The 57,671-nt window shown below is 56.7% G+C and carries 53 protein-coding genes (2 of these 53 cut by a window edge); 40 read left to right on the top strand and 13 right to left on the bottom strand.

The annotated features are described in order from the left end of the window. Positions 1–509 carry the 5' end (the start) of an excinuclease ABC subunit UvrA gene (uvrA, locus tag ACP2AU_RS10705; protein ID WP_426376158.1) on the bottom strand. It extends 2,314 nt beyond the left edge of the window, so 509 of the gene's 2,823 nt are visible here — the first part of the coding sequence; the start codon lies at positions 507–509; the stop codon falls past the left edge of the window. 165 nt (positions 510–674) lie between these two features. Between uvrA and ACP2AU_RS10700 the strand changes: the two genes are divergently transcribed. The 19 genes from ACP2AU_RS10700 to ACP2AU_RS10610 all read left to right on the top strand — a co-directional run bounded on the left by ACP2AU_RS10700 (position 675) and on the right by ACP2AU_RS10610 (position 19,874). Beyond that, a complete protein-coding gene (locus tag ACP2AU_RS10700; RefSeq protein ID WP_426376156.1) occupies positions 675–2,045 on the top strand; it encodes an MFS transporter in 1,371 nt (456 codons plus the stop codon). A gap of 57 nt (positions 2,046–2,102) precedes the next feature. Beyond that, positions 2,103–2,645: a single-stranded DNA-binding protein gene (gene ssb / locus ACP2AU_RS10695; protein ID WP_426376154.1), complete on the top strand. Its 543-nt coding sequence runs from the start codon at positions 2,103–2,105 to the stop codon at positions 2,643–2,645. 203 nt (positions 2,646–2,848) lie between these two features. Further along, entirely contained in the window at positions 2,849–3,775 is a 927-nt protein-coding gene (locus ACP2AU_RS10690; protein WP_426376152.1) for a biogenesis protein MshI, read from the top strand. Then, on the top strand, positions 3,775–4,392 hold the full coding sequence (locus ACP2AU_RS10685) for a PilN domain-containing protein (protein WP_426376150.1): 618 nt from the start codon (positions 3,775–3,777) through the stop codon (positions 4,390–4,392). The genes ACP2AU_RS10690 and ACP2AU_RS10685 overlap by 1 nt, the downstream gene beginning before the upstream one ends. After that, the gene (locus ACP2AU_RS10680) at positions 4,389–5,078 is read left to right on the top strand and encodes a type II secretion system protein GspM (RefSeq protein ID WP_426376149.1); all 690 of its coding nucleotides are present in this window, start codon (positions 4,389–4,391) and stop codon (positions 5,076–5,078) included. Before ACP2AU_RS10685 ends, ACP2AU_RS10680 begins: the two co-directional genes overlap by 4 nt. Before the next feature lies 1 nt (position 5,079). Beyond that, complete coding sequence (locus ACP2AU_RS10675; protein ID WP_426376147.1) at positions 5,080–5,409, top strand: hypothetical protein; 330 nt, start codon at positions 5,080–5,082, stop codon at positions 5,407–5,409. 17 nt (positions 5,410–5,426) lie between these two features. Next, positions 5,427–7,136 (top strand): pilus (MSHA type) biogenesis protein MshL, encoded by a 1,710-nt coding sequence (mshL, locus tag ACP2AU_RS10670; RefSeq protein WP_426376146.1) that lies wholly within the window; start codon positions 5,427–5,429, stop codon positions 7,134–7,136. Next, positions 7,136–7,975, top strand: a complete 840-nt coding sequence (locus tag ACP2AU_RS10665; protein ID WP_426376144.1) for an ExeA family protein — start codon at positions 7,136–7,138, stop codon at positions 7,973–7,975. Before mshL ends, ACP2AU_RS10665 begins: the two co-directional genes overlap by 1 nt. Then, positions 7,972–9,123: a tetratricopeptide repeat protein gene (locus ACP2AU_RS10660; RefSeq protein WP_426376142.1), complete on the top strand. Its 1,152-nt coding sequence runs from the start codon at positions 7,972–7,974 to the stop codon at positions 9,121–9,123. Before ACP2AU_RS10665 ends, ACP2AU_RS10660 begins: the two co-directional genes overlap by 4 nt. After that, a complete protein-coding gene (locus ACP2AU_RS10655; RefSeq protein WP_426376140.1) occupies positions 9,120–10,889 on the top strand; it encodes a GspE/PulE family protein in 1,770 nt (589 codons plus the stop codon). Before ACP2AU_RS10660 ends, ACP2AU_RS10655 begins: the two co-directional genes overlap by 4 nt. Next, the gene (locus tag ACP2AU_RS10650) at positions 10,889–12,118 is read left to right on the top strand and encodes a type II secretion system F family protein (RefSeq protein ID WP_369612364.1); all 1,230 of its coding nucleotides are present in this window, start codon (positions 10,889–10,891) and stop codon (positions 12,116–12,118) included. Before ACP2AU_RS10655 ends, ACP2AU_RS10650 begins: the two co-directional genes overlap by 1 nt. Continuing rightward, the gene (locus tag ACP2AU_RS10645) at positions 12,119–12,700 is read left to right on the top strand and encodes a hypothetical protein (RefSeq protein ID WP_426376138.1); all 582 of its coding nucleotides are present in this window, start codon (positions 12,119–12,121) and stop codon (positions 12,698–12,700) included. A gap of 36 nt (positions 12,701–12,736) precedes the next feature. After that, on the top strand, positions 12,737–13,273 hold the full coding sequence (locus tag ACP2AU_RS10640) for a prepilin-type N-terminal cleavage/methylation domain-containing protein (protein WP_426376136.1): 537 nt from the start codon (positions 12,737–12,739) through the stop codon (positions 13,271–13,273). 39 nt (positions 13,274–13,312) lie between these two features. Continuing rightward, the gene (locus ACP2AU_RS10635) at positions 13,313–13,789 is read left to right on the top strand and encodes a type II secretion system protein (RefSeq protein ID WP_426376134.1); all 477 of its coding nucleotides are present in this window, start codon (positions 13,313–13,315) and stop codon (positions 13,787–13,789) included. Positions 13,790–13,912: 123 nt separating this feature from the next. Then, the gene (locus tag ACP2AU_RS10630; RefSeq protein WP_426376132.1) at positions 13,913–14,359 is read left to right on the top strand and encodes a pilus assembly FimT family protein; all 447 of its coding nucleotides are present in this window, start codon (positions 13,913–13,915) and stop codon (positions 14,357–14,359) included. Further along, positions 14,359–14,859 carry a type IV pilus modification PilV family protein gene (locus ACP2AU_RS10625; protein WP_426376130.1) on the top strand — a complete coding sequence of 167 codons (501 nt, stop codon included), beginning with the start codon at positions 14,359–14,361 and terminating at the stop codon, positions 14,857–14,859. The genes ACP2AU_RS10630 and ACP2AU_RS10625 overlap by 1 nt, the downstream gene beginning before the upstream one ends. Next, positions 14,859–15,653, top strand: a complete 795-nt coding sequence (locus tag ACP2AU_RS10620; RefSeq protein ID WP_426376128.1) for a PulJ/GspJ family protein — start codon at positions 14,859–14,861, stop codon at positions 15,651–15,653. The genes ACP2AU_RS10625 and ACP2AU_RS10620 overlap by 1 nt, the downstream gene beginning before the upstream one ends. After that, entirely contained in the window at positions 15,643–16,035 is a 393-nt protein-coding gene (locus ACP2AU_RS10615; RefSeq protein ID WP_426376126.1) for a pilus assembly PilX family protein, read from the top strand. Before ACP2AU_RS10620 ends, ACP2AU_RS10615 begins: the two co-directional genes overlap by 11 nt. Further along, positions 16,032–19,874, top strand: a complete 3,843-nt coding sequence (locus ACP2AU_RS10610; protein ID WP_426376124.1) for a DUF6701 domain-containing protein — start codon at positions 16,032–16,034, stop codon at positions 19,872–19,874. Before ACP2AU_RS10615 ends, ACP2AU_RS10610 begins: the two co-directional genes overlap by 4 nt. 15 nt (positions 19,875–19,889) lie before the next feature. Here the strand turns inward: ACP2AU_RS10610 and ntrC are convergent, their stop codons facing one another. The 4 genes from ntrC to glnA form a co-directional block, all read right to left on the bottom strand. Further along, positions 19,890–21,323: a nitrogen regulation protein NR(I) gene (gene ntrC / locus ACP2AU_RS10605; RefSeq protein ID WP_426376122.1), complete on the bottom strand. Its 1,434-nt coding sequence runs from the start codon at positions 21,321–21,323 to the stop codon at positions 19,890–19,892. After that, a complete protein-coding gene (gene glnL, locus ACP2AU_RS10600; protein ID WP_426376121.1) occupies positions 21,320–22,420 on the bottom strand; it encodes a nitrogen regulation protein NR(II) in 1,101 nt (366 codons plus the stop codon). Before glnL ends, ntrC begins: the two co-directional genes overlap by 4 nt. A gap of 238 nt (positions 22,421–22,658) precedes the next feature. Next, positions 22,659–23,183 (bottom strand): DUF4124 domain-containing protein, encoded by a 525-nt coding sequence (locus ACP2AU_RS10595; RefSeq protein WP_426376120.1) that lies wholly within the window; start codon positions 23,181–23,183, stop codon positions 22,659–22,661. Positions 23,184–23,378: 195 nt separating this feature from the next. Beyond that, the gene (gene glnA, locus ACP2AU_RS10590; RefSeq protein ID WP_426376118.1) at positions 23,379–24,782 is read right to left on the bottom strand and encodes a glutamate--ammonia ligase; all 1,404 of its coding nucleotides are present in this window, start codon (positions 24,780–24,782) and stop codon (positions 23,379–23,381) included. Between the two features lie 391 nt (positions 24,783–25,173). Between glnA and typA the strand changes: the two genes are divergently transcribed. From typA to ACP2AU_RS10565, 5 genes are all read left to right on the top strand, one after another. After that, the gene (typA, locus tag ACP2AU_RS10585; protein WP_426376116.1) at positions 25,174–26,985 is read left to right on the top strand and encodes a translational GTPase TypA; all 1,812 of its coding nucleotides are present in this window, start codon (positions 25,174–25,176) and stop codon (positions 26,983–26,985) included. A 119-nt stretch (positions 26,986–27,104) separates the two neighbouring features. Then, positions 27,105–28,067 (top strand): prolyl aminopeptidase, encoded by a 963-nt coding sequence (gene pip / locus ACP2AU_RS10580; protein WP_426376114.1) that lies wholly within the window; start codon positions 27,105–27,107, stop codon positions 28,065–28,067. A gap of 107 nt (positions 28,068–28,174) precedes the next feature. Continuing rightward, positions 28,175–28,630, top strand: coding sequence for a D-aminoacyl-tRNA deacylase (gene dtd / locus ACP2AU_RS10575; protein ID WP_426376112.1), 456 nt, complete (start codon positions 28,175–28,177; stop codon positions 28,628–28,630). 479 nt (positions 28,631–29,109) lie between these two features. Next, on the top strand, positions 29,110–30,117 hold the full coding sequence (locus ACP2AU_RS10570; protein WP_426376110.1) for a porin: 1,008 nt from the start codon (positions 29,110–29,112) through the stop codon (positions 30,115–30,117). Between the two features lie 92 nt (positions 30,118–30,209). Further along, positions 30,210–31,070, top strand: coding sequence for a CYTH domain-containing protein (locus ACP2AU_RS10565; protein WP_426376109.1), 861 nt, complete (start codon positions 30,210–30,212; stop codon positions 31,068–31,070). Here ACP2AU_RS10565 and ACP2AU_RS10560 read toward each other — a convergent pair. After that, positions 31,050–32,240, bottom strand: coding sequence for an ion channel (locus tag ACP2AU_RS10560; protein ID WP_426376108.1), 1,191 nt, complete (start codon positions 32,238–32,240; stop codon positions 31,050–31,052). The genes ACP2AU_RS10565 and ACP2AU_RS10560 overlap by 21 nt on opposite strands. A gap of 80 nt (positions 32,241–32,320) precedes the next feature. On the opposite strand from ACP2AU_RS10560, the gene glnE reads away from it, so the two are divergent. The 3 genes from glnE to ACP2AU_RS10545 all read left to right on the top strand — a co-directional run bounded on the left by glnE (position 32,321) and on the right by ACP2AU_RS10545 (position 36,726). After that, entirely contained in the window at positions 32,321–35,221 is a 2,901-nt protein-coding gene (gene glnE / locus ACP2AU_RS10555; RefSeq protein ID WP_426376106.1) for a bifunctional [glutamate--ammonia ligase]-adenylyl-L-tyrosine phosphorylase/[glutamate--ammonia-ligase] adenylyltransferase, read from the top strand. Positions 35,222–35,300: 79 nt separating this feature from the next. Beyond that, positions 35,301–36,227: a branched-chain amino acid transaminase gene (locus ACP2AU_RS10550; RefSeq protein ID WP_426376105.1), complete on the top strand. Its 927-nt coding sequence runs from the start codon at positions 35,301–35,303 to the stop codon at positions 36,225–36,227. Between the two features lie 91 nt (positions 36,228–36,318). After that, positions 36,319–36,726: a DUF6165 family protein gene (locus tag ACP2AU_RS10545; RefSeq protein ID WP_426376104.1), complete on the top strand. Its 408-nt coding sequence runs from the start codon at positions 36,319–36,321 to the stop codon at positions 36,724–36,726. 74 nt (positions 36,727–36,800) lie between these two features. Here ACP2AU_RS10545 and ACP2AU_RS10540 read toward each other — a convergent pair whose 3' ends face one another. Continuing rightward, positions 36,801–37,862 carry a glycosyltransferase family 9 protein gene (locus ACP2AU_RS10540; RefSeq protein WP_426376102.1) on the bottom strand — a complete coding sequence of 354 codons (1,062 nt, stop codon included), beginning with the start codon at positions 37,860–37,862 and terminating at the stop codon, positions 36,801–36,803. A 140-nt stretch (positions 37,863–38,002) separates the two neighbouring features. Between ACP2AU_RS10540 and ACP2AU_RS10535 the strand changes: the two genes are divergently transcribed. The 13 genes from ACP2AU_RS10535 to ACP2AU_RS10475 are packed head-to-tail and all read left to right on the top strand — an operon-like array spanning position 38,003 to position 52,195. After that, positions 38,003–38,725, top strand: a complete 723-nt coding sequence (locus tag ACP2AU_RS10535; protein WP_426376101.1) for a 3-deoxy-D-manno-octulosonic acid kinase — start codon at positions 38,003–38,005, stop codon at positions 38,723–38,725. Between the two features lie 56 nt (positions 38,726–38,781). After that, positions 38,782–40,068, top strand: coding sequence for an O-antigen ligase family protein (locus ACP2AU_RS10530; protein WP_426376100.1), 1,287 nt, complete (start codon positions 38,782–38,784; stop codon positions 40,066–40,068). Next, positions 40,065–41,678: an aldolase catalytic domain-containing protein gene (locus tag ACP2AU_RS10525; RefSeq protein ID WP_426376099.1), complete on the top strand. Its 1,614-nt coding sequence runs from the start codon at positions 40,065–40,067 to the stop codon at positions 41,676–41,678. The genes ACP2AU_RS10530 and ACP2AU_RS10525 overlap by 4 nt, the downstream gene beginning before the upstream one ends. A 17-nt stretch (positions 41,679–41,695) precedes the next feature. After that, on the top strand, positions 41,696–42,451 hold the full coding sequence (locus ACP2AU_RS10520; RefSeq protein WP_426376098.1) for an HpcH/HpaI aldolase family protein: 756 nt from the start codon (positions 41,696–41,698) through the stop codon (positions 42,449–42,451). After that, positions 42,444–43,133: a cytidylyltransferase domain-containing protein gene (locus ACP2AU_RS10515; RefSeq protein ID WP_426376097.1), complete on the top strand. Its 690-nt coding sequence runs from the start codon at positions 42,444–42,446 to the stop codon at positions 43,131–43,133. The genes ACP2AU_RS10520 and ACP2AU_RS10515 overlap by 8 nt, the downstream gene beginning before the upstream one ends. Before the next feature lie 55 nt (positions 43,134–43,188). Beyond that, positions 43,189–44,451 carry a hypothetical protein gene (locus ACP2AU_RS10510; RefSeq protein ID WP_426376096.1) on the top strand — a complete coding sequence of 421 codons (1,263 nt, stop codon included), beginning with the start codon at positions 43,189–43,191 and terminating at the stop codon, positions 44,449–44,451. Beyond that, complete coding sequence (locus tag ACP2AU_RS10505; protein WP_426376095.1) at positions 44,451–45,218, top strand: lipopolysaccharide core heptose(II) kinase RfaY; 768 nt, start codon at positions 44,451–44,453, stop codon at positions 45,216–45,218. Before ACP2AU_RS10510 ends, ACP2AU_RS10505 begins: the two co-directional genes overlap by 1 nt. 48 nt (positions 45,219–45,266) lie before the next feature. Then, positions 45,267–46,340: a glycosyltransferase gene (locus ACP2AU_RS10500; RefSeq protein WP_426376094.1), complete on the top strand. Its 1,074-nt coding sequence runs from the start codon at positions 45,267–45,269 to the stop codon at positions 46,338–46,340. Then, on the top strand, positions 46,330–46,986 hold the full coding sequence (locus ACP2AU_RS10495) for a hypothetical protein (protein ID WP_426376093.1): 657 nt from the start codon (positions 46,330–46,332) through the stop codon (positions 46,984–46,986). Before ACP2AU_RS10500 ends, ACP2AU_RS10495 begins: the two co-directional genes overlap by 11 nt. A gap of 17 nt (positions 46,987–47,003) precedes the next feature. Continuing rightward, positions 47,004–47,654: an HAD family hydrolase gene (locus ACP2AU_RS10490; RefSeq protein WP_426376092.1), complete on the top strand. Its 651-nt coding sequence runs from the start codon at positions 47,004–47,006 to the stop codon at positions 47,652–47,654. A 41-nt stretch (positions 47,655–47,695) separates the two neighbouring features. Beyond that, complete coding sequence (locus tag ACP2AU_RS10485) at positions 47,696–50,776, top strand: PEP/pyruvate-binding domain-containing protein (RefSeq protein WP_426376091.1); 3,081 nt, start codon at positions 47,696–47,698, stop codon at positions 50,774–50,776. Between the two features lies 1 nt (position 50,777). Continuing rightward, positions 50,778–51,425, top strand: coding sequence for a gamma-glutamyl-gamma-aminobutyrate hydrolase family protein (locus tag ACP2AU_RS10480; protein ID WP_426376090.1), 648 nt, complete (start codon positions 50,778–50,780; stop codon positions 51,423–51,425). Beyond that, positions 51,413–52,195 (top strand): NTP transferase domain-containing protein, encoded by a 783-nt coding sequence (locus ACP2AU_RS10475; RefSeq protein ID WP_426376089.1) that lies wholly within the window; start codon positions 51,413–51,415, stop codon positions 52,193–52,195. The genes ACP2AU_RS10480 and ACP2AU_RS10475 overlap by 13 nt, the downstream gene beginning before the upstream one ends. Here ACP2AU_RS10475 and ACP2AU_RS10470 read toward each other — a convergent pair. From ACP2AU_RS10470 to ACP2AU_RS10445, 6 genes are all read right to left on the bottom strand, one after another. Continuing rightward, a complete protein-coding gene (locus ACP2AU_RS10470; protein WP_426376088.1) occupies positions 52,174–53,106 on the bottom strand; it encodes a sulfotransferase family protein in 933 nt (310 codons plus the stop codon). The two genes, ACP2AU_RS10475 and ACP2AU_RS10470, sit on opposite strands and share 22 nt — an antisense overlap. A 9-nt stretch (positions 53,107–53,115) precedes the next feature. Continuing rightward, the gene (locus tag ACP2AU_RS10465) at positions 53,116–54,270 is read right to left on the bottom strand and encodes a glycosyltransferase (protein ID WP_426376087.1); all 1,155 of its coding nucleotides are present in this window, start codon (positions 54,268–54,270) and stop codon (positions 53,116–53,118) included. Then, entirely contained in the window at positions 54,267–55,097 is an 831-nt protein-coding gene (locus ACP2AU_RS10460; protein WP_426376086.1) for a glycosyltransferase family 2 protein, read from the bottom strand. The genes ACP2AU_RS10465 and ACP2AU_RS10460 overlap by 4 nt, the downstream gene beginning before the upstream one ends. A gap of 133 nt (positions 55,098–55,230) precedes the next feature. After that, positions 55,231–56,139, bottom strand: a complete 909-nt coding sequence (locus ACP2AU_RS10455; RefSeq protein ID WP_426376085.1) for a lysophospholipid acyltransferase family protein — start codon at positions 56,137–56,139, stop codon at positions 55,231–55,233. Then, on the bottom strand, positions 56,136–57,554 hold the full coding sequence (locus ACP2AU_RS10450; protein ID WP_426376084.1) for a mannose-1-phosphate guanylyltransferase/mannose-6-phosphate isomerase: 1,419 nt from the start codon (positions 57,552–57,554) through the stop codon (positions 56,136–56,138). Before ACP2AU_RS10450 ends, ACP2AU_RS10455 begins: the two co-directional genes overlap by 4 nt. A 78-nt stretch (positions 57,555–57,632) precedes the next feature. Then, on the bottom strand, positions 57,633–57,671 hold the end of the coding sequence (locus tag ACP2AU_RS10445; RefSeq protein WP_426376083.1) for a YrbL family protein. It continues 666 nt past the right edge of the window; the window shows 39 of its 705 coding nt (coding positions 667–705); its start codon lies off the right edge, out of view; its stop codon occupies positions 57,633–57,635.

Here is a 57,671-nt window from a genome sequence, read left to right as displayed (position 1 = left end):
CGCATGGTTTCGATCACTTGAAGATGCTCGCCTTTTCGGTCCCGGATGACCGGAGCAAGAATCATCAGTTTGTCACCCTCGGGCATTTCCAGCACCTGGTCCACCATCTGGCTCACGGTCTGGGCCTCAAGGGGTTGGCCGTGATCAGGGCAGCGGGGTTCGCCCGCCCTGGCAAAGAGCAGGCGCAGGTAGTCGTAAATCTCGGTAATGGTACCGACCGTTGAGCGGGGGTTGTGCGATGTGGATTTTTGCTCGATAGAGATCGCCGGCGACAAGCCCTCAATATGATCCACGTCGGGCTTTTCCATCATCGACAGAAACTGGCGGGCGTAGGTGGATAGCGATTCTACGTACCTGCGCTGCCCCTCGGCGTAGAGTGTGTCGAACGCCAGAGAGGATTTCCCGGAGCCGGACAGACCGGTAATAACGATCAGTTTGTCCCGTGGCATATCCAGGTCGATGTTTTTCAGGTTATGGGTGCGAGCACCCTTGATCTGGATATGGTCCATAACACCTCGCTTGGGTAAAAGTTGCCATTATATCGTTTTCGTGTCGCCCCGGCTAAGTTGACGGCCGGCCCGCTCGCGGGTGTGCCGTCGCTGAAAGGGTTCTGGTACAATGCGCAGCCTGCGGCTACGGCCCGCTCACCATTCATTTAACCCACACGGCTCAGCATGAACGCTCTTGAAAAACGCTCAGTTGTGGCTTTGGCCTCGGTATACGCCATGCGTATGCTGGGCCTGTTTATGGTCTTGCCCGTCTTTGTGCTCTTGGGTTCCGATCTGGAAGGTGCAACGCCGGCATTGCTGGGCCTGGCCATCGGCGCCTATGGGCTCAGTCAGGCGCTTTTACAGATACCTTTTGGTTTGCTTTCAGATCGCGTTGGCCGAAAGAAGATGATCTATCTCGGGCTGATTCTGTTTGCCTGCGGCAGCCTGTTGGCGGCATCGACCGACTCCATATACGTTGTGATTGCCGGTCGGATTCTTCAGGGGGCCGGCGCTATCGCCAGCGTTTTGATGGCATTGCTTTCCGACCTTACCCGGGAGGAAGAGCGCACCAAAGCCATGGCGACGGTGGGTATTTCCATTGGCCTGTCTTTCTCGGTCTCTCTGGTACTGGGGCCGCTGTTGGGTGCTGCCTGGGGATTGTCGGGCATTTTTTACGTAACGGCTGTGATGGCGCTGCTGGCTCTTTTTGTGGTCGCCAAAGTTGTACCCACACCTCGCACCCATAAGGTGAGTGCAGACACTCATCCTGCGCGGGAGATGATCGGGCGGGTGCTCGGCGATGGTCGGCTGCTGCGGCTCGATTTCGGTATTTTCGTGCTTCACTTTGTGCTCACCGCCCTGTTCCTGGTCTTTCCGACCATGCTTCAGGATCAGTTGGGGCTGGCCAGCGGTTCGCACTGGTGGTTTTATCTCAGCGTGATGGTTCTGTCGTTTTTTGCCATGGTGCCGTTCATCATCATCGGTGAGAAAAAGCGTAAAATGAAGCCGGTGTTGTGCCTGGCGATCGCGCTGCTGACCGCTGCGACTGCCACGCTGACGCTGGTGGGCTCAAGCCTCTGGGCGGCCTGGGGGGTGCTGTTTTTCTTCTTTATGGCGTTCAATCTTCTGGAAGCCAGTTTGCCGTCGCTGATCAGTAAAGAAGCGCCGGCCGCCAGCAAAGGAACCGCCATGGGCGTTTACTCCACATCGCAGTTCTTCGGTGCGTTTCTGGGGGGCGCGCTGGGAGGTTACCTGTTGCAGGGGGCCGGTGTGGCAGGGGTGTTGTGGCTGATGGCGGGGGTGCTATTGCTCTGGTTGCTGACGGCCCTGACGATGCCGGCCCCCAGTTATACCACCAGTCTGGTGGTCGAGCTGAGAGGCGTGCTGGAGAGTACGTTCGACGAGGCTGACCGTCAGTTGCGGAAGTTGCCTGGCGTTCAGGATGTCGTGATTGTCGAGGATGCATCGACGGCCTACCTGAAAGTCGACCGGCTGCATTTTCGGGAAGATCAGCTTGCGGACTTCGAGTTTGTCCGGCAGGGTAAGAGTACTTAAACACAGGATGCTGGCACGGACAGCCGGCGTTCCGCGAGAAACAATCAGGAGCATACGATGGCACGAGGCGTTAACAAGGTAATTCTCATAGGTAATCTCGGGCAGGACCCGGACACCCGTTATACTCCCAACGGTAACGCGGTTGTTAATCTGAGAATTGCGACCGATGAAAGCTACAAGGATCGTCAGACCGGGCAACTGGTGCCAAAAACGGAATGGCACAATGTGGTTATTTTCGGCAAGGTTGCCGAAGTGGCCGGCCAGTACCTGCGCAAGGGATCCAAGGTTTATATCGAAGGGCGGCTACAGACTCGAAAATGGCAGGGGCAGGATGGCCAGGATCGCTATACCACCGAGGTGGTTGTCGATATTAACGGCCAGATGCAGATGCTCGATAGCCGCGGCGGCGCTGAAGGTGGTATGAATCAGGGCGCACCTCAGGGACGGCCCCAGCAGCAATCCCAATACAATGCGCCTCCCCAGTCTTCGCCGCAAGGAAATCCGCAGGCGGGAGGTTACAACAATCCACCAGCCCAGCAACAGGGCGGCGGAAGTATGCCCGAGCCGATTGACGATTTTGACGACGATATTCCGTTTTGATCATCGTCAAGATCCGATTTTTGAAAAGCCCGCGTATATCGCGGGCTTTTTGTTACCGAGTTGCAAAATCGGCGTGAAATAAATCACAAATCCATGGAGTTACGTTCGGTTTCTAAACTACTATGTTACTTGATGTAAAAGTCGATGTTTTATTGAGCGCTTGCTAGACTTCCGACAAAAAACAGATCTCCGAATAGGACATCATGACCCTAAGCTCCGTTGTTCATCGCTTCTCACGCTGGTTCACCCGCAGGGATAACACAAGCCCCGTGTGTCTTGAAGTTCGTCCGGATGGCATTGCCTGGACAAGGGCCTCTGCGGCGGCGGGTGTGCAGGCCGGCTTTGTCGAGTGTTTGCCGGCCAAGCGCCAGGAGGCATTGAGAACCCTGGTCAGCGATCGTAGCTGGGAGGGCGCACCCGCGGTGATTGTCCTTCCCATTGACCAGTACCAGGTGTTCCAGGTGGAGCGCCCGGAGGGCATCGAAGACAACGAGCTGGCAGACGCGCTGAAATGGAAGCTGAAGGACTTTCTGGATTTCAGTCCCGCGGAGGCTGTTTCCGATGTCTTTCCTTTTCCGGAAGATGCATCACGCGGGCGTGGCCCGCTGGTAAACGTCGTCGCTGCCCGCAAGTCACTGGTTCAGGAGCTGATTACGCTGGTTGAGGAAGCCGATCTTGAGCTTGAGTGCATCGATATCGCCGAACTGGCCCTGAGGAACCTGGCGTCCCGAATGGCGAACAGCGAACGGGGTGTCGCTCTGGTGCACCTGCGAGAGCGGTATGGTCAGATGGTCGTGTGTCGCGGTGATACGCTGTATCTGTCGCGGCGACTGGATGTCTCCCATGAGGAGCTGCGGGATGCCGGCCGGCAGGAAAATGCGGTCCAGTCGCTCGCGCTGGAAATCCAGCGATCGATGGATTATTTCGAAAGCCAGCTGGGCCAGGTGCCCCCCGCGACCATTCGCCTGGTGGCGAGAGATTCGGTGTTGCCGCTTACCTCCATGCTGTCTTCTTATGTCGCCGCCAATATCGAAACCGTGGCCTGGTCCGAGTTTGGGCTTGAGCAGGAGCTGGATAGCCGGTGCGTGCCGGCCTGGGGCGCTGGACTGGTGGCAGAGGAGCACGCCTGATGCGGCAACAGGTAAACCTTTATACCCCGGAGCTTCGGCCCAGCCAGCAAAAACTGAATGCGGTGTCGGCCAGCGTTGCGGTGGCGTTGGTGGTTCTGGTGGTCGCTGGGCTGGCGGCACTGGCCAATTATCAGAATCAGCAACTGGAGCGCCGGGTTCAGGGTGCAGAGCGCCAAACCAACCAAATGGAGCAAGTGGTTGCGCAGCTTCAGGAGCAAGTCCAGGCTCTCCAGCCCGACCCGGAGCTTGAGGCGGCTCTGGCTCGCGTAACCGATACCATTGCCCGCCGGCAGCGGCTGCTTGGCCGTATCGAAACCCTGGCGAACAGCGGGACATCGGGGTTTTCCGGTAAGCTGACGGCTCTGGCGCGCCGGGTACCTTCAGAGTTGTGGTTGACCGGAGTTCGGCTTGAGTCGTCGCCGGTGATGCTGACCCTTGAAGGGCAAACCCGCTCGGCGGAACTGGTGCCGCACTACCTGGAACGTCTGGGCGAAGAGCCCGCCTTCACCGGCGAGACCTTCGCGGATTTCCGGATATCCCGACCTGAAGACGCCAAAGGCGGCCGCTACGTGAACTTTCAGGTCGCAACCAGGCAGCGCGAGGGCGATGGCTCATGAACAGAGTGAAAGCAGGGTTGTCTGCGGGCCGCCAATGGTATGACGACCGGCCCGACCGCGAACGGATACTGATACTTCTGACCGTGTGCGTGTTGGTGTTCGTTGCCGGTTGGGAGCTGGCGGTGGCGCCGGTTGAAGCCCGCAACAGTCAGCTGAATACGCGTTTTGAGGCAGTCACCGATACCCGGGATTCGCTGCTAAGCCAGCAGGAGAGTCTGGACCGTCAACTGGCCAATGATCCTTCAGAGGTATTACGCCAGCGGCTGGCCTCCCGGAAAAACCGGCTGGATCGCCTGGACCAGGAAATTACCGAGACTACCGGGCAGTTGATTGCGCCAAGGGATATGGTGGTGCTACTGCGCGGTATGTTGTCTGCCCAGCAGGGGTTAACGCTGGACTCCATGCAGTTGTTGGCTCCGCAGCCGGTATACGCGGAGCCTGAGGGCGCCGCGGAGGCAGCGGCCGGAAACCCGGCGCAGCCCGAACCTTTGTTGTATGCGCACGATGTGGAAATGACGGTGCGTGGCGGTTACCTGAAGGTACTGGATTACCTTGAACGGCTGGAAGCGATGGATGAACGGTTAGGGTGGCTACGTTTTGACTATGAAGCCGGTGCCTGGCCAGATGGGCAGGCGATCATTCGCGTTCGCACGCTGAGTCTCGAACCGGCATGGCTGGGGGTGTGAGGTGACAAAGAATGTATTCGGTCTGGCTCTGATGTTAACGTTTTTCGCTGCTGCCTCCCCCATCCAGGCGCTGCAAGATCCGACGAAGCCGCCGGGCGATCAGAGGCAGGCTACAACTCCCAAGCCCTCCCGTGCACTGGCGCTGGGCTCTATTGTGCATGGCCCGGACCGGCGAGTGGCAGTTATCGAAGGCGTGACCCTGACAGAAGGCCAAAGCTACAACGGTATTCGTGTGCGCCGTATCCACCGGGACCGGGTTGAAATCCTGGACCGGGGCCAGCGGCGGGTGCTCTATCCGGCAAGCCTGCCGCAGGTGCGGAGAACCCAATGACAGACAAGCGGACAATAATGAACGCATTCAGACCCATCGCCTCAACCAGCCTGGTGACAGCACTGGCCTTATTGGTTTCGGCCTGCAGCAACAATCCATTGATGCGGACCTCGGCGGCAACCTCCACCGATGTGGCCGACGAGATTGCCAGCACCCTTGAGCAGGCGGAGCAGCGCCAGCCGACTGAGGGTGACAGCGGTCGCCCCCCTGCGCCTTCCGCTGCCGAGATCAGCAGCCAGTTATTGCCCTCATTGAGCCGGGGGGCGCAGCAGGATGAGCGTTTTGATGTGAACGCCTCTGATGTGCCGGCCAGCAGCTTTTTCGAGGCGCTGGTGGAAGGCACCCGTTACAACGTTGTGGTGCGCCCGGAGGTGTCCACGCCGGTCAGCCTGCGCCTGAATGATGTGTCGGTACCAGAAGTGATGGAGATTGCCGCTGATCTCTATGGTCTTGAAATTACCCGTAAAGGCCGGCTTTACCAGGTGTCTGCAGACCGGGTTCAGACTCGCCTGTTTCCGATCGATTATCTGCATTTCAAACGCCGAGGGGGTTCGGAAACCCGGGTGAGCTCCGGCCAGGTCAGCAGCGTCCGCGGCGGTGGCTCGGACGCCGGCAGCGACAGTGGCGATAGCGAAACCCGGAACCTGGTCGGTACCACCATTTCAACCCAGACCCAATCGGATTTCTGGCAGGATATCCGTGACGCCCTGAGCATGATCGTCGGTGACGAGGGTGGCCAGGTGGTGGTCAATCCGGGTGCCGGCCTGGTGATGGTGCGGGCCGGATCGGAGGATCTGCGCCTGGTGGAGGACTACCTGCGCCGCACGGAACTGATCATGCAGCGCCAGGTGGTGCTCGAAGCCAAAATTCTTGAGGTGGGGCTGAACGAAGGCTATCAGCAGGGGATTAACTGGTCCGACCTGCAGAGTGCTTCATCCGTTACCGCCAGCGACGGTTTGCCCGCTGAATTCACCTTCGAGAGTGTGACCGGGCAGGTCATCAGAACGTCGGACATTGGCGGCTTGTTCTCTGCCACGATTCGCGAGGGTAGCTTCAATGCGGTGATCGAATTGCTGGGGCGCCAGGGCAATGTCCAGATTCTTTCCAGCCCGAGAATCTCGACCATCAACAACCAGAAAGCGGTGATCAAGGTCGGCACCGATGAATTCTTTGTCACCGATATCGATTTCGACGACAACAATTCTGCTGTCACGGCCACCGACAGCACCTCGACCTCCGTCGAACTGACGCCGTTCTTCTCCGGTATCTCGCTGGATGTAACGCCACAGATTGCCGAAGACGGCGCCATTACCCTGCATGTGCACCCCTCGGTAAGCGAAGTGGCGGATCAGGAAAAGGTAATTACGATTGGGGAACGGGATGTGACCCTGCCGCTGGCCCGAAGCACGGTGCGGGAAACCGACAGTGTTATCCGCGCGGAGAGTGGCCAGATTGTGGTAATTGGCGGCCTGATACAGTCTTCCAGCGAAGACGACAACTCCGCCGTGCCGTTTTTCAGTGATATTCCCCTGCTGGGTGAACTGTTCAAGCAGCGCAAGTTTGAATCCCGCAAGAGCGAACTGGTGATTCTGCTGCGGCCGGTTGTCGCCAACGCCAGCCAGATGCAGGCGGATGTCCGGGCTTCCCGCGAGCGCATGGAGGTATTGCGAACGTTGCTGAACTCCTCGGAATCGGTCAAACCACAGCCTGAAACTGCGCCGCGCTGATGTACCAGAGCCACTTCGGACTGCAGGAAGCACCGTTTGCCTTGACCCCCAATACCCGCTACTTCCTGCGGGCGCCAGGTCATTCTGATGCCCTGGAACTGTTATTGGTGGCAATAAGGCAGCGGGAAGGCTTTATCAAGGTAACCGGGGAAGTCGGCACCGGCAAAACCCTGCTGTGTCGCCTGTTGCTCAATGAACTCGACAAAGAAGCCTGCACCGCTTACGTGCCCAACCCGAACCTGCCACCGGATACCCTCTACGAGGCCGTGGCCGAGGAATTGGGCGTTGACGTAGCCGTGTGTGCCAATGTGCATCAGATTCTCAAGGCGTTGAATGAAAAGCTGATCGAGCTGGCGATGGCGCAGAAACCGGTGGTGCTGGTGATTGATGAAGCCCAGGCGATGCCCGAAGAGACCATCGAAGCGTTACGCCTGCTCACCAACCTGGAAACCGAAAGTGCGCGGCTGCTCCAGATTGTGCTGTTTGGTCAGCCGGAGCTGGACCAGATACTGAGCAAGGACAGCCTGCGCCAGTTACGCCAGCGCATTACCTTCCAGACTCGACTTCAGCCGCTGACCCGCGATTCCGTTGCCCATTATCTACGGCACCGCCTGGCGCAGGCCGGATACAACGGTGGCGAACTGTTTACCCCCGGCGCCCTGAAAATTATCTGGCGCGCCTCCGGAGGCATTCCACGGCTGGTGAACGTACTGGCGCACAAGGCCATGCTGGCAGCCTGGGGGCAGGGTGAGCCGAAGGTCAGCCGGCGCCATGCCTTGCTGGCAGTTCGTGATACCGAAAGTGTGCGGGCTCTCGGCCTGTTCGGGAGGTGGTTATGAGCCTGCTGAATGATGCCTTGCGGGCCGCAGAGCAGCGCCAGGCGAAGCCACAGGTAGCGCCGGTCTATACCGGTAACCCGTCCGGGGCTCACCAGAGCCGTGCGGGCAAGGTGGCCCTGGTGGTTGTTCTCTGCCTGGTTTTTGCTGTGGTGGCCGCTGGATGGTTTTTCTTGCCGGATAGCTCCGCGAACAAGGCGCAGCCAGAAGTGACCAGCGCTCCCGACATTGAGAGTGTTAGCGCAGCGGAACAGCCGCCAGTGGCGGAAGCCCCGGTAATGACAACGAGCACGGAAGAGCCTGTTTCGAAGCCGCCCATGCCTGCCTCGAATCCGGCCCCCGAAGCCGTGCTGAACACAGAATCGCCTACTCAGCCCCGTGCCGGGGCGGTGGCACAGAGTGGCGGAGAAAAGGACGACCCTGTTGCTGCGCCGGTCACTCCCGAGCGTCCGGCAGTGCCAGAGAAACACGCACCTGCTGCCCGGAACAGTGGGTTGCCGGAATCAGAAACGGAAGGTGCAGGCGGGCCCGAGCCAGCGGCCACTGCGCCTTCTTCCACGGTGAAGCAGCCCCGGGAAACGCCGGAATCGATAGATTTGCGCTCCAGCCGGACATTGGCCCGGTTGCTGGCAGAAGGGCAGAGCCAAGAGGCTGAGGGTTTGCTGGCCTCATTAACGGAGCGCCAATCCGCTCCGAACAGCCGGGAGGTTGTCGCCCGTGAGCTGTTGGTTCAGGGTAACGCCGACCGGGCGTTGAACTGGCTGCCAGAGACGGTCACCAATGAGTATGCCAGCCTGCGCTTGCTGCGAGCCCGGGCGTTATTGGAATTGGGGCAGCTTGACCGGGCGTTGGCCACACTCTCGGGGCGAGTACCGGCGGTAGCCAAACACCCGGAGTACCGAATAACGCTGGCGACCCTCTTGCAACAAGCCGGTAAGAGCGAGGCGTCTGCCGGCCACTGGGCAGAGCTGATCGCCTACGACGACAGCCGGCCCGCCTGGTGGCTGGGCCTTGCCATCGCTCTGGAGACCGGCGGTCGCGCCCGCAGCGCGATACAGGCTTATGCCCAGGCGGCCTCCTTGCCGGGGCTGTCTCCGGCGCTGGCGGACTACGCCCGTGAACGCTTGAACGCATTGCAGGCAGGATCATGACCACAGAACCGAAGAAAAAAATTCGCATAGGTGACCTGCTGGTCCAGAACGACGTCATCACCGAACAGCAGCTGATGACGGCGCTGCGTGAGCAGAAGAACACCGGCCGAAAGCTGGGCCGCACCCTGATTGATCTGGGCTATGTGGATGAGGATAACCTGCTCAACATCCTCTCCCGCCAGTTGGAGGTGCCGTTCGTTCAACTGCGCCACTACCAGTTCAACAACGAACTGGTAAAGAAGTTGCCTGAGGCCCTCGCGCGCCGGTTCCGGGCGATTGTGCTGGCGGAACAGGGGGGCGAGTTGCTGGTGGGAATGGCCGACCCGCTGGATATTTTTGCCTACGATGAACTGGTGCGGGTGCTCAAACAGCCCATCAAACAGGCAGTTGTCCGGGAGAGCGAACTGCTCAACACGCTGGACCTGGTCTACCGCCGTACCGACGAGATTGCCTCGCTGGCCGAGGAACTGGAAGACGAGCTGGGCGATGATGCCTTCGACCTGGCGGACCTGTCTGCCGAATCCGAAAGCGCCGATGCCCCGGTGGTCAAACTATTGCAGACCCTGTTTGAAGACGCCGTGCAGGCCCGGAGTTCGGATATTCATATCGAGCCGGATGAGTCGGTGGTGCGTATCCGCCAGCGGGTGGATGGTGTGCTTCAGGAACAGGTGATGAAGGAAAAGCGCGTGAACGCGGCGCTGGTCCTGCGCCTGAAATTGATGGCCGGTCTGAACATTTCCGAGAAGCGCTTGCCTCAGGATGGCCGTTTCAACGTGCGAGTCAAAGGTCGCAGTATCGATGTGCGGGTATCCACCATGCCCGTGCAGTACGGTGAATCGGTGGTGATGCGTTTGTTGGACCAGAGCCAGGGCATGTTGGACCTTCAGGGCACCGGCATGCCGCCGCACTTGCTGGAGCGTTTCCGCAAGCTGATCAAAAAGCCCCATGGCATGATTCTGGTAACCGGCCCCACCGGCAGCGGTAAAACCACGACCCTGTATGGCGCGCTGACCGAACTGAACAAACCCGAAGTCAAGATCATCACCGCTGAAGACCCGGTGGAATACCGGTTGCCACGGATTACCCAGGTTCAGGTGAATCCAAAAATCGGACTGGAATTTGCCAACGTGTTGCGCGCCTCCCTGCGCCAGGACCCGGACATCATTCTGGTGGGTGAAATGCGTGACCACGAAACCGTCGAGATTGGTTTGCGTGCCGCCATGACCGGTCACTTGGTGCTGTCCACCCTGCACACCAACGATTCCATCAGCAGTGCCATGCGCCTGATTGATATGGGGGCGGAGCCCTTCCTGGTGGCGAGTTCACTGTTGGGCGTGGTGGCTCAGCGCCTGGTTCGGCGGGTATGCGAAAACTGCAAAGAGCCCTACCAGCCCACCGAACAGGAGCTGATCTGGCTGCAGTCCTTTGACCTGGATCCGCTTGATATTGAAGCCGGCTTTATCCACGGCAAGGGCTGCTATCAGTGCAGCAACACCGGCTATAAGGGCCGGCTTGGCGTCTACGAAATGCTGGAAATGGACGAGGACATGCTGGATGCGCTGCGCCGCAAGGATGTCTCTGACTTTACCCGGGCCGCCCGCCGAAGCCCCATCTATCGGCCTTTGGGGCAGTGCGCCATGGACTATGCCCTACAGGGCGTTACCTCTTTGCAGGAAGTGGCACGAGTAGCGGCCACATCGGAAGCCGACATGTCGGTGGATGCCGATGACCTGGGCGGCGATACCGCCATAGGAGTGGATAGCTGATGCAGTTCAGTTACCGGGGCAAGGACAACCGGGGCGTTGTTCAGCAAGGTTCTCTGACCGCCGCCAATCCGGACGCGGCAGCCAGCGAACTGATGCGCCGTGGTATTACGCCGCTGACCATTCGCGAACAGGAAGATACCTCGTCGGCACTGGACAAACTGAACCAGCTGCCGCTGTTCCGGAAAGCCGTCACGCTGGATGAGCTGATTGTGTTCTGCCGCCAGATGCACGCGTTGACCAAGGCCGGCATCCCGCTGATCCGCACCATGCGCGGGCTGGCAGAAACCACGCGCTCGCCGGTGCTGGCGGAGGTGCTGGAAGACATTACCAACCGGCTGGAAGGCGGCACCACCATGGCCACGGCCATGCAGGCCCACCCGAAAGTGTTCTCCGAACTGTTCATCGCCATGATTCACGTGGGGGAGAACACCGGGATGCTGGATGATTCGTTCAAGCGCCTGTCGGAGATTCTGGAGCTGGAACGGGACACCAAACGGCGGGTAAAACAGGCACTTCGCTACCCAACATTCGTGGTCATTGCACTGCTGGCGGCGTTGATGGTGGTGAACTTCCTTGTCATTCCGCGCTTTGCCTCGGTGTTTGCCAAGCTGGGCGCAGACTTGCCATTCCTGACCCAGGTGCTCGTAGGCACGTCGAATTTCCTGCTCGGGTACTGGCCGGTGATGTTGTTTGCGGGGGCTGCCGGTGCTGTGCTGATTCGCCAGTGGAAGCAGACCGATCGGGGCCGGCTGATGTGGGATCGCTACAAGCTAAAGCTGCCCATCATCGGCCCACTGTTGGAGCTGATTACCCTCAGCCGTTTTGCCCGTAACTTTGCCACCATGCTCAAGGCCGGGATGCCGGTTACGCATGCGCTGACGGTAGTGGCCGACGCCACCGACAACGCCTGGATCGGCAGCCATATCAAAGACATGCGGCTTGGTATTGAACGCGGTGAAAGCCTGCTGAGAACCGCGCGGCACAGCGAAATGTTCACGCCCCTGATCCTGCAGATGATCGCTGTAGGGGAAGAAACCGGTTCGGTGGATGACATGCTTAATAATGTGGCGGATTTCTACGACGAAGATGTGGACTATGGCCTGAAACGGCTGGCGGAATCCATCGAGCCGATCCTGATCGTGGCCATGGGGATTCTGGTACTGATACTGGCGCTGGGGGTGTTCCTGCCGATCTGGGATCTGGGAGCGGCCGCCATGGGGCGGGGCTAGGTGCAGGCGCCACGCTGGTCTTCGGCTGATGGCCTGGCCAATGCCAGGCGGATGCGGATGCTGACGGCCCTGGTGGTGTTATTTGTGCTCTGGTGGGTGCTGCTGGGCAGGCTGGAAAGAGAGCTGCAGCAGGTGGAACAGCAAAGCGTGGCCATGGTGCTGACGCAGCTTCGCTCCTCGCTGGTGATTAAAGGTGCGGAAGCCATGTTGAGCCGGGATCAGAACCTGGCCCGCCTGGAAGGGCGTAATCCCTTCAGCTGGCTTGATCACCAATGGGCGAGCTACAAGGGCGATTGTGGCGAGAACGAGCCGGACTCCGGCAGCTGGTGTTTTGCAAACCAGCAACAAAAAGAAACAGGCGAAACGGCCAGGGGTTGGTTAATTTATAAACCGAAGCAGCCGATAACCATAGAAGGCAAGCGCGTGAAACCCGAACAGCCGATCGCCTGGCGAGTGACAACCGAATTTGCTGACCGCAACCGGAATAACCTGCGGGAGCAAGACGAACGGCTCACCGGCCTGACACTGAGGCCGGTACCGTTCCAGCAAACCACAGTGAACCGGCAGGACGCCAGGCGCTGAATGGCCAACACGATAGAACAGGCAAGAGGCTGACGAATGACGCAGTACAACAGCAAACAGAAGCAAAAAGGTTTCACCCTGATCGAGCTGGTGGTGGTAATCGCCATCCTGGCCATCCTGGCAGCGTTTGCGCTGCCGCGGTTTGCGCAGCTTTCGGAACAGGCGCATCAGTCGAGTATTAAGGGTACCGCTGGGGCGTTGAGTGCGGGGGTTGCGCTGGCGAAAGCTCAATGGGTGACAAATGGCTTCACCACCGCCACCGAAGACCTGGCTGGCTTTGGTGACGAGACGGTTAATATTTCCGCCAATGGCTGGCCGGTTTCCGCTGGAAGCCAGACTTATACTGGTCCGGCGAACGGCGACAACGTCACCATGACAGGCGCCCGCTGCGTAAACGTCTGGGAAGCGTTGCTGCAGGCGAATGCTCCAGACGTTGCCGATTCGGGAGCCGGGGTGGACTATCTCGCCAGCGGCTCGGGCAGTGTGTGCACCTACACCTACCAGCTTGACAACGAAGGCAGCACCATCGAATACGATGCGGCCAACGGCGAGATTACAACAACGATTAACTGATAAATACAGATATCAACTGGCAATAGACGGAGTAACAACATGAACGCAATGACAGCAATTGCAGCACGTAAAGAAAAAGGCTTCACCCTGATCGAACTGGTTATGGTGATTGTGATTCTGGGGATTCTGGCGGCGTTTGCTTTGCCGAGGTTTGCGGATTTTGGAGGCGATGCCGAAAAAGCAGCCAGGGCCGGTGTTCTAGGCGCTATGAAATCGGCCGTTGGGATCACGCGAGCCCGTTGTCTGGCTAGTTCAAGTTGTGACCAATCGGCTGCAACTGGCGAGACAGTTGATCTTGAGGGGGTAACGATCGATTTGGCCTATGGTTATCCTAATGCATCGGATGATGGAATAGTTGCAGCGGCGCAGATAGATGCAGGAACTATTACTCACGCTAGTGGGGTAACCACGATCGAGTTAGACAGCGACTGCACAATTACGTATACAGAAGCGGCAGATGACGGTAGTGGTAATGTAACCCCCCCACAGTATGCAGGCACTACTACTTGTAACTAAAGTCGACTTTAACATTGCGGGCAGACTGCGAAGGAGCATCGGGCAAGGGCGGGCAGAAGCTTGATACCAAGCGGATTACGTTTTAGCCCGTTATGAATCGAGTCGTTTGAAGTCTGGAGGGGCATGGGAATAATTAGAACCCTAAGGTCGTCGGGCTATACCCTCGTAGAGCTTGTGATGGTTATCATCCTGATCGGAGTCCTCTCTGCCGTGGGTATTGGCCTGTTCGCCAGAAGCGCGGCCTTCTCCCCTTTGCTGGCCACCCAGCAACTGGAATCCGCCACGCTGCTTGCCCAGCAGGCAGCGCTGGCGGGTAACACCAGCCAGAACACGCTGACCGTGACATCGACCTCTGACGAATTTCTGTTCACCGTGGGCTCACGGGAGCCTTTCCGGATTGACAGCGGTGGGACATCTCTGTCGGTCACCGGCGCCACCTTTCCTATTACTTTTGATCATTTCGGCCGCCCGGAAACCTCGGGTAATAACGTTCAGTTCACCTTTTCCGGCGAATCCACTTTCCGGGTTTGCCTGAGCCCTCTTGGGGCCATTTACCGGGGGCCGTGCTGATGCATGCCCAACGCGGAGCCACCCTGGTGGAATTGGTCATGGCCATCGTCATTATCAGTGTCGCTATTGCGGGCGTTGTTGGGGCATTCTCCCTGATTGCCGGACGCAGTGCCGACCCGCTCAACCAGACACGAGCCGTGGCTCTGGCACAGCGTTATATGGATGAGATTCTTGCTCGTCCCTTCGATGAAAGTGCACTGGCAGGCCAGCGTTACCCAGGTGGCTGCCGCAAAACAATTACTCCCGGTCGAGATCGGGAGGAATATGAAGATGTTGACGACTACAATGCTATCGACAATGAAGTTCCGTCCCGGTACTGGACGGCTTCAGACGACCCGGAGTCTGGCTACAATCAGTTTCGGGTCAGCGTCGATGTGGACTGCGTGGCTAACCCCGTCGCCGAGCTTAAAGCGGATGTAGAGGCCAAGCGAGTTCGGATCAATGTCACCGATCCCTCGGGTAATAACTATGTATTTGCAGCCTACAGGGTGAATTTCTGATGCGTCGTGCAGGAGGGTTCACGCTTGTGGAACTGGTAATGGTCATCGTCTTGCTCGCGATTGTGGCGACGATATCGGTTCAGTTTGTGGCTTTTTCTACTCAAGAGGCGATAGATGCCAGCGACAGGCAGCAGCGAGCGCTGAAGGCTGTTGTGGTGAGTGAGCAGATTACTCGCATGCTGCGGGAGGCGCATCCGCTGTCCATACGCCTGACCGGCCCAACTAACAACTGCCTTGAGTGGCAGCCGATTGAAGGGGCTACAAGATACTCCAGACTGCCGCAAGGCGGCGGAACCGAGATAGAAGTAGTTCCGTTTTTTGAAGTGCCGACTGGCAACGGGATGCGAGTAGTGGTGTATGGTTATGGTGGGCCTACCGCAGATGTAGCCGACTGGTTCTACAGTTCACCGCTCAGTAATCCTGGGCCGATCTCCCCACCTATCGCAAGCTTCGGCAATGATACTGATCCGGCAACGATAACATTGACCTCATCTCACCGGTTCAAAGCCCGGTCGCCTGCCCGCCGTGTATTCGTGGTGTCACAACCAAACGCGCTTTGCTCAGAGTCCGGCAATCTGCTCGTACTTTACAGTAATTACAATATTGATGAGTCCTACGCCAGTGGTACTCCGGCGGTTCTGGTGGCGGATCTTGGCGGCCCGGCCGAGTTCACTTTTACTCCTGCGACCCTGAGAAGATCGGCGTTAGTGACATTCTCATTTGAGCTGATAAGTCCGGGAAGTTCTGAAACGCTGAATGTCAGCCAGGAGGTACAGATTCGTAATGTACCTTGACCGAAAGCCTCACGATCAGCGCGGAGCCGGCCTTCCTGTCGCGCTTTTTATCATTACAGTACTTGCTTTACTGGTATTGGGAATGTCTCAGTTGCAACAGTCAACAAGCGAATCGGTGAGCTTGCAAGTACAGTCACAAAGGGCTTTTTTTGCTGCCGAGAGCGGTGCTCAGATTGGTGTGGGCAGAATTCTGGCTGATCCCGATAATCCGCAGTGCTTTTCTGAGTCGATTGAATTCTCGGAAGCAGGCCTGGTTACCTGCCGGGCAGAAATAACGTGTTCCGTGAGTACCGGTGGCGAGATTTTCACGCTAACCAGCGAGGGCTACTGTGGTTCGGGGTTTGATGAAGCGTCCCGGACGGTGGAAGTGAGGGTGCGATGAAGTTGCTGAAACAGTGTGTCGTGTTTTGCCTGATAGCGATGGCCCTGGCCCTTGTGAGCCGTTCCCTCCATGCTGCTGAGTGTGCTGATGTATTTGCAAGCGATATAAATCCCAACCTTGGTGCGAATGGGCTGAATCTCACAGGGGTGCCTTGGAGTAGTGATTCGTGGCCAACTTCTGGCTCTACACTGACAGCTGGCGACTACTATTTTTCAGGAACAACTCTGGGCAACAACTATTCGTTGAGCATTGCCAGCGACGAACAGGTCAGGATCTTTGTCAGTGGCTCACTGAACATGGGAGCGAATGTCGATTTAAACGCTAACGGCGATCCGAGCCAGTTACTGATTGCGGTTCAGGGAAATCTTGTATTTGGTAACAACGCTGAATTTAATGGTCTGGTGTACGCTGGCGGCAGCATCGGGCGTAGTTCGCCAGGGGGTGGTTCAGCGCCTGACATACAAGGGGCAGTTGCCGCTGCAGGAGCGATTGATCTTAGCGCTGCTGATGTGGACTACGAATCTGGTTTGGTAAATTCGTCTTTGCTAACCGGCCTGTGTGACAGAAATATTGTGCTTTCGGCAAATGAAGTAGATGTGGGCCCCGTTGAGGTTACAACAGGAGCTACTGTTAACTTTTCGGTAGAAGCACGAAATTGTCCTGCTGCCGAAGGCGCTGCTTTCGACTTCGAATGGGTTGATCAGTGGACGGTTGGGGGCGCTGTCGAGGATCAGTTCGGGTATGAGGGCTCGCCATGCGATCGTTCTGTAACTTGGTCTCGCACGTTTACGGAGCCAGGTGAGTATCCAGTTGAATACGTTTCATATTATTGCAGCGACAACGGCGTCTTTAATCTGTGGTGCATAGGTTATAGCGAGTTCGACCGGGATCAGATCATCATCCGAGTTCGGGATGAATTCGATGGCCTCAACTGTGAAACTCAGGATGATTTTGACGATGGCCCTCTTGATCAGAGCCTCTGGGTAACCTCCAGGTCCAACGGTGAGTTTACTCCCAGTGTTGTTGAACCGGGGCGCCTCAGGATGACAGAAGCCAAGAACAATCAGGCCACTGCCGCGACGTTACAGGCCGAAATCCCTGGTGATGGAAACCTCGTGATTCTGCGTTTCAATTACTACGCTTATGGTGGTTCCGGCGCGGATGGTATTGCGGTTGTCTTGTCTGATGCTCGCATTACGCCACAACCCGGTAGTTACGGTGGCTCTCTTGGTTATGCACAGAGAACGGGGGCGTCTGGTGGTGATGGCTTTGCCGGTGGCTGGCTCGGTATCGGAATCGATGAATACGGCAACTTCGCCAGTCAGTCTGAAGGGCGTGAGGGCGGGAGGCCAAATGGCCGTACCCCGCAATCTGTTTCCATTCGGGGTTCGGGGGAGGGTGCTGACGGTTATTCATATCTCGCAGGTACGCCAACACTCAGTACAGCTATAGATTCGACCGGTCAGTTCAACGCCCATACCTATGAAATCCGGATGGACTCAACAGAGCCAGGTACCGCGTTCGTGTCCGTCAGCCGCGACACAGGTTCTGGTATGCAGACGTTAATTCCACGCTTTGACGTGTTGGATAACTCGTCGCAGGCCGCCGTGCCGGAAAATCTCCTGCTTTCCATTACCGGGTCTACCGGGGGCTCGACTAACGTCCATGAACTTGATGACCTGGAACTGTGTGCGCTCAAGATCAATAAGGTCGGAGCCCAGGTTCACCATTTCGAGATTGAACATGACGGTTTAGCGCTAACCTGCCAGGGCGAGGAAAACATTGTCATACGTGCCTGTGCCAATGCAGATTGTTCGGAACAGTTCACTGACCCGGTAGAAGCCGACATGACACCCTCTGGTTGGGTTGGTGGGAATACCGTGATGGTCAACAATGGGGAGTCGACCGCCACATTGAGGCGTACGACCACGGGTACTGTTGAGCTAGGAGTAGTTGGTTCGCGCCCCTCGACAAGACCCCAGTCTGTTACTCTTTGCCGGTCGGGCAATAGTGGGCTCTCGCCAGAGAACTGCAATTTGCGCTTCTATGATACAGGGTTGGTGTTCGACGTCCCCGATATGTTCGCTAACGAGGGACAGTCAGGCATCGATGTCCGAGCGGTCAGAACCGAGGGGTCACCGGAACAGGCCTGTGTACCAGCATTCCGAGGCGAGAAACGAAGCGTGAGATTCTGGTCTTCATATATCAATCCTGTCGCCGGAAACCTGTCGGCTACGCCGGCGGTGCAAGTGCAGGGAGAGGAAATCAGCGGCTCGGCGCTCAGTCCAACATCTATTCTTTTGGATTTTGATAGCAATGGTGTGGCATCGATTAACGTAAATTATCCAGATGCAGGGCGGTTACAGCTCGACGCAGCCTATGTTGGCTCCGAAGCAACTGATGACCAGGGCCTGGTTATGCCCGGGGCTGATCAGTTTGTCTCGAAGCCAGTGGGTTTTTGCATTGAGGCAACTTCCCCTGATGCGGCCTGTGACTCTCCGCTGGCTAACTGTTCTGTTCTGACTGCTGCGGGTGATTCCTTCGATCTGAGGTTAAGGGCGGTTGCCAGTGATCCTGGAGGAAATGAAAACCTGTGTGTTAACAACTCGGTCACCCGTAACTTTCGTGCCACGCTCGATCTGGACCACTCCTTGATAGCGCCCCCTCCTTCAGAGGGCACCTTGGGTAATGTCGGAGTGAGCCAGGCTCAGTTTGGCCAGAGCGACGATGGTGAAGTTACAATTCAGCAGAGTGTCAGTGAAGTTGGCGTGTTCAGATTCGGGATAGTGTCAGGGCAGAGCTATCTAGGCACTGCTTTGCCAGGTGGTTCGAGTCGTGATGTCGGGCGTTTCACGCCTGCGAGCCTGGAGATGGTGGAGGCCACTGCTGACCATGGAGTCTTGCAGGCCGGTTGCGCCGTTAACGGTAGTGACGATCTACATTATATTGGTCAGCCAATGCGTTGGTATGTGCCACCTTCCTTTCAGATCCGGGCACTTAATCGCCAAGGCGGGATAACCGAAAACTACACTTGGGGCGGCTTCCTCAAACTTCAGGATTCTGATCTGAAGCGAGTATTTCCCTCTGCAGACCTGTCCCAGACTACCAGTGATAATTCGTCTCTGGTGTCTACTGACTTCGATTCGCGGGATGGCAGCATAACGTCGGGTAGTCCTGGGGTGATGGACTATACCTTTTCCGTGGAGGATGCCGTTTGGTACAGGAAAAATCCCGAAGCCAGAGTTGGCGCCTTCTCTCCGAGTCTTGAGTTCGAATTGACGTCTCTGGAAGACAGCGATGGCGTTGATGCGCCGTCGTTACCGTACCCATTTATTGCAGGGCTGGCTGTTGATCCAGATACTGGCAGCGGATTTAAAGTTCGTTACGGTAGGTTGGCTCTCGACAACGTATATGGTCCGGAAAACCTCGAAGAATTACTAATGCCGGTCCGACTGGAAGAATGGACAGGCAGTACCTGGCAGGCCCGTGACGGAGGCGCTTGTATTCCGTCGGACCTGACGGCTATAACTGATGCTGCTGAAACATCGTCAGACCATCACACATTGGATGCTTCTGGACTCATTCCGGGCACCGGATCAGGTGAATACTACTTGAGATTGGTGCCCGATGGCTCCAGGGGCTCGGATACACTCCGCTGGCCTCTTTCATCCGGCGCTGATCTGGACAGTGGTGAGGTGCCTGGTCAGTATGATTGGTTGATGGACTTCTGGGGCCGGGATCCAGATTCTGATGCGCTCCAAAGCCCTGAAGGCATCGCTACCTTCGGCGTATACCGAGGCAGTGACCGTATCATCTATTGGCGGGAAGCCACTGACTAAGGCGAAGGAGGAGTCTTAATCCTCCTCCCCCTCCGGCTGATCCATCCCCAACTCATTAATCTTCCGGGTCAGCGTATTCCGCCCCCAGCCCAGCAGGATGGAGGCATCCCGGCGGCGGCCACCGGTGTGCTTCAATGCCGTTTCAATCATGATCTTTTCGAACTCGGGCACCGCGGTATCGAGTATGCCTTTCTTGCCGCGTTTCAGTTCCTGTTCCGCCCAGTTTCTCAGCCCTTCCTGCCAGGTCAGGCCGGTGGCGGCGTGCTCGGTGTCGGCCTGGTGTAACAGTTCCGGGGGGAGGTCATCAATGTGGATCTCCCGGCCGCTGGCCATGACGGTCAGCCAGCGGCAGGTGTTTTCCAGCTGACGGACGTTGCCGGGCCAGGGCAGGGTGGTCAGGTATTCCTCGGCGTCCGGGCGCAGAATCTTGGGCTCTACGGCCAGTTCTTTGGCGGCGCGCTTGAGGAAATGCTGCATCAGGCGGGGGATGTCTTCACGGCGCTCGGCCAGTTTGGGCAGGTGCACGCGAATCACATTCAGGCGGTGAAACAGGTCTTCCCGGAAGTTACCGGCCTGTACCAGTTTCTCCAGGTCTTGATGGGTGGCTGCGATGATGCGCACATCCACCTTGATGGGAGTGGTGCCGCCCACCCGATAAAATTCCCCGTCAGCCAGAACCCTCAGTAATCGGGTCTGGGTGTCGGCGGGCATATCGCCGATTTCGTCCAGAAACAGCGTGCCGCCATTGGCCTGTTCAAAGCGCCCTTGCCGCACCGCGCCCGCGCCGGTGAAGGCACCTTTTTCGTGGCCGAACAGTTCAGATTCAATCAGATCTTTGGGAATGGCCGCCATATTCAGCGCGATGAACGGGTTGCGTACCCGGGGGCTGTGGTTGTGCAGGGCCTGGGCCACCAACTCTTTACCCGTGCCACTTTCGCCGTTAATCAGCACCGTGATGTTGGAGTGCGACAGCCGGCCGATGGCCCGAAACACTTCCTGCATGGCGGGTGCCTCGCCGATGATCTCGGTATTGCGGGGTGCGTTGTCGGCCTGGGGTTCGCTGGTGGCACGTTTCTCATGGCTGTGCGCAACGGCCCGCTTGACCAGTGCCACGGCATCGTCCACATCAAAGGGCTTTGGCAGATATTCGAAGGCGCCGGTCTGATAGCTGGTCACCGCGCTTTCCAGGTCGGAGTGGGCTGTCATGATAATCACCGGCACGTCCTGGTACAGCTCGACGATTTGCGAGAGCAGCGTAATCCCATCGACACCGGGCATACGGATATCGCTGATGATGGCATCCGGGCGCTCGTGTTCCAGCCGCATCATGATGCTATCACCACTGTCGAACACTCTCGGCTGCATATCAGCCTGACTCAGGGCCCGTTCCAGCACCCAGCGGATGCTTTTGTCATCGTCGATAATCCAGACGTTTGCCGATTGGCTCATTGGTTGTCCTCCAGGGGCAGGAAGATGATGAAGTCGGTTCTGCCCGGCTCGCTTTCACACTCCACCAGTCCGCGATGCTGGCCGATGATGCTTTGGGTTATCGAAAGGCCGAGCCCGGTACCAGACGCGCGACCGCTGATCATGGGGTAGAAAATATTCTGCAACAGTTCTTGCGGAATGCCCGGGCCGTTGTCGATGATGTCGATGCGGCACACCAATCGATGGCGGCGATGGCCGATGGTGAACTGGCGCAGGGCCCGGCTGCGGAAGGTGATGGTGGGGGGCGCTGCGTTGCTGCCGGGGCTCTCGTTTTCGAACGCCGCTTCCATGGCGTTTCGGGCAATGTTCAGTACCGCCTGAATCAGTTGCTCTTTATCGCCGGAAAACTCCGGGATGCTTGGGTCGTAATCACGCTTCAGAACGACCCGCCCTTTGCTTTCGGCTTCAATCAGCGTGCGCACCCGCTCCAGAACTTCATGAATGTTGGTGGCTGCCATTTTCAGGGCTTTATTGGGCCCCAGCATCCGGTCGACGAGGGTTCGCAGTCGGTCAGCCTCATCGATGATGACCCGGGTGTATTCACGCTGGCCATCGTCTGAGAGTTCGCGATCAAGCAATTGCGCGGCGCCACGAATTCCCCCCAGGGGGTTCTTGATCTCATGGGCCATACCCCGGACCAGAATGCGGGTGGTTTCCTGCTGGGAGATGATGTCTTCTTCCCGGCTGATCCGGATCAGCCTGTCACGAGGCTGGATTTCGATCAGCAATTCGGTTGGGTCCAGGCTTACCGGGGTAACCGAGTAATCCACGGTTAGCCGGGCACCGCTGATCAACCCGAATTCGGCTTCTCGTCGCGTGTAAGATTGTCCGTTTTTCAGGGCAGCATACAGAGTGGTGAGGGCCTCTGAGGAATCCACCAGAATCTCTTGCAATGGCAGCCCGCGGCTGCGGGTCAGACTGGCTTCAAACAAGCTCTCGGCTGCCGGGTTAATATAGCGGATGGCAAGATCGTCTCCGAGAACCAGCACAGCGGTTGTCAGGCTATCCAGAATGCTTTTGTAGCTGCTTCCGGCTGTCGCGACTGGGTGGGATGGCATGCGTTGCTTCCGTTCTCGGTTCATGGGTGTATCCCTGAGGCTGCAAAAAACGAACCAGCTTTGTAACATCCGGCAGAGGGTGGCGAATAAACGGGCAGGAAGGGCGCCGTCGCCGGCGCGTGGTGCTATAGCGTGGTGCAAGCGCGGAAGGTCTGGGAGCAGGCAGCCCGGTTAATGCCCTGTGGCTGCCCAGAGTATGGTCATATCCTGGTGCAAATGCACCATGGTGGTGCGAAATTTAATTAAGCGCGGACGGGCGGTGGATGGTAAACGTAATCGGGCTGCCAGTTTTTACCCGAACGCCGTCCCCATCCACGATATGAACGCCGGCGCTGTGGGTACCCCGGTCGATGTTGTTGACGGTGACGGTGCCGGAGCGACTCTGGCCCACAGGCTGGCCGTCGAGCGTAATTTCAAATCTATGGCTTTCTTGCAGGCCGGGGCTGCTTTGCACCTCGAAGGTGACATTGCCGTTTCCGCTGTGAAACGCCTGCTCGTCAGACGGATACTGAAAGGAAACAGACTGATAAGCGGCGCCCTCACGTTGCGCCTGCTGGCGCAGTTGCTCCGGTTCCTGCACCACCTCGGGTTTCGGCAGGGTAATGGTGGTCACGGGCTTTACTTTAACTTCTTCACCGCCGTCCATCGGTTCATCGGAGAAAGTGACATTGCCGTACGCATCTACGTGGCGATAGACCTCGCTGTATGCGGTGGTCGAGACCAGCATAAGCAGGGCCGTGGCAAGTGTAATCGGTGCTTTCATGGCAATAACCTGTCGTAGTGAACTGTTCCGATTATCGATTGCGGGGATGGCCATTTCAACGTCGTGGGCGCTTCAGGAGGTTACATATCGTTAAGGGCGGGGCTACGGATCCCTGGCTGGGATCGAATCCACAAAAAAGCCCCGCGCGGGGCGGGGCTTGACGGTTAACAGGCTGCACCATATTGGTGCAATCTGTTAGCAGGAGTAGTAAAGGTCGAACTCGACCGGGTGTGTGGTCATGTTCAGCTTTTCCACTTCGCCGCGCTTCAGATCAATGTAACCGGCGATCATGTCTTCGGTGAACACGCCGCCGCGAGTCAGGAACTCGTGATCGGCTTCCAGGCAGTCCAGCGCTTCCGAGAGAGTCTCGGCCACTTGCGGGATGCTCAGGGCCTCTTCTTTCGGCAGGTCGTACAGATCCTTGTCCATGGCATCGCCCGGGTGGATCTTGTTCTGGATGCCGTCGAGGCCGGCCATCATCAGGGCAGCAAACGCCAGGTACGGGTTGGCGGATGCGTCCGGGAAGCGCACTTCAATGCGGCGTGCTTTCGGGCTGTTCACGTACGGAATGCGGATAGAGGCAGAACGGTTGCGGGCAGAGTAGGCCAGCATAACCGGCGCCTCGAAGCCCGGAACCAGGCGCTTGTAAGAGTTGGTGGAGCTGTTGGTGAAAGCGTTGATGGCCTTGGCGTGCTTGATCACACCGCCAACGTAGTACAGAGCCGCTTCGCTCAGGCCCGCGTAGCTGTCACCGGCAAACAGGTTCTTGCCGTCTTTGCTCAGGGACATATGCACGTGCATACCGGAACCGTTGTCGCCAACCACCGGCTTGGGCATGAAGGTTGCTGTCTTGCCGTAGGCGTGCGCCACGTTATGCACGCAGTACTTGAGGATCTGGACTTCGTCTGCCTTGCGGGTCAGCGTGTTGGCACCAACGCCGATTTCGCACTGGCCAGCGGTGCCCACTTCATGGTGGTGTACTTCGATTTCCAGGCCCATGGACTCCATAGCCGCACACATGGCACCACGCAGGTCGTGCAGGCTGTCCACCGGCGGAACCGGGAAGTAGCCGCCTTTTACGCCCGGGCGGTGGCCGATGTTATTGCGTTCAAAATCTTCGCCGGAGACCCAGGCCGCTTCTTCAGAGTGGATATGGTACATCGCACCCTGCATATCCACGTTCCACTTGACCGAGTCAAATACAAAGAACTCCGGCTCCGGGCCGAACAGGGCACCATCGGCGATGCCGGTGGACTTGAGGTATTCTTCGGCACGACGGGCAACAGAGCGCGGATCACGCTCATAACCCTGCATGGTGGAGGGCTCGACGATGTTGCAGGTGATGTTGACCGTGGTTTCTTCGGTGAACGGGTCCAGAACGGAGGTTTCATCGTCTGGCATCAGGATCATGTCGGATTCGTTAATGCCCTTCCAGCCCGCGATGGAGGAGCCGTCGAACATCTTGCCATCGGCAAAAAAGTCTTCGTCTACTTCGGTGGCCGGCATGGTAACGTGCTGCTCTTTACCGCGGCTGTCGGTGAAACGCAGGTCAATCCACTTGACTTCGTGTTCTTTGATCAAATCAATCGTCTTGGACATTGTGCATGCTCCGTAAGGTTTTACGTGTTCGTTGTGCCGGATCGTTCGATGTTCGAAGGCCGATCTTTCTCAGGTTCGGGCAGCTTACCAGAAGCGTGAATCCCGTACCTTCACTGTGCGGCTGATTACGGTTAAGCAATCAGCTTGCCAGTTTTTCCTGGTTGCGCCAGAAGAGCGCAGCCGCAAGGCCTTCGGGCTAACATGGCGCATCATGGATGGCCAGCATAGCACTGAAGTCTCCGGAGGTGCGCACCAAATAAGTGCGTTTGGCGGGTTGCCGCCTTAAAACAGTGCGGGATTGAATTGGTTACATATTAGACGCCAATCTTCATATTATCCCCCTGGACTTTTCGATATACTGCGCGCCGCTAATTTCTTCAGGATACCCGTTGTGATTGATAAGCTTAGAAACGTTGCCATTATCGCCCACGTTGACCATGGCAAAACCACCCTGGTTGACCAGCTGCTACGCCAGTCCGGCACGCTAGACCGAAAAGAGCTCGAGAATGAGCGCGTGATGGACTCCAATGACCAGGAAAAAGAGCGCGGCATTACCATTCTTGCCAAAAATACGGCTCTCAAGTGGCATGACTACGACATCAACATCGTAGACACCCCGGGTCACGCGGACTTTGGCGGTGAAGTTGAGCGAGTGATGAGCATGGTCGACAGTGTGCTGTTGGTGGTGGACTCCATCGACGGGCCCATGCCGCAAACCCGTTTCGTGACTCAAAAAGCTTTCGCAGCGGGGCTTCGCCCGATTGTTGTGGTCAACAAAATCGACCGCCCGGGTGCGCGCCCCGATTGGGTTGTCGATCAGGTGTTTGACCTGTTTGACAATCTGGGTGCCACAGACGAGCAGCTGGATTTCCCGATTGTTTTTGCCAGCGCCCTGAATGGTATCGCCGGCATGGATCATGAAAACCTCGACGACAACATGGACGCGGTTTTCCAGGCTATTGTTGATCACGTCCCTGCGCCGTCCGTCGATCGCGATGGTCCTTTCCAGATGCAGATCTCCCAGCTGGACTACAACAGCTTCCTGGGTGTGATTGGTATCGGGCGCATCATGCGCGGCAAGGTCAGTACCAATACGCCGGTCGCTGTTATTGGCGCCGACGGCAAGAAGCGTAACGGCCGGGTTCTCAAGATCATGGGGCACTCCGGTTTGCAGCGGGTAGAGGTCGATAACGCCCAGGCCGGAGATATTGTCTGTGTTAGTGGTCTCGATACGCTGTTCATTTCAGACACCCTGTGTGATCAGTCTAACGTCGAAGCCTTGCCGGCACTGACCGTGGATGAGCCGACCGTATCCATGACCTTCCAGGTGAACGATTCCCCGTTTGCCGGTAAAGAAGGCAAGTATGTGACCAGCCGTAACATCAAGGAGCGCTTGGATAAGGAGCTGCTTCATAACGTGGCGCTGCGGGTTGAAGAAGGCGATTCCGCCGACAAATTCAAAGTGTCCGGTCGTGGCGAGCTGCACCTGTCGGTTCTGATCGAGAATATGCGTCGCGAGAACTTCGAGCTGGCCGTGGGTCGCCCGGAAGTGGTGATCAAGGAAGTCGACGGCGTCAAGCAGGAGCCGTACGAGAATGTGATCGTCGACATCGAAGAGCAGCACCAGGGCCCGGTGATGGAGCAGATGGGGCTGCGCAAAGGCGAGATGACCAACATGATTCCGGACGGTAAAGGTCGTATTCGCCTTGACTACACCATCCCCGCCCGTGGCCTGATTGGCTTCCGGAATACGTTCCTGACCATGACCTCCGGCACCGGCATCCTGACCTCCACCTTCAGCCATTACGGGCCGATCAAGGCCGGTGATGTGACCAGCCGTCAGAATGGTGTGATTGTGTCTATGGCGACCGGTACCGCCCTGACGTATTCGCTGGAAACCCTCCAGAGTCGCGGTAAGCTGTTCCTCGATCCTGGCCAGGAAATCTACGAAGGCCAGTTGTGTGGTATTCACAGCCGCGACAACGATCTGGTGGTTAACCCCACCAAGGGTAAAAAGCTGGATAATATGCGGGCTTCCGGTAAGGACGAAGTGATCGGCCTGGTGCCGCCCATCAAGTTCACACTGGAGCAGGCGCTGGAGTTTATCGACGACGACGAGCTGGTTGAAGTAACGCCCAAGTCTATTCGTCTGCGCAAGAAGCTGCTCACTGAAAACGAGCGTAAGCGCGCCAACAAGAAGTAAATAACCGGGAGCCGCCGAGTTTCGGGAAAGCCCCCTGGGCTTTCGTGAGATTCTGCGGCTCTTGTGTTTTCCCCGCCTGTCTCAGCTAAACTGCCGTTATCCCTGAAACGGAGTTTCCCATGCTGACCCTGTATCCCGACATTGAGCCCTACGCGCGCCACCGGCTGGCGGTCGATCATCCTCATGAGTTGTATCTGGAAGAATCCGGTAACCCGGAAGGTGTCCCGGTTATTGTTGTGCACGGTGGTCCCGGCGGTGGGTGCGAGGATTATCATCGTCGCTTTTTCGATGCCGAGCGGTTTCGGATTATTCTGCTGGACCAGCGAGGGGCGGGCCGTTCAACGCCGCTGGCCGAGCTGGAGGGCAACAGCACCGATAAACTGGTAGAAGACCTGGAGGCTGTCCGGAACTTTCTCGGTATCGATCGTTGGCTGTTGTTCGGCGGCAGCTGGGGTTCCACCCTGAGCCTGGTTTACGCCGAAACCTATCCGGACAGGGTGCTGGGATTGGTGTTGCGGGGTATCTTCCTGTGCCGGCCGCAAGACATTCAGTGGTTTTACCAGGACGGCGCCAGCCGGGTGTTCCCGGATTACTGGCAGGATTATCTTGCCCCCATTCCCGAAGCAGAACGGGCTGACATGGTATCGGCCTATTATCGCCGCTTAACCAGCCCAAACGAGTTGGAGCAGATACAGGCCGCAAAAGCCTGGTCAATCTGGGAGGGGCGATGCGCAACGCTGCAACCCAATGCCAAGGTGGTCGAGCATTTCGGGCATCCCCACGTGGCTATTGCCCTGGCAAGGATCGAGTGCCACTACTTTATGAACAACGCCTTTCTTGAGCCCGATCAGATCGTTCGCAATGCAACAAAGCTGAAACATATCCCGGGCATTATTGTTCATGGTCGCTACGACATGGTGTGCCCGCTGGATAATGCCCTGGCTCTGAGCAGGGCGTGGCCGGAGGCGGAACTGCAGGTGATCCGCGACGCGGGCCACTCAGCATCCGAGCCAGCCATCGTGGATGCCCTGATGCGAGGCGTTGAGGCTGTTGCAGCAAAAAGCCTTCCGTCCGCTGGGTGAGAATGCGACTTTTTATTGATCTCGCGGGGTTGCGGAGGTCTGACAGGCTCTATACACTTTTGGGGTTTCAAATAGTTAACCTCAGGTGTCAACGCTCCAGGGTTTGAATGAAAGGACTGATTCAGCGCGTTTCCGAAGCCAGTGTAGCCGTAGAGGGTGAAACGATTGCCCGTATCGGTTCAGGGTTGTTGCTGCTGCTCGGTGTCGAACGTGGCGACACATTGAATGAGGCAAAGGACTTGTGCCGCAAAATCCTCTCATACCGGATCTTCCCGGACGCGCAGGGTCGAATGAACGTTAACGTTGTCGATTCTGGCGGTTCATTGCTCGTGGTTCCCCAGTTCACGCTTGCTGCTGATACATCTTCAGGTACCCGGCCCGGCTTCTCTCTGGCTGCCGCACCGGAGTTGGCGAACGAGTTGTACAGCGCCTTTACCGATGAAGCTTGTAACGAACTGGGTGATGAGCGTGTGGGAGCCGGTTGCTTTGGCGCCGATATGAAAGTGGCCCTGGTTAACGACGGCCCGGTGACGTTCCTGCTTGAGTCTGGTCGAAGAGGCTAGTGCACAAAAATGTGACGCAGTTGTCAGTCGTGCCTCACGAAAGTGCGTGAATTGGGGTATTGTTTCAGGGTTTGCGCTTGGGATGCATCCAAGCTTAGTGTAATTGGTTGTTTTTGCGATTTTTTTGCTGGTTTGGCCCTGAATTTGGTTGTCAGTAGTCAGTGTGGTGTTAGCTCGGAGTGATCTAAGTACCTGGATTACCAATCCAAACCGGGCTAAAAAATAACCGTTAAAAATTTGCAAAAATCAGGACAGTGTATTAAAACAAGTTCATCACACAGAGCTTTAATGTGGCTGTGTAAGTGATTGAGATTTAAGGCAAGCAGGCTTGCCTCATAAAAAGAAGAAAAGCTGTTCCCAAAGGAATTTCAGGGGGCAGACAGAAACCCGGCGGGCAAGGCGTAGGGCGTTGCCTGCTAATAAAAATCGGGATTCAAACCCGTCGAAAACCTGAGTTAACTCAAAAAGGAAGACGCAACATGAAAAAAACGATCCTTGCTTCTGCTATCGCAGCTGCAACCTTCTCTGGCGCTGCCATGGCACAGTCCACTCTGTCTGCTTCCGAGCTGGCGGCCAAGATGGATTCCATGCCGACAGTTTACGGTAACATTCAGTACGCCATCACCCACACCAACGTAGACGGCGGCGGCTCTGAAGTTAAGCACTTCGATAACGGCACCACGCTGGGTATCAAGCACGACCACCAAGTTGCTCCGGGCATTACTGGCTTTTTCAAGTTGGAGCTGGAAGGCATCAACGCTGATGATAAGAGCGGCAGCAACGGCATCGATGGCCTGGATGAAGCTTATATCGGGATCAAAGGCGACAGCTTTGGTCAGCTGTGGGTCGGTTCTGACGACTCAATGTATGAGAGTGCGGTTGACGAAGTAGCCCAGTTCCACGAAGTTGGCTCTGACATCGGTTTCAACTACGACACCGGCGAAGGCGACCTGGTTCAGTATCTGTCACCGAGCTTTGGTGGTCTGACTCTGGGTGCAGCTGTTCAGTTCAACGGCGATAACGACACCAAGGGCGGCGACAAGTCCTTCCCTTATCAGCTGGCGGCGATGTACGAAGTAGACGCGCTTGAGCTGGCGTTTGCGGTTGACTCCAACGACAACGGTAATGGCAACAACGAGAACTCCTACGGTCTGCGTGCCAGCTACAACTTGGACAACTTGCGCCTGACCGGTTCTTACGAGACTCGTAAGGACGTTGCAGATGTACTGGGCCTGATGGGTGTATACACTCTGGGTAAAAACCAGTTCGCGCTGTCTTACCAGATTAATGACGATGACGACTCTGGCGACAAAAACGACACCATCATTTTGCAAGCGTTGCACAACGTTTCCGACCATATGTACGTGTATGTTGAAGGCTATCTGAGCAATGCCGATGAGGACGTTTACGTCATTGAAGATGAGCCGACTGCAGGTGCAGGCGACGAGCAGTCCATCGCTGCTATCGGTGCTGTCTACTACTTCTGATCAGCCGATAGGCTAATCCAGTAGTAATGAAAGCCGGTGACTTTGTCACCGGCTTTTCTTTTTGTGAATGAATCATTGCCGGGAGCAAGCGTGTGGCTACAGAGCTGGAAATAAAACTGACCCTTTCTGAACCGGCTCAGGCGGAAGCCTTTGATTGGCTCAGGGCCCGGGCAGAGGCCAGCGAGGGTCCGGTCAAAACTCTGGTGAATCGCTATTACGATACTCCGAATGCTGCGCTGAACCAGGCCCGCGCGGCCTTACGGGTGCGCCAGGCGGGGGATCGTTATATCCAGACCCTGAAAACCCAGGGCGAATTTGTTAATGGCGCCCATCGCCGGCAGGAATGGGAGTGGGATCTGCAGGGCCCCGAGCTGGACCTGGCACTTCTGGAACAAACGCCTCTGAGTGATCAGATTGACCTCAGTGAGTTGCAGTTGGTGTTCGAGACCAACTTCCAGCGCCGCATTATTATGCTGGAGCAAGGGGCGACGGTCATCGAGGTAGCGGTGGATGCCGGAGCGGTGATCAGTGGGTCAAAAACAAGGCCGTTGCACGAGGTAGAGTTCGAGCTCAAGGCCGGGGCAGCCGGAAAGCTGCTTGAAACGGCCACCGCGCTGGCGCAAGTTGTTCCGGTGTTTCTAAACCTGGTGAGTAAAGCGGAGCAAGGCTATTTTCTCGCCCGGATCCATCAACCGTCTATGGCTGTGCCTGAGGCCCCGTTGAATACGGTAGCCTTTCTGCATCACGTGAGTCTGGCCTGGCTCACCGATGAGATTGTGCGTTTGCCGCCGTCATCGCTGGCGAAGATTGATGACATTGCCGAAAAGTCGTCTCTCTCATCCCTATGGCGGCCGATTGCGCAGGCGTTGGGCAGCGGTCTCACGGTGCCTGAGCTGCTGGAGCGCTACCCCGGTTTTGGCCAGCTGCAGCTATTACTCGCCGCCAGCGACTGAATTGTCGTTGTCGGTCTGAGAACTGGAAGCTTTCTGGTTCTCCTCGTGCATTTCCCGCCAACGCACCAGGAATTCCCGATACCGGTCGAGGGCTTCCTCCACAACGGAGACCTCCGGCGTCTCGCTGGAGCGAACCAGAACAATTAACCCCTTACCCTCAACTTCCGCATTGGTATCCGGGTGGCAGATCACCTCGTTGTCGTGGTCAATGTACGCCAATGCCGTTCCGATGCCGTGACGTATCAGGGCACTGACAATGTCGGCCCAGGTCAGGTCGTCCAGGGGCAGATCGTATCGGTGCGGATGATCCCGCTCATAATTGAACATATCTTCCAGAACTTTCTCTGAGCCGGGAGCCACGACGGCGCGCACCATGATTTCCGGATAGGTTCGGACCGGCCTGATGGTGGTGCGCACGCCGAGCGCCTTGAAGCGGCTGCGATTATGGTCGCTGACACATTCCACCGTGGTGCGTGCCCCGAGGTTGGATTCGCTCAGCCGGTGGGCAATGTCGAAAGTGAGGCTGTCGGAAAACGTATCGGATTCATCGGCCGCCAGCACAATGATGTGTTTGGCGCTGCCTGCGTGCACGGATTTGAGGGCTTCCGGGTCATTGCCGGAGCCGTGGAAGTGGACGACCCCGCAGTCGGCCAGTTCGACGGGCAGCCCGCCCGGGAACTGCCGGGTAAGCAGCATGATTGGCACCATGTGGTACTCGGGAACCGAGCGAATCTGCGAGGCAAAGCGCATGAAATACTGTTCGCCACCGCTGCGGGGGGTATTGATAATGACAATGTGGTCTTTCATTTTATAAATCCAGCGTCCGGTCAGTATGCGTTCTCTGCGATAGAAACGGTATTCGATGTAGTCGCTTACAATCAGGGTTAACAAGGTAATGGCGGAGACAAACATCAAGGCGATGGTGCTGATGCGCCCGATGGCGGTGACCGGTGAGTAATCACCGTACCCCACCGTCACCAGGGTGGTCATGGTCAGCCAGACAGCCTCGAAGAATGACAGCGGTTCGACCGCCCACAGAACGAGGATCTGTGTGGCTATCAAGGAGCCAAGTATGAGGAAGAGTCGCTTGATGCGGCTGCGGATCAGCCCGCCCATGGGAAGGTGGGATTGGGTGTGCTCCGGGTTGAGGGGGCGTTTGTTTCGCATCATAGGGAGCAGGTGCCTGTTCAGTCCTTGGCGAGTTCGTTATACAGTACCTGAAATATATCAGAGAGACAGAGGGTTGCGTTATGTCTGAGCCTTGGGATTCATTGCCGGCGGCACTTTCGAAGGATGTTTCCGGGTGCTGGCCCGCGGTATTCCCGCAAGGCGTGCCCGATTGGCTTGCCCGCGGGGGCGTGACCCGGCCGGATGTGGCTGAAGCCATCGCCCGCAGCCTGTTTATCCGGCAGGCTCTGGAGCGTCATTCCGGGCAGATTCATCCAGCGATCGTTGATCGTCCGTTAACAGAACCCACCACAGAAGCCTGGCTGCAAGCGCGCTGGCAGACCTTTCTGGCTGTCGTGGATTCCGAATCTGCCCTGCATTCGGCATTACGGCAGTACCGCCGCGAAGTGCAGTTCCGGATTATCTGGCGGGACCTGATGCGTTGGGCCGATCTTGAAGAGACCATGGCGGCAACCAGTGCCTTCGCTGACACAGCAATTGATGGCGCGCTGAACTGGCTTTACCAGCAGGCCTGCGAGGAGTTTGGCACGCCCTATGGTCGGGACCCGGCAACGGGGCAGGAAAAGCCGCAGCGAATGGTGGTGCTGGGGATGGGTAAGCTGGGAGGTCGAGAGCTCAACGTCTCATCGGATATTGACCTCATTTTTGCCTTTCCCGCCAAGGGAGAGACCCGCGGTGGGCGTCGGGCGCTGGATAACCAGCAGTTTTTTATCCGGCTTGGGCAGCGCCTGATTCAGGCGCTGGACCAGATTACCGCCGATGGGTTTGTCTTCCGGGTGGATATGCGCCTGCGTCCCTATGGGCAAAGCGGCGCCCTGGCGCTGAGCTTCGCTGCGCTGGAGACCTATTATCAGGACCAGGGTAGGGACTGGGAACGTTACGCCATGGTGAAAGCCCGAGTTGTAGCGGGTGATCAGAAGGCGGGGCGCGTGCTGATGGAGAGCCTGAAGCCGTTTGTCTATCGCAAATACATTGACTTCAGCGCCTTTGAATCACTGCGCAGCATGAAGGAAATGATCAGCCGGGAAGTGCGGCGCAAGGGGCTCGAGAACAATATCAAGCTGGGCAGTGGGGGTATTCGAGAAATCGAGTTTGTGGTTCAGGCGTTCCAGCTGATCCGTGGCGGGCGCGATCGAGAGCTTCAGCAACGTGAGCTACTGCGGATACTGGCTGAGCTCGAAGTATTGGAGTTGCTGCCGTCTCAGGTGGTTTCTGAGCTGAGAAGCGCCTATGTGTTCCTGCGCAATCTTGAGCACGCGCTTCAGGGGATGGAGGATAAACAGACCCAGATCTTGCCTGATGACGCCATATCATGCGCGCGCGTCGCCCGCATCATGGGGTTCGAGTCCTGGCAGGATTGTCTGGCCGAGTTGGACGCGCATCGGGGTAACGTGGCACGTCACTTCGCGGACATTATCGCCATTGATGATCACGGTGAAGCGGACGATGGCGGCGTAGATGATGGGTGCTATGAGTTGTGGCTATCCGATATGGACGAAGACTCGGCATTGGAGTGGTTAGAGAGCCATGGGTTCGAGAACCCGAAAGACAGCCTCCAGTGCCTTGCCGACCTTCGCCACAGCCGCACGGTTCAAACCCTGCAAACCCAGGGGCGCAAGCGGCTGAACCAGTTTGTTCCTCTGCTCCTCAATGCCTTGATGGGCGTAAACAATCCTTCGGAAACCCTGAGCCGGGTCTTGCAGCTGGTTGAGGCCATTTTGCGCAGGACCGCTTATATGGTTCTGTTGATGGAAAACCCGGGTGCCATGACCCAGTTGGTCAGGTTGTGCAGCGAGAGTCCCTGGATTGCACGGCTGCTGGCGGAGACGCCGCTGCTGCTGGATGAGTTGCTGAACGCTGAAAATCTTTACAGTCCGCCAGCCAAAGAGGCGTTACAGGATGACCTGCGCCAGCAGATGCTGCGGATTCCCTACGAAGATCTTGAAGAGCAGATGGAAGCCTTGCGCTATTTCAAAAAGGCTCACGCGCTGCGGGTAGCGGCCTCGGAATTAAAAGGCACCTTGCCGCTGATGAAAGTGAGCGATTATCTGACCTGGATTGCAGAAGTGGTGCTCGACCATGTGGTGGATGTGGCGTTTGCCAATCTGGTCAGCCGCCATGGATACCCGCGTCGCGCGGATGGCTCCGCCTGTGATACCGATTTTGCCATCATCGGTTATGGCAAACTGGGCGGTATTGAGCTGGGGTATACCTCGGATCTGGATCTGGTATTTGTCCACCAGGCCGATCCCCAGCTGGCCACCGATGGCGACAAGCCCATTGATAACGCGGTTTTCTATACCCGGCTCGGCCAGCGCATTGTCCACATTCTCAACACCCAGACGCCTTCCGGGCAGTTGTATGAGGTGGATATGCGCTTGCGGCCGTCTGGCAACTCCGGTCTTCTGGTGAGCACTCTGCAGGCCTTCGAGAAGTATCAGCAGGAGGACGCCTGGACCTGGGAGCATCAGGCGCTGGCCCGGGCAAGGGGCGTGGCGGGGTGCGAGGACACCCTCAAGGCATTCGAGGCTATCCGCCATCAAATCCTGTGTCGTTCACGGGATAAGTCTGCGCTCAGGCAGGAGGTTGTCGATATGCGGGAGAAAATGCGCAGTAACCTCGGCACCCCCGAAACCCGTAAGAGCGAGGTTTTCCATATCAAGCACGACCCTGGTGGCATCGTGGATGTGGAGTTCATGGTGCAGTATCTGATGCTTGCCTGGAGCGCGGAACATCCTGAGCTGACCCAGTGGAGCGATAACATCCGTCAAATGGAAGAGTTAGGGCGAGCCGGGGTGATGGCCGTGGAAGATGCCGAGCGATTGCGGGAGGTGTTTATCACCTTGCGGTCGACCATTCATCGGCGGGCCTTGCAGAATCTGAACAGTCAGGTTGAAGCTGAGGCGTTCAGCGAAGAGCGCAGCTACATCCAGCAGATGTGGCAAAAAATCATGATTGAATAGCAAGCTAAATTTATTTCAGGCAGCATTTGCTGCTAGAATGCCAGTTCCTTGAAAACCGCTTACTCAGGAGCAGAACAGAATGTCGATGGCTGATCGCGATGGCCTTATCTGGCTGGATGGTGAAATGGTTCCCTGGCGGGAAGCCAAAACCCATGTCCTCACCCATACCCTCCATTATGGCCTGGGTTGCTTCGAAGGTGTGAGGGCTTACAACACCGCCAACGGCCCTGCGATTTTCCGGTTGAAAGAGCACACAGATCGTCTGTTCCGTTCTGCCCATATCCTGAACATGAAAATGCCGTTCAGCAAAGACGAACTGAACGCTGCTCAACTTGCGGCCGTGCGCGAGAATAATCTGGATGAAGCCTATTTGCGCCCGATGGTGTTTTTGGGCTCCGAGGGCATGGGGCTGCGCGCCGACAACCTGCAGGTGCACGTGATGGTGGCCGCCTGGAGTTGGCCGTCTTATATGTCACCGGAAGCGAAAGAGCTGGGCATCAAAGTGCGCACCTCTTCCTATACGCGCCACCATGTGAACATCACCATGTGTAAGGCGAAGGCTAACGGCAATTACATCAACTCCATGCTGGCCCTGAACGAGGCCATCTCCGGCGGTGCGGAAGAAGCGCTGCTGCTGGATAACGAAGGCTACGTGGCGGAAGGCTCCGGCGAGAATATCTTTATTGTCCGTGACGGCGTTCTGCACACGCCGGAACTGACGTCCTGCCTGGAGGGCATTACCCGCGCGACCATCATTGATTTCGCCCGAGACCTTGGTTTGCAGGTGAAAGAACGCCGCATTACCCGTGACGAAGTGTATGTGGCGGAAGAAGCCTTCTTTACCGGTACCGCGGCGGAGGTTCTGCCGATTCGCGAGCTGGATGGCCGTCAGATTGGCGAGGGCAAGCGTGGGCCCGTAACCGAGAAGTTGCAGGCAATGTACTTTGATGCGGTGAAGGGCAAGCTCGATCAGCACGCCGAGTGGCTGAGCCACGTAAACGGCTGATCTGGTCGGTGCAAAGAGCAAGTGGCCGCCGGCGCTGAACAGGCACCGGCGGCTTTGTTATTTGGAATTCACGAACGAGCAGGGCGAGACAATGGCAGATGTAATCAAGGTTCCCGTATCTTTTGGGGAAGTGCTGGACAAGATCACCATTCTTGAAATCAAATCCGAGCGAATCAAGGACGAGAAAAAGGTCAAGAACGTGCGCCTTGAGCTGGAAGAGCTCAGCAAAACGTGGGACGACGCGGTTGCCGGTAAGGCTGATGATATTGCCGAGCTGCGCAAACAGCTCAAAGCGGTTAATGAAGAACTCTGGGTGATTGAGGATGATATCCGCGATCAGGAAGCGGAGCAGGACTTCGGCCCCCGTTTTATTGAGCTGGCGCGGGCTGTTTACGTCACCAACGATAAACGCGCCGCGATCAAGAAAGAGGTGAACCTGGCGCTGGGTTCACGGTTTGTGGAAGAGAAGTCTTACCAGGATTATACCGCGCGCAAGTAGCCTGGTTTGCATCTTCGGCGGGTCCTGCTGGTTTCGCCGGCATCGGCCCCTCCATCGGGGAGAGGGCCGATAAATTATGCAGAATGTCTGGCCACCCACTTGTCCAGCATGGCTGTTACATCGGCCACGAAGACGAGTTCCATCGCTCCCTCAAATTCCGCTTTCGCACCCCAGCGCGCTTCGTCCACCGATTTTCCGGTATATTTCTGGAGTGCCTCCGGGTAGCGGTTCACGCACCACTCTAGTGAATTGTAAGGTCCTGAGCGATGGGGATTGCTGGCGGCGAATAAGCCCAGTACGTCTGTGCCGACGGCACTGGCAATGTGCGCCGGGCCGGTGTCGGGAGCGACCACCAGGTCGGCATGGCTCATCAGGGCGGTCAGCTGCTTCAGGGTATCCTGGCCGCAGATATTGTGGGCCCGGTGTTTCATGCCGTTTTCTATGGCCTGGCAGTATTCCGCCTCGAACGCCGCCGGACTGCCGACCAGGATAACGTTCATGCCGTGGTTTTCGATGGCGTAGTCGGCAAATTGGGCGTAGCGCTCCGCAGGCCAGTTGCGCAGGGTGTGGCTGGCGCAGGGGCTGATGACCAGATTCTTTCTATCCGGGGCCAGATGAGCCCATGCAAATTCGTGATCTGATTCGGACAGCGGAATCGTCCATTTCGGGGGCGCGGCATTCAGCCCCAGTGGCTCAAGGAAGCTGGCCAGACAATCCCGTACGTGCTGGTGCGGCACGGGGGCAATGCGACGATTGATGAACAGGCTGTGGAGGTCTTTGCTGCGGGCCTTGTCGTAGCCGACTTTGAGCTTGGCCGGAATACAGGCCGCGGCAAGATTGGCGCGAAGCGCCACTTGCATATGCAGCAGGGCGTCGAACTTTCGTCCCTTCAGCTTCTTGCGCAGTTCGGTATAACCCACACGCCCTGCTTTTTTATCAAAAACAATGAACTCAACGCCGGGGAGATCACCGATCAGCTTGGCTTCGATCTTGCCAATGATCCAGGTGATTTTTACATCGGGTATTTGCGCCTGAAGGCTCAGAACAACCGGAATAACATGAGTGACGTCGCCGATGGCAGAGAGGCGGAGGATGCAGATGGAGGTAGTACTGGAAAGCTGTGTTTGGCGCGTCACGTTACTGTCCGTTGCGATTCTTTAATCAGTGCGTGTAGAGCTGACAGGGGCTGGTTGGTAAACTGTGGGCCATTCTAACGTAGTGTTTTTCCGGCGTCTCCAACCAGACGGCCTTGCCTTGCAAATAAGGAAGTCTTCTCTTGCCATTTTCCTCTGGAAAACTGTATGTCAACGAACGGCATCACTTGCTTGTCTCGCCTGAGTTTGACGGGGTAACTGCAGGTTGGTTTGAACCTTCCAGTTGGGGCGAAAATGCGGTTTCAGTTGCTGCAGGAGGGCGGGGTGGCGCATGGTTTATCCGCTCGGGTGAAGATGAGTTCGTTTTGCGTCAATATCGTCGTGGTGGTTTGGTCGGGAAGTGGATAGAGCGGACGTATCTGTACCTTGGTCTCAAGAGGACACGTTCCTTCTCCGAGTATCAGTTGACTCGGCAGTTAAGTTCAGCTGGGCTTCCTGTCCCGCGAGCTGTTGCTGCCATGGTTCGGCGTGTCACCTGTTGTTTCTATCGTGCGTCAATCGTCGTTGAGCGAATTCCTGGTGCAGTAAACTGGCCTGATAGCCCCGAAGTGAGCAAGGATTATCTATGGATCCAAATAGGTCGAATGATCCGCAATTTTCACAATTGGGGGCTCGATCATGTCGATCTGAACTGCGACAACATTCTTATCGCCGACGGCAAAGCCTATCTCATTGATTTTGATCGCTGTCGACGACGCAAATATTCGCGCTCCAGACGTTGGCAGACGGCAAATCTTCAGCGCCTGAAGCGATCAGTCGACAAAAGGCTCGGCGATAGCGTGGGCCTGGATGTCGAGCATTTATGGCAGCAGCTACTCTCGGGTTACCATAACGGGACATCGTGACAGGGGTGTTTCTTAGTGTAAGGGCCCAATCTTTTTCTAACTCCCGGATAACGAAATTGTTCAGAACCTCAGTCCATCTAGCTCTCTCCCGTTTTATCGGGGTCGCTGTCTTCTTTTATTTAGCGACGCTGGCGATTGTTCCCGCCGTATATGGGTATGCCCCTGGCCTCTTATTGCTCGTTGCTCTTGGTGTCTGGCGAACTGCGGACATCAGAAGGGCCATGGATTCCCGGGATTGTCTTTTCGCCTCCGGGTTCCTGATTTATGGAGTGCTGTACGTCATACTGATTGCATGGCACCAGGATAATGTGTCCAGTTTCGATCGCCCCAGCCGTTTCGTCGCAGCGGCGATCATACTGACAATGTTGCTCCGCGTTTGTGTCCCGGTGAAGGCTGTATTCACGGGCGCGGCCATTGGTGCTCTCTTGTCGGGTATGTTTGCAGCCTATGAAGTGTTCGTTTCAGGAGTAACCCGGGTTTCCAGCTTCGATAATGCCATTTACTTTGGAAATGGCGCTCTGATTCTCGCCTTGGTTTCCTTTGTTGGCTTGCTTGCCGAACTTCCGCGATGTGCCAGGCAACGTGGATTGGTGTTGCTTTACGGCTGTGGTGCTATTGGGGGTGTCGCCGCGCTATTGCTGTCGGGTACGCGTGGAGGCTGGTTGGCTCTTCCCGTTATCGCCCTGGTGGGATTCTGGACTTATCGCCAGGTACTCGCCCGTCGCCCCAGGTTGCTCGCGGCCACTCTGGTCGTTGTCGCAGCTTTGGGGATAGTCGCTAACAATATGCAGATTGTCAGTGATCGCGTCGATGCAGCTATGTCACAGGCTCAATCCTACTTCTCGGAGCATCGGGTGCAGACATCGGTCGGCTTGAGGTTTGAAATGTGGAAAGCTGGTGCCCTCATGTTCTCCGCTCATCCTGTTGTCGGTGTCGGTGAAAGAGAATTCCATGGCGAGCTCCAGGCGCTTGTCGAGAGTGGGCAGGTTGATAACGGATTGCTTACATTCCGGCATCTGCATAATCAGTTTGTAGATCATGCGGCCAAGGGAGGAGTGTTGGCTGTTGTTGCATTGCTCATGGTGTTTGGAGTTCCAACGGTATTGTTTTGGCGGTATTTGTCCTCGGGCGATCCGATGATCAAGTCCTGCGCTTTCGGGGGAGTCGCTTTTACTCTGTCCTTTGTGGTTTTTTGCCTTACCCAGGGTATGTTCAGTCGAAACCTCGGCGTTATGATGTACGTTATCCTGCCCCTTTTTCTTTGGGCAATCATTCGTCAGGCAGAGCGCGGAGCTTCTGACAGACAGGCATCAGAGCTCGCGACCGCCAGGAGGTTAGATTGAATACCCCGACTCTTTTGGATTGTACTCTCCGGGACGGAGGCTATTACAACAACTGGGACTTTCCGGTCGAGCTTATTGATGATTATCTGGAAGCCATGGCAGCGCTTCCCGTCGGCTACGTGGAACTCGGATTGCGGTCCCTGAAGAATGAGGGCTTCAAGGGCGGTTGCGCTTACAGCACGGACCAGTACATTCGCACGCTTAGAGTTCCGGCAAGCCTGAAGCTTGGTGTCATGGTCAACGCCTCCGAGCTGGTAAGCGGTGAGGGTTCTCTGGAGAACCGGCTCGGCCAACTCTTTGTCTCAGCAAGCGATTCTCCAGTGTCGCTCGTGCGAATAGCCTGCCATGTTCATGAGTTTGAACCGGCTCTCGAGGCCTCTGCCTGGCTCAAGAATCGTGGGTATGAGGTCGGATTCAATTTGATGCAAGTGGCGGATCGAGACGATGCCGAAATTCGCAGGCTTAGCAGATTGGCATCGAATTATCCTCTGGATGTTCTTTATTTTGCTGACTCGATGGGCAGCATGACTCCGAACGACACCCGTCGCCTGGTAAAACTATTTCGGGAAAACTGGAGCGGCGCCATGGGAATTCACACCCATGACAACATGGGAAATGCTCTGGCTAATACCATGGCAGCGCTGGATGAGGGCGTGACCTGGTTGGACGCGACCGTGACCGGCATGGGGCGTGGGCCGGGTAACACCAAAACAGAGTATCTCGCGCTGGCCCTGTCTGGCGATGGTGGTCGTGAGTTTAATATCACACCACTGCTTTCGGTTATCCGAAATTATTTTGATCCCCTCAAGAGTGAACACCAGTGGGGAAGTAACCCCTACTATTTTCTGGCAGGCCAGTACGGTATACACCCAACCTACATCCAGGAAATGCTGAGCGACCAGCGCTACAGTGAAGAGGACATTCTGGCGGCCATTGAGCACCTGAAGGTTGAAGGGGGCAAGCGGTTCAGCTTTACCAACCTCGAGGCCGCGCGGCACTTTTTCCGTGGTGAGCTAACAGGAAGCTGGCGCCCTGATGCCAGCCTCAAGGGGCGAGAAGTGCTCGTTCTGGGCTCGGGTCCCGGCGTTGAACGACACAAAGATATCATTGAACTCTATATCAAGACTTTCAAGCCGTTTGTGCTTGCTCTGAACGCACAGCGTGGGGTGAATGATGCTTTGATTGATGCGAGGGCAGCGTGCCATCCTGTCAGGTTGTTAGCGGATTGCGATGCTCACCGGAGCCTTCCGCAGCCGTTAATTACCCCTTATTCAATGCTGCCCGAGGATGTACGGCAGTCTTTGGAAGGCAAAGAGATTCTCGATTTTGGGCTCAAGGTATCCAGCGACATCTTTGAATTCAACGGAAGCAGCGCCCAACTGCCCAACTCACTGGTTGTTGCTTACGTGCTGGCGATTGCCACCAGTGGCGGCGCTAGTCGCATTTCTCTTGCGGGTTTTGACGGGTTCTCGGCAGATGATCCAAGAAATGTTGAGATGGAGAAACTTCTTGAACTCTATCTGCAGCACCCGGAGCATCTTCCGCTACGGAGTGTGACACCGACCCGATACCGCGTACCGACCATCAGTATTTATGGTCTTGTGAGTTGAGGTTTCTGGAGAAAACAATGACGTCAGACTTTAACAGCAAACTGAACAATGGCCCGTGCCTGGGTTTATTCAGCAAGACCACGGACAGTGCCTTCGTTGAGGCTGCGGGTCTTGGCGGAATGGATTTTATTATCCTGGACCAGGAACATGGGCCCTGCGGCTTGGAGACCTTGCACCACCACGTGCGGGCCGCCCGGCTTGGGAGGGTTGCCTCCATCGTTCGGGTTCGGGGCGTAGATAGTCACGCCATCGGCAGTGCTCTGGATAGCGGAGCCGATGGTGTCCAGGTGCCCAATATCAATACCGCCGAGCAGGCCCGGCAAGCGGTTGAAGCCGCGAGATTCCATCCGATGGGGCAGCGGGGAGTGTGCCGGTTCGTTCGTGCAGCCAGCTACGGAACGATGGAGAAAGACTGCTACTTCTCCGACTCGAATACTCGAACACTGGTGCTTCAGGTTGAGGGCACTGAAGGCGTCCGGAATATGGATGCCATACTCGACGTTGGCGGTTTTGATGTGCTGTTTGTGGGCCCCTATGATCTGTCTCAGTCCGTCGGTCTACCCGGCCAGGTTGACGCGCCGGAAGTTCTTGCCCTAATTGAGGAAATTGCGGCGAAAGCTTCGGCCAAAGGGGTTTTGCTTGGAGCGTTCAGTGATCAGATTTCCCGCTCAAAAGACCTTATGGCTGCCGGCTTCAATTACATTGCTCACTCGGTGGATGTAAATGTGTTCGCAGAAGCGTGCCAGCGTATGAAAGGAAACATTTGTGGCTGACTTTTCAGATATCTCAGTTGTTATACCGGTTCGCGAAGGCAGTAGCCGGGTTCGCGACAAAATCTTCCTTCCCTTCGGCGACGATACGACGTTGCTCGACTGGAAAATCAACCAATTGAAAAAAGTGCAGCAGGCGGATCGTATCTTCCTGAGTTCGAACTCCGAACGTGTAAAAGAGGTCGCTCGGGCTCATGGTGTCGAGTTTCTTCCGCGCAACGATTACCTTAGCGTTGGTCACCAGGCGTCATTTAGCGAAGTGATCACCGGGGTTGTGCAGGACATACCCACTGAACACTTTGCCTGGGTCACAGTGGTTGTCCCACTGATGTCGCCCTCCGAATACCGTTCGGGATTCGAACTGTACCTTGAGCACGTTGTTGAGAAACAGAGCCATGACAGCCTGGTCTCGGTCAATCTGTTGAAGGAGTACTTCTGGGACAAGAACGGCCCACTGAATTATCAGGCCGACAAGAATCACACGATCAGTCAGGAGTTGCCAGATATCTATCGCGTGACCAATGGTCTTTATATGAGAAGCCGGGAACAAACCCTGGCAGAGGGTTATTTCCTGGGACCTAACCCTTATATGCATCAGGTTGGGAAAATGGCCGGGGTAGATATTGATGAGTACGAGGATTACGAGATCGCACTTGCCATGAAGGCGTTCTATCGTGATGAGTGAAGTTTCGGCCCAGGCTTTGGCTGTGTATCCCTCGAATTGATGTGGCGTAAGAGTTATGGCTTTTTTTTCAGATTTAAGGCGCCGCAAAGATCGCTGGTGGCGCTATGGCATCCTGAAGCAAGCCTACCAGCAGGCTCAGCAGTCTGAGGTAGTCAGTGGCCCGCAGTTATCCATTGCCTTCAAACGTTTCGGCTATAAGGCGCCCCCGGCAGAGCTCCTTGCTGTGTGGCAACGGCTGACGGACGTTGGTGCGATGCGCTGTGGGACACTTTCGGGACAATCTGTTACCAGTATCGATCGCGCTATTTCAGACTTGTCTACCACGGCGATCAGTCCCATAGCCTGGCTCGACCTGTATCGCCTGGGGCTCGGTATCGGCCTTTTTTTACCAGCGAACCGGTTTCGGGAGAAAGCGATTGCGGCAATGCTGATTTGTTCCCAGCAAGCCAGAGCTTCACTTGCCGAGCTCACAGCGGGATGCTATGCAGCGATCGAAACGGGGGATTACCAGCGCGCAAACGACCTGCTTAAGCGAATGAAATCCAAAGGGCTGAGTCAGTCGCGCTTCGATCAGGGCTGTTGGCTGCTGCAACTGTTCAGTGCAGGACCCTCGCCCTGGGATCGTCATCGCAACGTGGATGACACGGCGTTGGATGCCGGATTCCGGGAGGAGCTCCAAGGCAAAAAGCTGGCCCTGGTGGGGCCGGTGGCAACCAATGCCATGAACGGCTCAGAAATTGATGCCAACGATCTGGTCATCAAGTTTGGTTATCGGGGGGGCGATACCGGTAGAGATCCTGCCACTCAGGGTGAAAGGGTAGATATCAGCTACTACAACAACAAACAGGCACAGCAGCTGTCCCGGATGCCATACATAGGCGTTCTGGCCTCATTGCGCTGGGCCGTGTTTAACAATCACAAGGGGCGGTCGTTCTTCCCAAAAGAGCTGGATAGCGTTCGTCAGCTGGCATCGTTGCAGTGGCTGATGCCGGATACACACCTGAACGCGGGGCCCAATGCGGTTCTTGACCTTTTGCGATTCGAACCGGAGTCGCTCAAGATATTCAACACCGACATGATGCTGTCATCGGGGCGATTCGCAGGTTACAAAGCTCCGGATGAGAAACCGATCGACTACACGCGGTCCTTTATCAAGACGCACGACCCCGTGGTCCAGTTCCGGACCCTGAACGGCTTGTGGTTGGCAGGGCATATATCCGGAGACGAACGGTTTGAGGCAGTTATGGCTATGGGGCTGGAACAGTACCTGTTGCAGTTGCAAGAGGCTTATGGTGCACGTAAGCAGGCGCTGATCTGATGGTCTCTGAAAACGCAGGCAAGGCCGTGCCGGAAAATACTGTAGCACCGGCAAACCATTTTCGTCAGGGGGCGTGGCGACTGGTTTCGTACCTCGGGGAGGCCGAGAGTCTGGCTCTGCTGTCAGTCATTGAACAGGGCGAGATGACTTTAAGTCGGGTGTTTCGTGACAATCGCCGGACCTTGAGCGCCCGGATTGAGACGGAAGCCAACGGCGCGCTTATGCTCAAGGTTCCTCGCGCCCGCAATGGTCGACGTTGGGAGCGGATGCTTACTTTTTTTCGCGGCAGTGATGCGGTTCGTTCGTTCCATCAGCTACAGAAGATGAAAGCCATGGGCTTCGCTGCGCCCGATCCGGTCCTGGCGTGTGAGAAGCGTCAATCGGGTGTGGTGGTCGACGCTTTCCTCTGCTACCGGTTTGTTGACGGCCGGCCGGCAGAAGCCGGTGACGCCGGTTTGGTTCTTGATGCCCTCAGAAGGCTCCATCGAGCAGGTTACCTGAGAACGGATGCTCAGTGTGCCAATTTTCTGATGGATGGTGAGCAGGTTGTGTTTATTGATTTCCGTCTCAAGCGACCGCGCTTTTTTTCGCGTCTTAAGAAAGCGAGAGAGCTGGATCGGTTCATCAGGAGCTGTCCGGAGGCCGCCGTGCATCTGTCCGACCAGGAGAGAGCATCTTTTTGGTTACGGCTCGCCCACAAGCTGGAGAACCTCAGTTTTGCAATACGGGAATCCAAGCGCGATATGCGTCGGAAAAAGTGGCAATAAGGCCAAGGTCGGCCGGAGACGCCCTGAATCTCGGCCAAGGCAGGATCAATGAAAAAAACCGTTATGTTTTGCCCGTCTAAAGTCTGGGGTGGTATCGAGAAAAATGTTCGCTTGCGGGCCCGGCTTCTGGGGGAGCAGGGGGTAGCCGTGTATGTTGTCTTGCTGCAAGGTTACTTCGCTGACCGTTTTCAAGATCTTGAAAACGTGACGGTAATAGAGGTGGCATCCCGGGGAGGGGATTTTAACCTGTTCGTGGTCGCGAACTATGTGAGGCTTCTGAAGCGAATCCGGCCGGACGCGGTTTTTTCCGTTTTGAAAAAAGACTGGTGGCTGGTTTCTCTCTCATCGAAGCTGGCGGGTGTTGAACGCGTCATCCTCTATCTGGGCATTGCCCGGCGCGTCAAAAGCCCTGTCAAATTCTTCATGATCTTCCGAATCATGAACGCCATTTTGATGGTGAACAGTAACTCGTTGCGGGATGCCATGCTCCGGCACCGACGGTTGTTCCGTCCCGAGCGGGTCTGCCGGGTTTACAACGGTTTTGATCTGCCACCGATTGATGGAGAGCAGCTTTCGATCAAACAAACGTTAGGCCTCCCGGAAGGCAGCATGATTGTCGGGTGCGCCGGCCGATTCAGTCCGCAAAAAGGGTTTGACCTCTTGCCGGATGTGGTGGCCCGTTTGCCTGGCCACGTTCATGTTGTGCACGTAGGTGAGGGAGAGTTTGAGGCCCAGATTAAAGCCGCCATTCAGGCCCGTCCGGAATCCGGGCGCATTCATTTTCTGGGCTATCAGGCGGATATGCCCGCGTATTTCCGGGGCATTGATCTTTTTCTTCTCTGCTCCCGCAATGAGGGAATGGCAAACGTTCTGAATGAGGCCATGAGTCTTGGCGTACCGGTTGTTTCGACGAGGGTCCCCGGAAGCGAAGAGCTGCTGGACCATGGACGTTATGGTGTTTTAGTGAACATTGACGATGTAGACGCGATGGCGGATGGCATCCGGCAAATCCTTGACGGAGAGCTCAATTTTGAGAAAGAGCTGTTGCGCACCCACATTGCTCAGGAGTTTGGTATGGATCGCATGATGAAAGAAACCCGGGAGTTGTTTTTTGGCGCTTAAATATCGGATACGGGCACTCAGAACCGATACCCTGAATCGTTTGCGTTATGGGCCAGGTGCGCCACGTTATGCGGAACAGGTATGGATAGATCCCCGGCAGTGCTCGCGCTATATCGAGGCCGCTGATCTCGCCAAACGAATGGGAACGGGCTCGCGGCAATTATCGGGGCGGGTCGTCCGGGACTGGCCTGAAGATCTCCAGCAGTCGTTTGATCGTCATCCCAAGCTTACCTATTGCTGGGCTCACTGGCGCGACGGGAAAACCTGGGAAGAGGCCGGCGCCATTGAGTTCATGATGAGCCAGATTCGGGTTTCACCAACTGGCGTTACCGATAAATGCCGAACCCGTGAGGATGTCATCCAGCGGTTTGAAACTCTGGAGCAGATCTGGATTGCGTCCCGGCAGCAAGGATATCTTGCCTCGCAAGCCCAGTTGAAACCCGACAACTTCCGTGAAGTAGGCGGTGTTCTGATGCACCTGGGCCCGGGGGGGGAGCCGGTATTTTCAGGAGCGGGTTGTCATCGGTTTGCTATTGCCATGTTGCTGGATAGTCCCTTCCCGGCTCAGCTCGGTTGTGTGCATATTTCAGCCATTCCGATGTTGCAGAGACTGCGGTTCATTGGCGAACAGCCGGTGGGATTATGAATAGGACAAGTTCAGATATGATGAATCTGAAGAGCTACAAAACCTGGGTATTCGACTGCGATGGCGTGATTCTGGACTCGAACCGAATCAAAACGGACGCTTTCTTTCGGGCGGCTGAGCCCTACGGCTCAAAGTATGCGCAACAATTGGTCGACTATCATGTCAATAACGGTGGCGTTTCTCGTTACATCAAGTTTCAGCGTTTTTTAACTCATATTCTCGGCCAGGAGTCCCCTGATCAAGAGGGCCTGAATCATCTATTGTCGGACTATGCAGGGTTCGTGGAACAGGGACTGTTATCCTGTGCGGTGGCTCCCGGCATTGAACGATTGAGGAATTTGACCGAGGGCGCGAAATGGCTAATTGTCTCGGGTGGAGATCAGGAGGAGCTGAGGTCCGTTTTCCGCAAGCGCGGACTCGATCATTTGTTCGATGGAGGCATTTTCGGTAGCCCGGCTACGAAGGACGAGATTTTGAGTCGGCTTCAAACGGGAGACGTTATGCAGCAGCCGGCAGTTTTTGTTGGTGACAGTCGTTATGACATAGAGGCGGCCAAGCGTGCCGGTCTTGATTTCATTTTTGTGCGCAATTGGAGCGAGTCGACGTTTGACTTCAAGGATGCCGATCTTAAACTCGATTCGATTGCCGCTATAGGGGATCAGTTCTAGCCTGATTCTTCTTTTCCTACTCCGTTACTTTGGTCTTTCCCGTGAAACGAACTGACGATCATTCTGATGCGCGCCTGATTATCCTCGGTGCCGGAAAACCCTTCAAAGGCGAGCAGCACAGCGTTCTGCGCGGTGCTACGGGGCGGCGCAGAGTACTGGACTGGCTGTTACATGCCATGCGCTCGGTGGAGCCTGATGTCCACTTCGTCGGGGGCTATCAGCTGGAGGCGGTGTCCAGCCGCTACCCTGAACTCCATTACAGCGTGAATCCGCGCTGGGAAACCACCGGTGCCGCGGCGTCTTTGCTTGAGGCCCCGCTGGAGGCTTCTTTAACGTACTATGTGTCATACGCCGATATCCTCTTCCGTGATGCTGCGGTAGAAGCACTTGCCGCCAGTTCTGCGGACATCGCCGTGTTGGTGGACTCGTGCTGGCGGTCCCGCTTTGAGGGGCGGTCCGACGAGGATCTCGCCCGCTGCGAGAAGGTGAATGTGTTCGCCGGCGCGGTTACCCGGCTAGGACGGGATATCGATCCTGAGTTGGCAGACGGTGAGTTTGTTGGCCTGGTTCGCCTGACGGGCAGGGTGGCCGGATTCCTCCGGGCGGATGAGAGTGTTCCGCCCTCGGTTAAAAACGGTAATCTGACGCAATTGCTGGAATATCTGAGGGTTCGCGGTTTTCAGATTGCGGCGGTTGACGTGGCGGGCGAATGGGCGGAATTGAACGAGGCCGATGATCTGAGTCGCTTTGTGCTTGGCACAAAGGCGCAAACACTGCACCGGTTGCAAGGCGTTGTTGCACGGAGCCGAATAGAAGATCAGGTTAGCTTCACCGTTGCAGACTGGCAGCAGGGCCCAGAGGACCTGATGAACCAGATCGGGCTGACGCTGGCGGGCCAGAACAAGGTGGTTGTTCGCAGCAGCGCACTGTCAGAGGATGGCTTTGGAGTATCGAACGCGGGTGCTTACACCAGCATTCTCAATGTTGATCGTCAGAGTGGCCAGGCGTTGCGCGCGGCGATCGAGGAAGTGATCGCATCATATCCGGATGGCCATCCGGACAATCAGGTGCTGGTGCAGCCCATGCTGGAAAACGTCATTGCCAGCGGCGTGGCCTTCACCAAAACCCTGTCCTCAGGCGCGCCGTACTACGTCATCAATTACGATGACACCACACGCAGTACGGAATCGATTACCAGTGGTTCCAGCCGCGAACATAAAACGCTGGTGATCAGGCGGAATGCTCCGGAGCAACAGCTTACTGTGCCGGAGAATCTGAGTGGTCTGCTCCCGGCGCTCAGGGAAGTGGAAGACCTTCTCGATTTCGAATCGCTGGATATTGAGTTCGCCATCACCGAGGGCGGGCACGTGCACATACTTCAGGTGCGCCCCATTGCGGTTCAGCATGAGCCGGAACGGAACGAGTACGGTGAGCACCTGCTAGACGATGCGGTGAAGCGCTTTCGGCAACTGCAGGTGCCCGGGCCGTTTGTGGTTGGTGATGAGGCGATCTTTGGTGTCATGCCGGACTGGAATCCGGCTGAAATTATCGGAACCCGGCCGGGGCGCCTGGCTGCCAGCCTATACCGTTATCTGATTCTGGACGATGTCTGGGCTACTCAGCGCGCGGAGTACGGCTATCGGGATGTGCGCCCTCAACCGTTGCTGCATATGTTCGCTGGCCATCCCTACATTGATATCCGTGCCAGTTTCAATTCGTTCATTCCCGCCACCATCAGTGATGATCTGGCCCGTCGGCTGGTGAACTTTTATCTGACCTGGCTCAGACAGAACCCGCACCTGCACGATAAAGTCGAGTTTGATGTAGTACCCACCTGCCTGGCGCTGGATTTTGAGCGCTGGCGTGATCGCCTTGTGTGTGAGGGGGGGTTCCACCAGAGCGAAGTGGCGCAGCTTGAAGCCGGTTTGCGGAACATCACGTCCGGCGCGATTGCCAGAACCAGCGCAGATCTGCAGTTGGTGAGTGAGGTAGACGTGCGGTTCCTACGGTTCGAACAGAAGCCTGTTGCCAGTCTTGGGCATGTATTTGCGCTTCTTGAGGAGTGCCGGCGGTATGGAACTCTGGTGTTCTCCCACTTGGCCCGTAGTGGCTTTGTGGCCGTGACTTTGCTGAAATCGGCCGTCCGCAACGGAGTTCTCTCACAAGTGGCGGCGGATGAATTCATGAATTCTATCCGGACCGTGTCTCATCGGTTCACAGAGGATGTGGCCGGGGTGGCGCGCAAGGAGCTGGATTTCTCAGAGCTGGTTGCCCGGTACGGGCACCTTCGCCCCGGCACCTATGACATCACCTCGGCCCGCTACGACGACAATCCGGAGCAGTATCTTGCGCCAGCGGTGTCGCGTGCCGAGTCTGAAGCGTCCGCCGAGCATCCGGAGCCAGAGCTGAGCAACTGGTATGCTCAGAGGCAGGCATTTGCCGATGCCATGGCTAAGGCGGGGTTGCCTTCCGATATCGACACGCTTGAAGCGTTTTTGCGCGGTGCCATCGAAGGGCGTGAGAGGGCAAAGTTTGTTTTCACCCGGCATTTATCGTTGGCGTTGGAATCCCTGGCGTGCGTGGGGGCTGATTATGGTCTGGCACGTGAACAGGTTGCCGAGATTCCGATCGAAGACTTCGCCACACTCCGCAACGGCTCGGTATCCCTGGGCCAGACGGCCGCCTGGCTTGCCGCGCGAGCAAGCGAAGGTGCGAATGCCAGTAGCGCCACGGCCATGGTCGAACTGCCACCGCTGTTGCTGTCGGATACGGATTTTTATTCGTTCGTGTATTCAGAAGCCCAGGCCAATTACGTCGGCAAGCAGCGCGTAGCGGCGGACTGTCTGGACCTGCAGACGGCGTCGGAGGGCGAACTGCAATCACTGGCCGGCAAGATAGCGCTGATTCCCCAGGCTGACCCGGGATACGACTGGTTGTTTGGTCACGGCATCGCCGGCTTGATCACCATGTACGGCGGCGCCAATTCGCACATGGCCATTCGCGCAGCAGAATTCGGCTTGCCCGCAGCCATCGGCGTGGGCGAGGGCAAATACGCGGCGCTTGCAAAAGCCAGCGCCCTGGAGCTGGACCCCATGAATAAACGTATTGAGGTTATCCGCTGATATGCGTATCGGTATCACACAGCGGGTAGAGGTGGTCGCCTCCTACGGTGAGCGCCGGGATTGCCTGGATCAGCAGTGGTTCTGTTTTCTGGAGCGTTTGGGAATGACGCCCGTTCCGGTTCCGAACCGGCTCGCAGACATTGGCCAATGGGCAAAGGCCATGGCACTGGAGGGAGTGATTCTCAGTGGCGGCAACGATCTGGGCCACCTTCCCGACGCCCAAAATGTGGCGCCAGAACGCGATGCCACTGAAACGGCGTTGCTCGCCTGGGCTGCCGAATCCGGCGTGCCGGTGATCGGCGTATGCCGGGGGCTGCAAATGATCAACAGCTGGCTGGGCGGTGAACTGGTGCCTGTTTCTGGGCACACGGCGGTGCGGCACCCGTTGGTGGCTGATGCCGGGGCCAGTTGCTGCTTTCGCCAATTCACGGAAGTGAACAGTTTCCATAATTGGAGCATTGACGCCGCGGGCCTAGCCGATGCCCTGCTTCCCCAGTGTTTCAGTGCAGAGGGTCATGTGGAGGCGTTTTTACACGCACATCTGGGCTGGGCGGGCATCATGTGGCATCCCGAACGCGAGCCGGTCTTCTGCGACGCCGACAAGCAATTATTCAATCGTATTTTCAGAGGTGAACCATGCGAACACTGATACTGGCCGCAGGTCAGGGAACCCGGCTACGGCCGTACACGGAAGACAGACCCAAATGCATGGTGGCTCTGGCCGGAAGTCCTTTGTTGCACCGGCAAATGGCGGCCATGAAACACTGTGGTGTCAGCGAGGGAATTACGGTGATTGGCGGTTATCGCTCCGGTGATCTGGACACGCTTGGAGCGGGGCTGGTGATCAACCCGGAATACGCTTCAACGAACATGGTACGTACGCTGTTCTGTGCCGAAGATCAGATGGTGCTTGGCGAGGATTTGCTCATCAGCTACGGGGACATCGTCTACGAGCCGGAAGTCCTGCAGGCGATGCTTGATTGCGATGCGCCGGTTTGTCTTGCCGCCGACCGTGACTGGCGCCGGCTCTGGCAGCTACGCATGGACGAGCCCCTGGATGATGCCGAGACCTTCCGGATGAATGCGCAGGGCAACGTGGTGGAATTAGGCAAAAAACCGGAGAGCTATGATCAGGTAGAGGCTCAGTACATGGGGCTGATCAAGATCCGGGCGGATCAGGTGCAGGCCTTCAAAGACGCATTCCACGCCATGGACCGTTCGCAGATCTATGACGGCAAAGACTTCGATAATATGTACATGACCAGCTTTATCCAGCACCTGATTGACAGTGGCTGGCCGGTTAAAGCCTGCCTCGTCTCTAATGGCTGGCTGGAAGTCGACACGGCGGAGGAGCTGGAAGCCTACTCCGCCATGGCCAACGACGGTAGCCTCGACGGTTACTGCCAGTTATCCAGTTGATGGCGTAATTCGTACAGCTCGCTCACCAACTCCTGGTAGGGGGCGAGTCTTGAGCGAATGTCCGGGTTTTCACCGATTCCGATATTCAGGATCGATTTGCTGGGATCAAAAGGTGCGGATGGCATCTGGGACTCCCTAAAGCCAAGGAAGGCGCAGAGCCTTTGGGCCTCTGCCGCAGGCTCTTTCACGAAACGCTCGAAATTGACCAGGAGTATCTGTTCGCGGCCGAGTTGCTGGGCCAGCGCCTTCAGGCTGCTGATTTTTGCCTTGATGCCCCTGAGCACGTAAGCAATATCGTCTTTCTCGGTGTCATCAAACGCGGGGTCGGATTTTCGCTTGCCAATCTTGCCCTGACGAACCACTTCCGCGAACTGATCAACCGGGTCCCGGTGCACGACAACCAGCTTGTATGGCTGGAAAACGGCCGGCCAGGTGTGTTCGTGTTTTCCCACCCAGATTGGCTGGTTCCAGACAATGGCGGGTTTCTCGCCGGCGTAGGTACGCCCGACGGCACGCAGCCACTGATTCCAGATAGCGGGGTCTGTTTGTGCGCCACCGCTATTGAGATGGCGCCGATACCGGCTCAGGTAGTCCAGCTTCAGCCGGTTATGGCCGACTTGCTCTTTCAGCGGTAACGAGGCCTGATTCTTGCCCTGCCTTGCTTTCCATTGCGCTGCGGGTAACTTGCCCAGGCGCGTTTCTACCCACATGGCCCTGGCCAACCATTTTGCCTGTTGGGCCGAGTTGGCTTCCAGCATTGATCCGATACGGCCGTTGCGCTTGAAATCCGTGAATTCGCCCCGGGGAACACAGCAGTCAGGATGACCTTTGAGGTAATCGACCACGGCCCCGGAGCCTGACCAGTAAATACCGGCCACGAGGATGTTGAGGGGAGTATCGCGTTCAGTCATTGGTATCCTTCAGAGTCCGGGCCGAGGCGCGTCAAGAAAAGCTGATACCACCACATCGCTGCGAAATGGTGCCAGCCATTCGGGCTGAACGGCGATGGGGAGGGTTTTTGTCACGGTGGAAAGACCCTGAGCCAGTCCCTCGGTGGTACGCGGTGTCAGATACGTTTCCAGCTCACCTCTGAAGACATCGCGCACACCGCCGCGGCTGTCGACAGCCATAATCGGTGTCCCGCAGGCCAGGGCTTCGGTGAGGACAATCCCGAGGCCTTCGTATTCGGAGGCAAGCACGAACAGGTCGGCGTGCTTCATCCAGGGGTAGGGGTTTTTGCGCTTGCCGGCAAAAACAACCCGGTCGCCGATGCCGAGCTCGTTGGCTTTGTCTTCGAGTTGGCTTCGCAGATGGCCCTCGCCGACAATCACCAGTTTGTGCTTGATGCCGGACCGGGCAAAAGCCTCCAGCAGTAGCTCGTGTCCTTTTTGCGGAACCAGCCGGGCCACGTTGAGAATGTAAGGCTCGGACGGAAGATCTGGCTCGGGCGCGCTGGCCAGAGTCTCAATCTGACTGATCGGGCAAGGGTTGGTGATCACTCGCAGGCTGGCGGGTTGGATGTTGCCTTTGGCAAATGCCTCACCAGCGGAGTCCATTACCCCGGACGAAACGCAGGCTAGATGACGGCGGTGAAAGACCAGTTTCCACTCCAGCTTTTTCTGCCATAACGGCCGGTCATAGTGAATGACGTTTTCCAGAACATACACACTGCGCTCATCGCGAAAGGACCAGAAGTATTTAAAGGTCCCCAGACCACGAAAAACAATGCGATCAAAGCGGCCATGCTGCTTTTCCATCGCGCGAATCTTACGCTTGAGAAGCCAGCCGCTGAGCCAGCCAACCCATATAAAGTGGGAGCGGGGCAAGACAACCCCCAGCAGTAGCCGTGAGAGCAGAAAGACCGGGATGCCGATGATCGATTTCATCAGCGCCTGAAACTGGTCAAAGTAATGCAGTGTCACGCTCGGGTTTGAGGGCGCGAGGTCATTGGGGCGATTCCGGCACGATAGCAGATGGCTTTCATGGCCCTCTTCGGCAAACGCATCGGCCAGATTAACGGCGACGCGTTCCATGCCCCCCATTTTCAGACTGTGAATGACAACCAGTGTTCTCATGCCGGTTGCTTCTTCTCTATGCCGTTTTCAGCCCAGAAGGTTTTGTTGTCCTTCACCGCTTTGCGGATGGCCCGGTTCTTCGCCCAGATCTCCGGTTTCGAGTAGCCCCGGGGATGATCCAGATGCAGGCACACGGTGCTGTACCGGATCTGCATGGATGTATGGCCATAGTTCCACAACCGTTCGCCCAGTTCGCGGTCCAGGCCGCCATACTGCATATCTTCGTTGAAACCGTTCACTGCAATAAGATCTTTGGTCCAGGTGGAGCTGTTCATACCATTCCAGCTTGCCGCCGCCGGAGTGATCCGGTTCATGAAGCGACGGAACGCCTGGGAATCTGAAAGCTTCCAGAGTTTGTGGTTTTTCGGTTGGCCATGGGCGACCAGCCACCGTGGCTTGAAAATCTCGGCGGAACGGATGTCATCGCTGCTGATGGCTTCGGATACCGGCATGGTCAGCTTGATGTAACCACCGGAGAGAAAGTACCCAGGCCGGGCCAGATCGTGATGAGTCTTGATGAAATCCGGCTCCGGGATGCAGTCCCCATCGGTAAAAATCAGGTAGTCGCAATCGGTTTCACGAATGGCTTTATTGAGAATCTGGCACTTTCGAAAGCCGTCATCCTCATGCCAGACATGGTCGATTGAGAGAATGCCCCGAGCCCTGAAGGAATCGATCAGTTCTCTCGTCTCATCGGTGGAGCCGTCGTCCGCAATGATGACCCGGAATGACTTGAAGCTCTGGCACTCATAGCCGGTGAGGACTTTGCTGAGCCAGAGGGGGGAATTATAGGTGGTGATTACCACACCGATGGAATCTGGAGACATAAGATAACAGTGCCCGAGCGGTCAAAATAAGAACGGGCCTTAGTATACACTTGCTCTCGCCCGGATGCCTGCCCCTGAGGGTTGGTCGGAGCTCGGAGCCATCAGGCTAAGAATTGTGGCTGTGGGGCTCTTTTTACCGGCAGATTTTGTTGGGGTAGTAGGGGTTCGGTTCTCCCGCTGGGCGATGCCGAAGCCGTTTGTACTCCCACTGGTATTGGGCGGGGGCCAATCTGACAACACGTTCCACGGAGTGGTTCAGTGCGGTAGCGGCCACAACGGGATCGGGGTCGCCATTGCCTGGCGCAGCCTCTTCTACAACAATGCGAAAGCCCTGGCCGCCGGGCAGGCGTTCGGCGAACGCCACCAGTGCGTTCGCCCCGGTTTTCTGGATCAGCCGGTTGACCAGTGTCATTGTGCGGACTTCTATGCCGAAGAAGGGCGCGTAAGCGTTGGTTTTCCCCCGCGGAGACTGGTCCGGCAATATGCCAGCCACGCCGCCTTCCTTGAGAATGCCCATCAGGCGAAGGAGTCCTCTGCGGTCACCTCGAACCAGTTCCGAGCCAAGACGCCCACGCACCCGAATCATGTAGTCCTCGAACTCTTTAATGTGGGGAGGGCTGTACAGCGAGGCCATCTTGTAACGAGATGAAAAAAACAGCCCGGTCAGTTCCCAGTTACCCAGGTGCGGCGCGAGGAGAATCAGGCCTTTTCCTGACGCAATCGCCTGGTCAACCAACTCCAGCCCCCGGGTTTCCTTGATGAGGTTGAAGCACTTTTCGACCGGCCATTCCCACATCAAAGGGATCTCCATAGCGGTCATACCGGTATGCGCCATGGAGCCCCGGGATAGCTGCTTTTGTTCCGTAGGGGAGAGCTCCGGCAGGCAGAGCCGGATATTCACGTCCGTGGTTTTCCGGGAGCGGCCGTTCGAGTACCACGCCAGAAGCCCCCCAAGCCGGCCGATTCTCTGGGCAAGTCCCAGTGGTAGCAGACCGGCGAGGCGCAGAAATCCCGCAATCAGAAAGTATTTGAGCTTGCTCATGACCGGCCGTAAAGGTCCTCATATCGGACAATGTCGTCTTCGCCAAGGTACGAACCCGATTGCACTTCGATAAGCTCCAGGTCAATCACCCCCGGATTCTCCAGAGAGTGCACCTGGCCAACGGGGATATACGTCGACTGATTCTCGGTCACCAGATAGGTTTTCTCGCCGTTGGTAACCCTCGCGGTACCGCTGACCACAATCCAGTGCTCGGCTCTGTGATGATGCATCTGCACCGAGAGTTTGGCGCCGGGTTTCACGGTGATGCGTTTGACCTGGTAACGACTCCCGCTGTCAATGGAATCATAAACGCCCCAGGGCCGGTACACTTCCCGGTGGTTCATGTGCTCGTGGCGACCGTCGTTCTTGATGGCTTCCACCACTTTTTTGACATCCTGAACCTGATCTTTGTGGGCAACAAGCAACGCATCCTTGGTTTCGATAATCACCAGGTCTTTCACGCCGACGGTGGCCACCAGCCGGCTGTCGGCCCGAACCAGAGTGGTTTCGGTGTTGTGGGCAATGACATCGCCGGAAAAGCAGTTGCCGTTGGCGTCCTTGTCACTCACCTCCCAAAGGGCAGACCAGGAGCCGATATCGCTCCAGCCTGCATCCAGAGATACCACAACCGCGTTGTCGGTTTTTTCCATAACCGCATAGTCGATGGAGTCTTCCGGGCATTCGGCAAAGACGCTTTCATTCACTCGGGTGAAGTGCAGGTCCTCACTGGCATCGTCCAGCGCTGCCTGGCAAATGGCGAGGATGTCGGGCCGGTGTTTTTGCAGTTCCTGCAGATAGGTGCGGGCTCCGAACAGGAACATACCGCTGTTCCACAGGTAATCACCGGAGCTCAGGTACTCCTCGGCCGTCTTCTGATCCGGCTTCTCGACAAACCGGCTTACCTGGAAACTGTCGTCTGCCAGTTGAGAGCCTTGCTGAATGTAACCGTAGCCGGTTTCGGCATGGCCCGGCACAATTCCGAAAGTGACCAGCTTGCCTTGCTCAGCCTGCGGAATGGCCTTGCCGATACCGCTCTGAAACGCCGCGACATCCTTGATCAGGTGGTCGGCGGCCAGCACCAGCATCAGCGGGTTCTGACTGTCGTCCGTATTTTTGATCAGTTGCAGAGCGGCCAGCGCGATGGCCGGTGCGGTGTTGCGACCGCAGGGTTCCAGAATGATGTGGGCGTCGGTGTAGCCAGACTGGCGCATTTGCTCGGCTGCCAGAAAGCGATGATCCTCGTTGCAGATCAGCAGGGGGTCAGCCGAATCCATACCGTCCAGCCGCGCCACGGTTAATTGCAGCATGGACAGCCGATCATCCGTCAGTTTCAGGAACTGTTTTGGGTTCAGTTGCCTGGACAGCGGCCAAAGGCGTGAGCCGGTGCCTCCGGCCATAATGACGGGATGAATCATGGTGCGCTCCGGGTTGTGAAAGTTACCGATACTGACGTTCAACGTGGCCCGTATCTTACCACGGAGCCCCGCCGGGGTTTATCTTAAGCGTTGGAAATCTTCCCAGGAGAGCCCCTC

The organism is Marinobacter sp. VGCF2001 (assembly GCF_049943275.1).
Classification (GTDB): domain Bacteria; phylum Pseudomonadota; class Gammaproteobacteria; order Pseudomonadales; family Oleiphilaceae; genus Marinobacter.
This window is presented reverse-complemented; position numbering and strand designations above follow the sequence as displayed.

What these genes read in the sequence shown, in the direction of transcription:
- ACP2AU_RS10700 (WP_426376156.1), top strand. Translation starts at nt 675, where the DNA reads ATGAACGCTCTTGAAAAACGCTCAGTTGTGGCTTTGGCCTCGGTATAC.
- ssb (WP_426376154.1), top strand. Translation starts at nt 2,103, where the DNA reads ATGGCACGAGGCGTTAACAAGGTAATTCTCATAGGTAATCTCGGGCAG.
- ACP2AU_RS10690 (WP_426376152.1), top strand. Translation starts at nt 2,849, where the DNA reads ATGACCCTAAGCTCCGTTGTTCATCGCTTCTCACGCTGGTTCACCCGC.
- ACP2AU_RS10685 (WP_426376150.1), top strand. Translation starts at nt 3,775, where the DNA reads ATGCGGCAACAGGTAAACCTTTATACCCCGGAGCTTCGGCCCAGCCAG.
- ACP2AU_RS10680 (WP_426376149.1), top strand. Translation starts at nt 4,389, where the DNA reads ATGAACAGAGTGAAAGCAGGGTTGTCTGCGGGCCGCCAATGGTATGAC.
- mshL (WP_426376146.1), top strand. Translation starts at nt 5,427, where the DNA reads ATGAACGCATTCAGACCCATCGCCTCAACCAGCCTGGTGACAGCACTG.
- ACP2AU_RS10665 (WP_426376144.1), top strand. Translation starts at nt 7,136, where the DNA reads ATGTACCAGAGCCACTTCGGACTGCAGGAAGCACCGTTTGCCTTGACC.
- ACP2AU_RS10660 (WP_426376142.1), top strand. Translation starts at nt 7,972, where the DNA reads ATGAGCCTGCTGAATGATGCCTTGCGGGCCGCAGAGCAGCGCCAGGCG.
- ACP2AU_RS10655 (WP_426376140.1), top strand. Translation starts at nt 9,120, where the DNA reads ATGACCACAGAACCGAAGAAAAAAATTCGCATAGGTGACCTGCTGGTC.
- ACP2AU_RS10650 (WP_369612364.1), top strand. Translation starts at nt 10,889, where the DNA reads ATGCAGTTCAGTTACCGGGGCAAGGACAACCGGGGCGTTGTTCAGCAA.
- ACP2AU_RS10640 (WP_426376136.1), top strand. Translation starts at nt 12,737, where the DNA reads ATGACGCAGTACAACAGCAAACAGAAGCAAAAAGGTTTCACCCTGATC.
- ACP2AU_RS10635 (WP_426376134.1), top strand. Translation starts at nt 13,313, where the DNA reads ATGAACGCAATGACAGCAATTGCAGCACGTAAAGAAAAAGGCTTCACC.
- ACP2AU_RS10630 (WP_426376132.1), top strand. Translation starts at nt 13,913, where the DNA reads ATGGGAATAATTAGAACCCTAAGGTCGTCGGGCTATACCCTCGTAGAG.
- ACP2AU_RS10625 (WP_426376130.1), top strand. Translation starts at nt 14,359, where the DNA reads ATGCATGCCCAACGCGGAGCCACCCTGGTGGAATTGGTCATGGCCATC.
- ACP2AU_RS10620 (WP_426376128.1), top strand. Translation starts at nt 14,859, where the DNA reads ATGCGTCGTGCAGGAGGGTTCACGCTTGTGGAACTGGTAATGGTCATC.
- ACP2AU_RS10615 (WP_426376126.1), top strand. Translation starts at nt 15,643, where the DNA reads ATGTACCTTGACCGAAAGCCTCACGATCAGCGCGGAGCCGGCCTTCCT.
- ACP2AU_RS10610 (WP_426376124.1), top strand. Translation starts at nt 16,032, where the DNA reads ATGAAGTTGCTGAAACAGTGTGTCGTGTTTTGCCTGATAGCGATGGCC.
- ntrC (WP_426376122.1), bottom strand. Translation starts at nt 21,323, where the DNA reads ATGAGCCAATCGGCAAACGTCTGGATTATCGACGATGACAAAAGCATC.
- glnL (WP_426376121.1), bottom strand. Translation starts at nt 22,420, where the DNA reads ATGCCATCCCACCCAGTCGCGACAGCCGGAAGCAGCTACAAAAGCATT.
- ACP2AU_RS10595 (WP_426376120.1), bottom strand. Translation starts at nt 23,183, where the DNA reads ATGAAAGCACCGATTACACTTGCCACGGCCCTGCTTATGCTGGTCTCG.
- glnA (WP_426376118.1), bottom strand. Translation starts at nt 24,782, where the DNA reads ATGTCCAAGACGATTGATTTGATCAAAGAACACGAAGTCAAGTGGATT.
- pip (WP_426376114.1), top strand. Translation starts at nt 27,105, where the DNA reads ATGCTGACCCTGTATCCCGACATTGAGCCCTACGCGCGCCACCGGCTG.
- dtd (WP_426376112.1), top strand. Translation starts at nt 28,175, where the DNA reads ATGAAAGGACTGATTCAGCGCGTTTCCGAAGCCAGTGTAGCCGTAGAG.
- ACP2AU_RS10570 (WP_426376110.1), top strand. Translation starts at nt 29,110, where the DNA reads ATGAAAAAAACGATCCTTGCTTCTGCTATCGCAGCTGCAACCTTCTCT.
- ACP2AU_RS10560 (WP_426376108.1), bottom strand. Translation starts at nt 32,240, where the DNA reads ATGATGCGAAACAAACGCCCCCTCAACCCGGAGCACACCCAATCCCAC.
- glnE (WP_426376106.1), top strand. Translation starts at nt 32,321, where the DNA reads ATGTCTGAGCCTTGGGATTCATTGCCGGCGGCACTTTCGAAGGATGTT.
- ACP2AU_RS10550 (WP_426376105.1), top strand. Translation starts at nt 35,301, where the DNA reads ATGTCGATGGCTGATCGCGATGGCCTTATCTGGCTGGATGGTGAAATG.
- ACP2AU_RS10545 (WP_426376104.1), top strand. Translation starts at nt 36,319, where the DNA reads ATGGCAGATGTAATCAAGGTTCCCGTATCTTTTGGGGAAGTGCTGGAC.
- ACP2AU_RS10520 (WP_426376098.1), top strand. Translation starts at nt 41,696, where the DNA reads ATGACGTCAGACTTTAACAGCAAACTGAACAATGGCCCGTGCCTGGGT.
- ACP2AU_RS10510 (WP_426376096.1), top strand. Translation starts at nt 43,189, where the DNA reads ATGGCTTTTTTTTCAGATTTAAGGCGCCGCAAAGATCGCTGGTGGCGC.
- ACP2AU_RS10505 (WP_426376095.1), top strand. Translation starts at nt 44,451, where the DNA reads ATGGTCTCTGAAAACGCAGGCAAGGCCGTGCCGGAAAATACTGTAGCA.
- ACP2AU_RS10500 (WP_426376094.1), top strand. Translation starts at nt 45,267, where the DNA reads ATGAAAAAAACCGTTATGTTTTGCCCGTCTAAAGTCTGGGGTGGTATC.
- ACP2AU_RS10490 (WP_426376092.1), top strand. Translation starts at nt 47,004, where the DNA reads ATGATGAATCTGAAGAGCTACAAAACCTGGGTATTCGACTGCGATGGC.
- ACP2AU_RS10480 (WP_426376090.1), top strand. Translation starts at nt 50,778, where the DNA reads ATGCGTATCGGTATCACACAGCGGGTAGAGGTGGTCGCCTCCTACGGT.
- ACP2AU_RS10475 (WP_426376089.1), top strand. Translation starts at nt 51,413, where the DNA reads ATGCGAACACTGATACTGGCCGCAGGTCAGGGAACCCGGCTACGGCCG.
- ACP2AU_RS10470 (WP_426376088.1), bottom strand. Translation starts at nt 53,106, where the DNA reads ATGACTGAACGCGATACTCCCCTCAACATCCTCGTGGCCGGTATTTAC.
- ACP2AU_RS10465 (WP_426376087.1), bottom strand. Translation starts at nt 54,270, where the DNA reads ATGAGAACACTGGTTGTCATTCACAGTCTGAAAATGGGGGGCATGGAA.
- ACP2AU_RS10460 (WP_426376086.1), bottom strand. Translation starts at nt 55,097, where the DNA reads ATGTCTCCAGATTCCATCGGTGTGGTAATCACCACCTATAATTCCCCC.
- ACP2AU_RS10455 (WP_426376085.1), bottom strand. Translation starts at nt 56,139, where the DNA reads ATGAGCAAGCTCAAATACTTTCTGATTGCGGGATTTCTGCGCCTCGCC.
- ACP2AU_RS10450 (WP_426376084.1), bottom strand. Translation starts at nt 57,554, where the DNA reads ATGATTCATCCCGTCATTATGGCCGGAGGCACCGGCTCACGCCTTTGG.